Raw genomic sequence first — 56,342 nt, 5'->3', positions numbered from 1 at the left:
CGCTGTCGATGCGTGCCGTGACCGGCAAGCCGATCAAGCTGATCGGCGTGGGCGAAAAGATGTCGGAGCTCGACGAGTTCCATCCGCGCCGGGTCGCCGACCGCATCCTCGGCATGGGCGACATCGTCAGCCTCGTCGAGAAGGCGGCCGAAAACATCGATGCCGAGAAGGCGGCGGCCATGGCCGCCAAGATGAAGTCGGGCAAGTTCGATCTCAACGATCTCGCCGACCAGCTGTCCCAGATGCAGAAGATGGGCGGCATGGGCGGCATCATGGGCATGATGCCCGGCATGTCCGGCATGAAGGACAAGATGGCGGCGGCGGGTCTCGACGACCGCATGTTCAAGCGACAGATGGCCATCATCTCGTCCATGACCAAGGCTGAGCGCGCCAACCCGGATCTCCTCAAGCATTCCCGCAAGAAGCGTATCGCGGCCGGTTCCGGCACCGATGCGTCCGACATCAACAAGCTGCTGAAGATGCACCGCCAGATGGCCGACATGATGAAGGCGATGGGCGGCAAGAAGGGTGGCGGCATGATGAAGCAGATGATGGGCGGCCTTGCTGGAAAGATGGGGCTTGGCGGAATGGGCGGCATGCCCGACCTCTCGAGTCTCGATCCGAAGCAGCTCGAAGCCCTTCAGAAGCAGGCGGAGGCGTCCGGCCTTGGCAAGGGCATGCCCGGCGGCATGGGCGGGCTTCCGGGTCTCGGCGGCGGCAAGCTGCCCGGTCTTGGTGGCGGCTTCCCGGGCCTTCCGGGCCTGCCGAAGAAGAAGTGAGGCTGCTGTGAGCATCGACCCTTCCATTCGCGAGGAACTGGCCGGCTATCGCCGGTCGATCGACAATATCGACGCAGCGCTGGTGCATATGCTTGCCGAGCGCTTCCGCTGCACGAAGGCCGTGGGCGTCCTGAAGGCCCATCACGATTTGCCGCCGGCCGACCCGGCGCGCGAGGAATACCAGATCGAACGCCTGCGCCGCCTGGCCAAGGACGCCCATCTGGATCCGGATTTCGCCGAGAAGTTCCTGAACTTCATCATCAAGGAAGTCATCCGGCATCACGAAGACATCGCCGCCGATCTCAAGGATTGACGGTTATCGCATTCCCCCATCAGGCCGCATCCGCGGCACGCCAACATTCAAGGAGTTATTGACATGGCACTGAAAATTCGTCTCGCCCGCGGCGGTTCCAAGAAGCGTCCGTTCTACCAGGTCGTCATTGCCGACGCCCGTTCGCCCCGCGACGGCCGCTTCCTCGAAAAGGTCGGTTCCTGGAACCCGATGCTTGCCAAGGACGATGCCAAGCGCGTCGAACTGAACAACGAGCGCATCCAGCATTGGCTTGATCACGGCGCCCTGCCGACGGACCGCGTCCTGCGCTTCCTCAGCGAAGCCGGTATCGTGACGCGCGAAGCCCGCAACAACCCGACCAAGGGCAAGCCCGGCAAGAAGGCGACCGAACGCGCCGCCGAAGCCAAGCAGAAGGCGGAAGACGCCGCTGCCGCTGCCGCCGAGTAATCGGACCTATCGCATCTTCGGAACCGGGCGGCATTTTCATGCCGCCCGTTTTCGTTTATGGGGTCGCGCGATCGACAGACATCCCGAACGCACTCACTGGAACGGTTCATCGATGAGCAAGCTGAAAAACCCCGTCCTGATGGGCGTAATCGGTGGCGCGCAAGGGTTGCGCGGCGAAGTCCGCGTCAAGAGCTTTGCCGAAGAGCCAACAGCCCTTGGCGACTACGGTCATCTGCACAGCGAGGACGGGCGGGTCTTCGAGGTGCTGGAGGTGCGCGAGAGCAAGAATGTCGTCGTCGTCCGTTTTCGCGGCATCAACGACCGGACGGCAGCCGAGGCTCTGAACGGCCTGGAGCTGTTCATCGAACGGGAAAACCTGCCGGACGACGATCTCGACGAAGACGAGTTCTTCTACGCGGATCTCGAGGGCCTCGAGGCGAAGGATGCCGAAGGCAAGAGCTACGGCGTGGTGACCGGCGTGTTCGATTTCGGTGCTGGCGATCTCCTCGAGCTGAAGGGTCTCGGACGCCGCCCGGTGCTCATCCCCTTTTCCGAATTCTCGGTGCTCGAGATCGACCTTGAAGGCGGCACGATGCTCGTGGATCCCGTTGCCGCCGGACTTGTCGACGACAAGGATGATCCGACCGGACCGTTCGACCCGAACGCGTCCGGCGAATGAGCGCCGCCATGGCGTTCCGGGCTACCGTCCTGACGCTCTACCCGGAGATGTTTCCCGGACATCTCGGTCATTCCCTGGCCGGGCGTGCGCTGGAACGCGGGCAATGGTCGCTCGAGCCGGTGCAGATCCGGGATTTTGCCGAAGACCGCCACCGCACGGTGGACGATACGCCGGCCGGGGGTGGCGCGGGTATGGTTCTTCGCGCGGATATTCTCAGTCGCGCCATCGACCAGATCTCGAACAATGATGATCCCGCGATTGTCCGTCCGCGTCTCCTGATGAGCCCGCGTGGCCGCCCGCTGACCCAGGCGCGGGTCCGCGAGATCGCCGGGGGCCCGGGCGCCGTCATCGTCTGCGGGCGGTTCGAGGGCGTCGACCAGCGTGTCATCGACGCGCGTGCGCTTGAGGAGGTTTCGATCGGCGATTACATCCTTTCCGGTGGAGAGCCGGCGGCCCTGACCTTGCTGGACGCCGTGGTGCGGATCCTGCCGGGCGTCATGGGCAATGCGCTTTCCGGCGTGCATGAAAGTTTCGAGGGCGGGCTGCTGGAGCATCCCCACTACACGCGGCCACAGGTTTTCGAGGGCCAGGAAATTCCTGCCGTCCTCACCTCCGGCAATCACGGGGCCATCGCGCGCTGGCGGCGGGCTGAGGCGGAGCGGTTGACGCGGCAGCGCCGTCCCGATCTTCTCTCGGACGCTACTTCGTCTCAACCCGTGACGAAGTAGTAGAACGCCAGCAGCAGGCCGACGGCGACGACGAAAGCGCGGATGATCGCCTGCGGGATGCGGCGGGCAAGCCAGACGCCGCTATAGCCGCCCAGCGCTCCGCCCGGGATCATCACGGCCGCCTCCAGCCAGGAAACGACCCCGCCGAAGGTGAAGACCACGACGGCGATGGCGGCGATGACGACGGCAAGCAGGTTCTTCAGGGCATTGATCCGATGATAGCCGCCGCCGGCCGTCAGAGCCAGAACGGCCAGCATCATGATGCCCATGCCGGCCCCGAAGAAGCCGCCATAAACCGAGGTCGCGAACTGTCCGAGAAGGCCGAGCACGCCGAGCGGCGCGCCCGCCTCGCGCGACTTCGGGCGGAGCAGGGGGCCGGCCGCGAAGATCGCCGTCGCTCCCAGCAGCAGCCATGGCACCAGCGCCCGAAACGAGGGATTGGAAAGGGCCAGCAGAATGCCGGCGCCGATGAGGCCGCCGACGGCTGACAGCAGCCCGAGCATGACCGCCATGCGCGTGTCGGCCAGGAGCTCGCGGCGATAGGCAAGCGCCGAGGTGATGTAGCCGGGGAACTGGACGATAGAGGAGGTCGCATTGGCGACGATGGGCGGCAGGCCTGCCAGCGTCATTGCGCCGAAGGTCAGGAACGTGCCGCCGCCAGCCACTGCATTGACGGCGCTGGACAGGAAGCCGGCGAGAAAGAGGAGGATGGCGGTGGTGACAGGCATCTGCGACTCATCGAAGAAAGGCGAGGTTTTCGTGGTATAGGGCGTACGTCGAAACGCAAGGACAGATGTCGTCCGGAGATCCCGAGACATGCCGCGACAAGACGATCTCTGGCGTATACGGCCGGCGGGGACACGAGACAGACAGCTCTTGCGGACGCTGCTCGATGATCATTTGCGTGACCTGTCCGCCTTCGGTCCCGTCGATGCCGCCTACCACTATTTCGACCTCTACTTCGAGGACGCGGACCGCTCAGCCTATGTGATCGACGTTCTGAGTACGGGAGCGTGGACAGCTGCGGGCTTCGCGCTCGTCAACCGGCACGCCTGTTCAGGCTTGCCGGTGGATCATGCAATGGCGGAATTCTTCATTCTTCCGGACATCCGCCGAAAGGGCGTTGGCGCCCGCGCCGCAAGCCTGCTTTTCACGCTGCATCCGGGCGTCTGGGAGGTCGGCGTGATCAGCCGGAACGTCGCGGCCTGGGCGTTCTGGTGCCACGTCACCGCGCCGTTTCGCGAGGTGGAGACGATCGCGAAGGGCGACATGCGCATCCTGCGTTTCAAAAGCCCCGAGGTGCTGCGCAGAAAGGCGCGCGGAGAGGGGTGACAAATCGGCGCTCCCGGTGTATAGGCCGCACCGGCTCGGGTTCCTGCCCGTGACCATCAACAAAGAATGGTGTACCCGCCGTCGCTCTTCATTGGAAGAGCCCTGCCCGGAGGCTTTGCCGAAGGACACCCTGGCGCTCTGACTGTTTGAGAAGAAAGCAAGGTTAACCGATGAACATCATCCAGCAGCTGGAAGCCGAACAGGCCGCCAAGATCGAAGCCAAGCGTACCCTTCCGGAATTCTCCGCAGGCGACACGCTCCGCGTCAACGTTCGCGTGACAGAAGGTGCGCGTACCCGCGTGCAGGCCTATGAAGGCGTCTGCATCGCCCGTTCGGGTGGTGGCATCAACGAAAGCTTCACCGTTCGCAAGATCTCCTACGGCGAAGGCGTCGAGCGCGTGTTCCCGGTCTACTCGCCGATGGTCGAAAGCGTCGAAATCGTTCGTCGCGGTAAGGTCCGTCGCGCCAAGCTCTATTACCTGCGCGATCGTCGCGGCAAGTCGGCTCGTATCGTCGAGAACACCGGCACGCGCGCCCGCAAGCTGAACGACACGGCGCGCCAGTCGGCGGCCGACGAGAAGGCGCGTCTGGAAGCTGAAAAGGTTGCAGCCGCTCAGGCGCTCGCCGCCGAAAAGGCAGCTGCAGATGCCGCCGCCGCGGAAGCCGCTGCTGCAAAGGCTGCCGAAGACGCGAAGTCTGCAGAATAAGATCTCCGAATCCTCTTTTTCGAGAAAGCCGCTGGAGCAATCCGGCGGCTTTTTTCGTGCCCGATGTGGCCTGCGTGGCTCGAGGTCTGGCCCCCTGGCGGATCCCGACGCTCGTCCTTCCCTCATCTCGTGCACGCCGAACAGCGAGGGCAGGGACGGGGCCTTCAAACCGCGTACCAGCTTTGATTTGCGAGCGTTCCTTTCAAGAGATTTGGTGAAACGCTCGGCACAGCGGGCCGACAGGGAAAAAGGCAGGCCGTCCGGCTTGGGCGCGGAAGGCGGAGCCATGGCGCGTCCCTGCGGAATTCACATGCGGGACCGGTCCGTCGGCTCTTGCCCTGCCGGGAAGTTTCGTGACAGTCTCGCGCGTCACATGCCAGGAGCCAGTCTCATGTTTTTTCGCCGCCACGTTCTCGCCGGTCTGACCCTTCTCGCCCTTTCGCCCCTGAGCGCCGGTGCGGCCGATCTTCCGGATCTCGGCGGGCGCGAGATCGTCGTGGTCACGGAGAACGCCTATCCGCCGTTGCAGTTCATCGACCCGAAGACGGGCGTCGCTGCCGGTTGGGAATATGATGCGGTGGGCGAGATCGCCAAGCGGCTGAACGCCAAGGTGACCTACCGCAACACGAGCTGGGACGCGATGATTCAGTCCGTTTCCGATGGCCAGTTCGACATGGGCATGACGGGGATCACCATCAAGGAAGACCGCAAGGAGAAGGTGGACTTTTCCGATCCCTATATGCGCTCCGAGCAGTTCATGCTCGTGCGCGGGGACGAAAACCGGTTTACGGACGGCAAGTCCTTCGCGGCCTTCTCCAAGGGCCTGATCGGTGCGCAACCGGGAACGACGCCGTTCTACACGGCGATCTACGAGGTGCTCGATGGCAACGAGCAGAACCCGCGCGTCAAGTTGTTCGAGACCTTCGGCGCCACCGTACAGGCCCTGAAGGCCGGTGACGTCGATGTGGTGCTGACCGACGGTACGGCGGGCAAGGGCTATGTCGATACGTCGGATGGAGGTCTGAAACTGATCGGCGGACCGCTCGGCTCCGAGGATTTCGGCTTCATCTTTCCCAAAGGCTCAAAACTCGTCGCACCCGTCAACGCCGCCATCGCCGCGCTGAAGGCCGACGGGACGCTGGACAGGCTGAACCGCAAATGGTTCGTCGACTTCAAGATGGGCGAATAGAGCGACGGCTGACAGGATACGCAGCCCATCATGCAGCCTCCTCCGCCGTATCCGCCACCACGCCTGCCGGAAAGCGCGATCTCCCCCCCGCCCGACCGCTCCGGTGGCGATCCGCCGGAGCGTCGCGGCGTGGTCTCACGCGAGTTGCCCTGGTGGCTGATCGCGCTGGTCGCGATTGCCGTCGGCCTTGCCGTGCTGATCGCCATCAACGATCTCTATGCGCGGGTCTTCGCAGTGGTGGCTGCCGGCATTGGCGTCACCATCTTCGTCACGATCGTCGGTTTTGCGCTTGCCACCCTCGTCGGGCTGGGCGTGGCCCTGATGGCGCTGTCGCGCCGGCAGGTGCTGCGGCAGGTCGCCCGGTTCTACACCGAGGTGATCCGCGGCATCCCCGTGCTCGTTCTGCTCTTCTACATCGCCTTCGTCGGAACGCCGGCACTGGTCTGGCTGATCAATCTCGTCCTGACGCCGCTGATCTCTGCCGGCGTGACGGAGCCCTTGCTCGTGCGCGACCTCTCCTTGATGTGGCGGGCGATCATTGCCCTGACCATCGGCTATTCCGCCTTCATCGCCGAGGTTTTTCGCGCGGGGATCCAATCCGTGGACCGGGGCCAGGTCGAAGCGGCGGAGGCGCTGGGGCTCAATCGATTCCAGCGTTTCCGGCTTGTCGTTTTCCCGCAGGCGATCCGCACCATCCTGCCACCTCTCGGCAATGACTTCATCGCGATGATCAAGGACAGCTCGCTCGTCTCGGTGCTCGGCGTGCAGGACATCACCCAGATGGGCAAGGTCTACGCCTCCGGCTCATTCCGGTTCTTCGAGACCTATTCCATCGTTGCCTATATCTATCTCCTTCTCACCATCGGCCTGTCTCTGTCGCTACGGGCACTGGAACAGCGACTGCGGCGCGGTCATCGCGGGTAGATATCCCGACCGTCAGATCGGTCAGTCGCGCGCGAGGATGATGAGCTTGTCTCCGGCTGCGTACTGCACCGCTTCCCCCTTCACGGGGTTGACCACGACACGACCCAGCTGTCTCTCGTCCTTTGCCGTTGTGCCCGCCTTGCTGTAACCAAGGGCCACTTCTCCGCGCGTCAGCGCGGCCAGCGTGATCGTGTAGAAATTCACGGGATGGTCGATTGAGATGTAGTCGGTGACGGCACGCATGTAGATTTCGGAGCCGTCCTCGTCGAGAAGTTCATCGAAGATGTCGGCCATCAGCTCGTTTTCCGAAGCCTGCGCCAGCATCAGGCTGACGAGCTTGTTGCTGACGACGAAATCGTCCGCGCGCGTGACGGCTGCGAGATCCCGGTTGCGCACGTCGATCATCTCGCTGACGATGCTGATATGCGTGTTGGCGGCTTCCGCGATCTTGCGCAGCTGCAGAAGCGTCACGAGGGTCGCCGTATCGGCGGGCTGTGGAGCCAGGTGGTCGCTGTAGCCGAGAACCAGTACATGATCATATTCCGGGATCATCAGCGCATCGAGCGCCGCACGGCTGCTGGTGTCGATAACGCGACATTCCACGGACAGGTTTTCTCTCAGATACGGCATGGCCGCGACGTCGGCGAGCAGCTCCGGTGTATCGGCCGCGATCATCAGACGGGAACCGGGCGAAACATAGCGTGAAAGTTCCTGCGTGATGATCGGGCCGCGGCGGTTCCAGCCGAGCAGAAGCGTCGTCTCCGCCCGGCGCTCGGCCGGTGGACGCGGGCGAATGACCTCGCGGTCGACCGTGACGTCGCCTGCGCGCAGGCGGATCGTGTCGTCGTCTTCGGCGATGAGAATGGCGCGTTCGCCGGCCTCCATGACGCGGCTCGTCGGCGGGTTCAAAAGAACCTTGCCATCGGCGGTTCCCACGCCGATCAGGACGGATGTGTCATAGGCCATGACCGCCGCACCGAAGGACTTGCCGACAAGGCCGGGCTGTTCGACCGCGTAGATTTCAGAACCGTCGAAATCGAGCAGCTCGGTGTAGACGCCGCTCAGGCCGGATTGACGGCTGGAGCTGACGACGATGCGGGAGATGAGTTCGTCGGCAAGGACCAGCTGCAACTCGCCGCCACCGACGATGCGCGCGACCTCGGCATGGGCTGCGTCGCGAATCTCCGCTGCGATCCGGTATCGCTCCGGACGACGTCCAGGATCGTTCACGAGGGCGAGGATGGTCTTGATGACCTGCGAATCGGCATAGTCGCCTTCCGGCGACAGAACAACGATTGCACGGGACGCCTGGGGATTGACGATGTTGATGTCATGGAGGTCGGTCGGATCGCCGCTGCGGCAGACGATGCGGGTGTTGCCGAGGTCTGCGATCTTGTCGGCGATCTCGTCTTCCATCTCCACTTTGTCCTTTGCCGCCATGATGACAATGCGCGGGCGTCGGCGGCTGCGATTGGCGATGACGAGTTCGGAGATCACGTCGAAGATCGAAGGCGACCAGTTGAAGATGATCGTGTGGTCCTTTTCCAGGACGTGCGACCGACCTTTGCGAAGTTCGTCGAGCTTTTCGTCAAGGCCAGAGGAGAGGACGCCGATCAGTGCGGAGAACACGAAGATGCCGGCAACGGTGACGGCGAGCGAGATGCCCCGGAAACTCCAGCCGGCATCCCCGCCCATGGCGCCCGCATCCATGGTGCGCATCAGGGATTCCCATGCGCCCTCGACGAAGGACACGGGTTCGCCTCCCTCCTGGGCTATGCCGGTCACCGCAAGAAGCAGCCCGGCAAGCACGATGACGATCAGCGAAATGACCGCGAGCCAACCGATCAGCGCGATCGGGCCGGCCGCCATGCTCTTGTCGAATTGATAGCGCGCGCGGTCCCGCCACGTGATCGGTCGTGTCATGATGCTTCCCCCCAGATCCACCCTCCAGGCGGACCTATCCGGCGTCTCAAACTTTCGGTCCGTTGGCAAGCAGGTCAGGAGAGAAACCTTCGCTTCCCTCACGATAGCGTCGCCGTAAGGCTGGCGGCGAGGGGCGGGAAACTTGCAGTCGCGCTTGGAAACTGCTATTTCGGCGGTCATGGAATCCAAGTTCGGATGTCGTGCGCAGAATGTCGTCGTGCTGCAGGATCACAAGCGCCTGCCGGCACGTTTTTATGCGCGCGTCTCCGGGGCGCTGAACAGCCGACTTCGATAGATCCTTCAGGAGCGATGCTCCGGCTTTTGAAGCCTGATCCGACCGGCCATGGAGCCGGACTTTCCAATTTTTTCTTTCCAATGGATGACACGCCATGAGCGCACCACGGACTCTCTACGACAAGATCTGGGACGACCACGTCGTCGATCAGCAGGACGACGGCACCTGTCTTCTCTATATCGATCGCCATCTCGTTCACGAAGTGACGAGCCCGCAGGCGTTCGAAGGCCTGCGCATGACCAACCGTCAGGTGCGTGCACCGCAGAAGACCCTCGCTGTCGTCGATCATAACGTCCCGACCTCGCCGGATCGCCATCTCGGCATCAAGAACGAGGAAAGCCGCATCCAGGTGGAAGCGCTGGCCCAGAACGCAGCCGACTTCGGCGTCGAATACTATTCGGCGTCCGACAAGCGTCAGGGCATCGTGCACATCGTCGGGCCGGAACAGGGTTTTACCCTGCCGGGCATGACGATCGTCTGTGGGGATAGCCACACCTCGACGCACGGCGCCTTCGGGGCACTGGCGCACGGCATCGGCACATCCGAGGTCGAGCATGTGCTCGCCACGCAGACACTGATCCAGAAGAAGGCCAAGAACATGCTGGTGCGTGTCGATGGCCAGTTGCCCGAGGGTGTGACGGCGAAGGACATCATCCTCGCGATCATCGGCGAGATCGGTACGGCCGGCGGCACGGGGCATGTCATCGAATTTGCGGGCGAAGCCATCCGTGCGCTTTCCATGGAAGGCCGGATGACCATCTGCAACATGACGATCGAAGGCGGCGCCCGCGCCGGCCTCATCGCGCCGGACGAAAAGACGTTCGAATACATCAAGGGCAAGCCGCGCGCGCCGCAGGGCGAAGCGCTTGAACAGGCGATCGCCTACTGGAAGACGCTGAACACGGACGAAGGCGCACATTTCGATCGCGTCGTCGTGCTCAACGCCGCGGAGTTGCCGCCGATCGTGTCCTGGGGCTCGTCCCCGGAAGACGTCATTTCGGTGCAGGGCGTCGTTCCCAATCCGGATGATATCCAGGACGAAAACAAGCGCGCCTCCAAGTGGCGGGCGCTCGACTACATGGGTCTGAAGCCGGGTACGAAAATCACCGACATCGCGGTCGACCGTGTGTTCATCGGCTCCTGCACCAACGGCCGGATCGAAGACCTGCGCGAAGTTGCCAAGGTCGTCGAGGGCAAGACGGTTGCACCGACCGTATCCGCGATGATCGTGCCCGGTTCGGGCCTCGTCAAGGAACAGGCGGAAGCCGAAGGCCTCGACGTTATCTTCAAGGCTGCGGGCTTCGATTGGCGTGAGCCGGGCTGCTCGATGTGCCTTGCCATGAACGACGATCGGCTGAAGCCGGGCGAGCGCTGCGCCTCGACCTCCAACCGCAACTTCGAGGGACGTCAGGGGTTCAAGGGCCGGACACATCTGGTATCGCCCGCAATGGCGGCGGCCGCTGCCGTGGAAGGACACTTCGTCGACATCCGCAGCTGGCAGTAATCTGGTTCCACGAACCTGAAAACCTATAAAAAGGCGCCGCTTTCGGGACCGGAAGCGGCGCTTTTTTTGCTCCTACGAGGCTTCAGCGGCAGACCGTCACGGCATGGCGGTCAGGGTGAAGCCATCCTTGCGCAAGAGTTCGACCAGACCTTCCGGGCCCGGCAGATGCAAAGCGCCGACGGCCATGAAGACATTGCCTGCATCAAGGCTCGGACGGGCGCGCGTGGCCATGACATGGTTGCGGTCGGTGATGATGCGTTGTTCGATAGCGACCGATTCCTGCTCGGAGTCAGCGGTCTCGATGCTTTCCGAAGCGGCCTTCAGCATGGGCATGATGGCGGAAATCCGGCCTTCCAGATAAAGCGCGGTCGTTGTTTCCATGGCGTCTTCGACGATGTTGCCCAGTTTCAGCGTGTCCACCAGCGCCGAGACGTGAAACTTCATCGGAAGATCGTTCAATGCGTGGATCTGCTCGACCATCGTTTCCAGTCCCTTGAGCGTCTTGCCGTGCGACACCGCATCCTGTGCCAGCCTCTGATCGAGGAAGACGGCGCCACCGGCCTTCCGGCTCAGTTCGCAAGGCGGCAGGGACACGAGGCTTGCAATCATCCAGGGCTTCATGCGCGCAACGGTCGCGAGCGGAAGGCCGCGAGATTTCAGTCCTTCGCTGAGGATGACCTTCTGATCGGCATCGAGATAGCTCTCGATCGTGCTGCCGTCGGTGAACATGGTGAGGCTCGGATCTGAAAAGAGCGCGACCTGCGCCTTTTTCTCGTCCAGGATCTCGTCCGACTCCACGATCACGGTGGCGGCGCCAGCGAAGCCCTCGGGCGCTCCTTTCGGCATGGCGAGCACACGCGGATCGGTGACGTGCATGGTGCCGAGAAGATAGGAGGTGGGAACGTCCGGTTTCTCGATCTTCCAGAACGTGCCTCTGCCGTTGACGACGAGACCTGCGTCTCGCTCGACCTGCCGTGCCCGATCCGGATCCGTCTTTTCCCACGTTTCCAGAAGGTTCGTGCCGTGGCAGGCAATGTCGTCGGCATGAGCGCGTCCGATGGAAAGGAACGCGACGACGAGGAGCGCAAGCAGCAGGGTGGGCAGGAGAGCCGCAAGCGAGACGAGCATGTCGAGACGGGAGCGCCCCGGAAGCGAGGGGAGAGGGGGGATGGTCGGCGCGGGCACGGATCGTCCTTTCTTGGCGGTCGCGCGCCACCCTAGCGGCGCAATCTCACGCGCCGCTTAACATGCGTGGTTAACGCGACCCCGCATTCCGGCGCTTTTAAAGCATGTCGCCCGAAAGTGTGCCGCGGGTTCGGGAAACGACATGCATCAAAACAAGACCTTAAAGCGTGTCGCGTGAATCCTTTTTCACGCAACACGCTTTAGCTCAGGCGCGGGGATGGGCGCGGTCGTAGATGTCGAGCAGGCGCGCGGAATCGACGCCTGTATAGATCTGCGTCGTGGAAAGGCTTGCATGGCCGAGCAACTCCTGGATGGTGCGCAGATCGCCACCGCCAGCAAGCAGATGCGTTGCAAAGGAGTGGCGCAGGGCATGCGGCGTTGCGGTATCCGGAAGCCCGAGCGCGCCGCGCAGGCGCTGCATCTCGCGCTGGATGATCGCCGGCTGGAGAACGCCACCCTTTGCGCCGCGGAAGATCAGGTCGTGTCCCTCGGCTGCATAGGGGCAGAGCGCGAGATAGCGGTTCACGGCATCGAGCGCCGGTGCGATCAGCGGCACGATGCGGGTCTTGCCGCCCTTGCCGGTGACGCGAAGCGCGCGGGGAGTGCCTGCAACATCATCGACCGTAATGCCGAGCGCTTCGGAGATGCGCAGGCCACATCCATAGAGCAGTGTCAGAACCGCTTCGTTGCGGGCCGCGATCCAGGGCTCTTCGCTCAGCTGCGCGTCGCTGGCGACAACGGCCAGCGCGTCGGTATCGGTCAGCGGCTTCGGAAGGGATTTCGGCTGTTTCGGCGAACGAACCGCGCCTGCGCCAGCGGCATTGACCAGACCTTTGCGTTCCAGATGGCGCAGGAAGGAGCGCAGGCCGGCAAGGCCGCGACCAAGCGTACGCGCACCCGCACCGTCCCGGCGCCGCGTGGCGAGGAAACCGCGCAGGTCGCCCGGCCTTAGTGCCTTGATGTCCGACAGTTTCGGGGGGCCGGCAAGATGTCCTGTGAGAAACTTGAGAAATTGTCGCGTGTCGCGCTCATAGGCCTCGACCGTATTGTCCGACAGCCGGCGCTCGTTGGCCAGAGACTTCAGCCAGGCTTCCCGCTCGGCCATCAGCACGGCATCGCCGATTACCAGAAACTCGTTCATGTGAAACCTGTCGCCTGCTTTGTCAGTGTAAAGTCTGGGCGCAGAGACCTTGCCGAATTGCTAACATCCCCTTGGAATCCGTCATCGCTCAATCATATTCTTTTGCGATAGCTATGCGGGATGCGGCGGCGGGACGATCATGACAAGACGAGGCTCTGCAGGAGGGTTATCCGGATTCGCCGAAGCGGTGTCGCTCGTCTCGCACGGCCAGCCCGGCCATATCGTCGACACGCTGATTGCGGAGCGCGGGCAGCGGATCGTGCATCATCCGCTCTGGCCGGTCATGCGTCCGGCGCTCTACACGCTCCTCAATTACCGCAAGGCGCTCGAATTTGCGAATGGCGTTGCCAACCTGCCCGGGTTCCAGGCATTCCAGTATCTGAGCGATACGCTGTCGCTCGACATTCGCGTGACGCATGAGGAGCGGATTCCGCGATCCGGCGGCTTTCTCCTCGTGAGCAACCACCCGACCGGCATTGCAGACGGCGTGGCGGTGTTCGACCTGCTGAAAGCGCGACGACCCGACATGATGTTCTTTGCCAATCGGGATGCGATCCGGGTCAATCCCCGCTTCGTCGAGATGGTCATTCCCGTGGAATGGCGCGAGGAGCACAAGAGCAAGCTCAAGGCCCGCGAAACGCTCCAGGTGACCAACCGGGCGATTGCAGAAGGGAAGGTCACCGTGCTGTTTCCTTCCGGGCGTATCGCGTACTGGGCGGACGGGCGGCTGAACGAGCGGCCCTGGAAGACCTCTGTCGTCGGCTTTGCCCGCAAGCACAACCTCGCCATCCTTCCTGTACATATGCACGCCCGCAATTCGGGCCTGTTCTACTGGCTGGCGAAATGGTCGACCGAATTGCGCGACATGACCGTGTTCCACGAGCTCCTCAACAAGAAGGGCAATGTCTTCGACATGACCATCGGTCATCTCATCCCGCCGCACGCGCTGGATGGCGATGCAGCCGAGGTCACGCAAGCGCTGGAGCGGCATACCGTGACGGATCTCGCGCGGAACGGCGATGCGACCTTCAAGGCGGTACAGCCAGGAGCAGCTGCGGGCGAAGCTACTTTCGCCGAGCACCGGCTCCCGGCGCAGACACAGCTTTGACGAGACCGGCAGACGGCGGCCTCTTTTCTTTCCGAGTCGATAAGAGCAATGTCCGCCGCGATGACGGGCGATTCGATTGATCTGTTCGGGGACGAGGCTCGCCCGCACATGCCGGGCAGGGTCGTGCCGGTTCTGGTGCCCATGCCCGCCGACAAGGCCTACTCCTATCTGGTGCCCGACGGCATGGCGGTTCAGCCGGGCTCGATCGTGCAGGTGCCGCTCGGACCGCGGCAGGTCGCGGGCGTTGTCTGGGACGCGATCGACGAGCCGGCCGTCGATCCGAAGAAGCTGAAATCCATCACGCAGGTCTTCGACTGTCCGCCGCTTTCCAAGGACATGCGCGCCTTTCTCGACTGGGTTGCCGCCTACACGCTGTCGCCGCCCGGGCTTGTCGCACGCATGGCGCTGCGCGTCCCCGCCGCCTTCGATCCCGAACCGATGGTCGAGGGGCTGCGGCTGACCGACCGGCGCCCGGACCGGATGACGCCGGCGCGCACCCGTGTCGTTGACACAGCGGCTGACGGTCTGTTCTGGACGCGCTCGGGCCTTGCCCATGCTGCAGGTGTCTCGACCAGCGTCGTGGAGGGGCTGCGATCCCAAGGCGTGTTCGAGACCGCGTTCATGCCCCCGCCGCCGGTGGTGGCCGCGCCCGATGCGGATTACGCCGTGACCGACCTCGAAGACATCCAGCGCGAGGCCGCGGAGACACTGATCGCCTCGGCCGCGCAGAAGATGTTCTCCGTCTCGCTCGTCGATGGGGTGACCGGATCCGGCAAGACGGAGGTCTATTTCGAGGCGATTGCCGAAACCCTCCGGCAGGGACGGCAGGTGCTGATCCTCTTGCCGGAAATTGCTTTGACGGCCGCATTCCTCGATCGTTTCGAGAGGCGGTTCGGGGCGAAGCCAGCCGAATGGCATTCGGACCTCGCTCCACGCACCCGCGAAAAGGTGTGGCGGCAGGTGTGCGAAGGCAGCGTCCGCGTCGTGGCCGGTGCCCGCTCCGCGCTGTTCCTGCCGTTCGAGGATCTCGGGCTGATCGTCGTCGACGAAGAGCACGACCCGGCCTACAAGCAGGAAGACCGGGTGTTCTACAATGCACGCGACATGGCCGTCGTGCGGGCCAGGCTCGGCAACTTCCCGGTCGTGCTCGTTTCGGCGACGCCATCCGTCGAGAGCCGCGTCAATGGCGAGGTCGGGCGCTATCGGCCGATCCATCTGCCGACGCGCTTCGGGGCCGCAGCCATGCCGGATCTCGGCCTTATCGACATGCGCCGGCATCCCCCGGAGCGCGGCGGCTTCTTGTCGCCGGTCCTTCTTTCGGCCATCGGCAAGGCGGTGGAAAAGGGTGAGCAGGCGCTGCTCTTCCTCAATCGGCGGGGCTACGCTCCGCTGACGCTCTGCCGGGTCTGCGGTCACCGCTTTCAGTGCCCCAACTGTTCGAGCTGGCTTGTGGAGCATCGCTTCCGCAGCCAGATCCAGTGCCATCATTGCGGCTATGCCGAGCGGACGCCCGAAGCCTGCCCGGATTGCGGCACGCTCGATCACCTTGTCGCCTGCGGGCCGGGCGTGGAGCGGATCGCCGAGGAGGTGGACCGGCATTTTCCCGACGCGCGCACCATTGTGCTCTCTTCCGACCTGATGGGCGTGAAGCGCCTGCGGCTCGAACTCGACGCTATCGCTAAGGGCGAGGCGGATATCGTGGTGGGCACGCAACTTGTCGCCAAGGGCCACAATTTCCCGATGATGTCCTGTGTCGGGATCGTCGATGCCGATATCGGGCTGGCCAATGGCGATCCCCGTGCGGCCGAACGAACCTTCCAGCTCCTGAGCCAGGTTACCGGCCGGGCTGGGCGGACCGGCCTGAAAAGCCGCGGCCTGCTGCAGACCTACCAGCCGCAGCATCCCGTGATGCAGGCGATCGTTTCGGGTGATGCCGAAGCCTTCTACGAGCGCGAGATCGGCGAACGCGAACGGGCCGTGTTGCCGCCGTTCGGACGGCTCGCCTCCGTCATCGTGTCTGCCGATACGCGGGCCGATGCCGAGACGCATGCGCGCGGCTTGCGTCAGGCGGCACCCCAGGTTTCCGGTATCACCGTGCTCGGGCCCGCTGAAGCGGCTCTGGCGCTCGTCCGCGGCCGGCATCGCTTCCGTCTTCTCGTGCATGGTCGGCGCAACAGCGACATGCAGGCCTTCATGCGGGCGATGATCGCGGCCGGACCCAAGGTTCGGGGTTCCGTGGCTGTCCAGCTCGACATCGATCCGCAAAGTTTCCTCTGAGGTCCGGCTTGCGCGATTCCCTTTCGCGCGCACATGTTCTAGACCTTCGACACCCCGGTATCGGCCGGCAACGACGTGGGACGGGATTGCGGCGATGGATCTGTACATACCGACGGAGACCGGCGAACTCCTCGCCTTCCTCAGCGCCGTGGCCACCTGTGTCATGGGCCTCTTCTTCCTGTTCGCGCCGGGCCTCTCGTTCCGGGCGATGGGCCTTTCTCTCCGGGACGGCCGGCGCGGCGGCTATGCAGAGGCACGGTCGACCCTCGGCGGCTTCCCGCTCGGTCTCGGCCTTGCCGCCATCGTGCTCGCCCAGCCCATGGTTTACCTGGCGCTCGGTTCTGCCTTCGCCTTGGCAGCCTTCGGGCGCATCCTGTCCATGCTGTCGGACCAAGGTAACACGGTCGTGAACTGGCTTCTCGTTCTCGTGCAGGCCGTGCTGGCCATCCTGCCGCTCGCCTATGTTTTCGGCTTCTTCTAGAGCGCCGCCCGAAAATTACACCTCGCCGAGGGCATCACACTCCTGATTTTGGGCAGAATTTGGCCCGAGGATCGCGCAATCGCTCTCCTCGCGTGTTGCGAGTCCACTTTTCCTATGCTAGACGAACCCCGACTTCGTGGGGGAGCCGGGCCTTTCAGGCCAGGATGTCCTTGAGGATATAGCAACAAATTCAAAGTGTTCGGTTTTCGGTTCCTCCGAAGATCGCTCTTGGATCGCAAGCAAGAGAAGCGCGCCCGTGGCAAATACGTCCGACCTGATTTCCGGTGTTGCAGAAAGATACGCGTCGTCGCTTTTCGATCTCGCGCAGGAAGCCGGCTCGGTGGATGGCGTGCAGAGCGATCTCGATCGTTTCCAGTCCATGATCGATGACAGCGCCGATCTCAAGCGTCTCATTCTAAGCCCCGTCTTCTCGGCCGACGACCAGTTCAAGGCAATTTCCGCCATCGTGGAAAAAGCCGGATTGACCGGCCTTGTCGGCAACTTTCTCAAGGTTGTCGCGCGCAACCGCCGCCTCTTCGCCGTCCCGGGCATCGTCCGGTCGTATCGCGAGACGGCAGCCCGCCATCGCGGCGAAGTTTCTGCCGAGGTCACCTCGGCCCATGCGCTGAGTGACCAGCAGCAGTCTGAATTGAAGGCGGCGCTCAAGGGCGTCACCGGCAAAGAGGTGGCGATCAACGTCACCGTCGATCCGTCTATTCTCGGTGGTTTGATCGTCAAGGTCGGGTCCCGCCAAATTGACACTTCCCTTCGCACAAAGCTCTCGAGCCTTAAGCTTGCACTGAAAGAGGTCGGCTGATGGATATCCGCGCCGCGGAAATTTCCGCAATTCTCAAAGATCAGATCAAAAACTTCGGCCAGGAGGCTGAGGTCTCCGAAGTCGGCCAGGTTCTGTCCGTCGGTGACGGCATTGCCCGCGTCTACGGTCTCGACAACGTCCAGGCGGGCGAAATGGTCGAGTTTCCGGGCGGCGTGCGCGGCATGGCGCTCAACCTCGAGGCCGACAATGTCGGCGTCGTCATCTTCGGCTCGGACCGGGCCATCAAGGAAGGCGACACCGTCAAGCGTACAGGCGCGATCGTGGACGTTCCGGTCGGTCCGGAGCTCCTCGGCCGCGTGGTCGATGCGCTCGGCAACCCGATCGATGGCAAGGGCCCGATCAATGCGTCGCGCCGTTCGCGCGTCGACGTGAAGGCTCCCGGCATCATTCCGCGCAAGTCGGTGCATGAGCCGATGTCGACCGGCCTCAAGGCCATCGACGCGCTGATCCCGGTCGGCCGCGGCCAGCGTGAGCTCGTCATCGGCGACCGCCAGACCGGCAAGACCGCGATCATTCTCGATGCGATCCTGAACCAGAAGGCAATCCACGACAACGGCCCGGAAAGCGAAAAGCTTTACTGTGTTTACGTCGCTATCGGCCAGAAGCGTTCGACGGTCGCCCAGTTCGTCAAGGTTCTCGAAGAGCGTGGCGCCCTGCAGTACTCGATCATCGTTGCCGCAACGGCATCTGATCCGGCTCCGATGCAGTATCTCGCGCCGTTTGCCGGTTGCGCGATGGGTGAGTATTTCCGTGACAATGGCCAGCACGCGCTGATCGGCTATGACGACCTGTCCAAGCAGGCCGTATCCTACCGCCAGATGTCGCTGCTCCTGCGCCGTCCGCCGGGCCGCGAAGCCTATCCGGGCGACGTCTTCTACCTGCATTCGCGCCTTCTCGAGCGCGCTGCCAAGCTCTCCGACGAAAAGGGCGCCGGTTCGCTGACCGCTCTGCCGGTCATCGAGACGCAGGGCAACGACGTTTCCGCATTCATTCCGACCAACGTGATCTCGATCACCGACGGCCAGATCTTCCTTGAAACCGATCTGTTCTACCAGGGCATCCGTCCCGCCGTGAACGTCGGCCTCTCGGTCTCGCGCGTCGGTTCGGCTGCGCAGGTCAAGGCGATGAAGCAGGTTGCCGGCTCGATCAAGGGCGAGCTCGCGCAGTATCGCGAAATGGCTGCCTTCGCGCAGTTCGGCTCGGACCTGGACGCCTCTACCCAGCGCCTTCTCAACCGCGGCGCACGCCTGACCGAACTCCTGAAGCAGCCGCAGTTCTCGCCGCTGAAGACGGAAGAACAGGTTGCGGTGATCTTTGCCGGCGTCAACGGCTACCTCGACAAGATCCCCGTCAACAAGGTCGGTCCGTTCGAACAGGGTCTCCTGTCCTACATGCGCTCCGAAGGGAAGGGCGTGCTCGACACGATCCGCACCGAAAAGGCCATTTCGGACGACACCAAGGGCAAGCTCAAGGCGTCCATCGACGCTTTCGCAAAGACCTTCTCCTGATCGCCTGCTCACGGCAAGACCGCAGACGCTACCTAGGACGGATACTGGATGCCTTCTCTTAAGGATCTGAAGAACCGGATCGCCTCCGTCAAGGCGACGCAGAAGATCACCAAGGCGATGAAAATGGTCGCCGCGGCGAAGCTTCGGCGTGCGCAGGAGGCGGCCGAGGCCGCCCGCCCGTACTCGCAGCGCATGAGCATCGTTCTGTCGAACATCGCGCAAGCGGTCGGTACGGATGACACTGCACCGTTGCTGATGACGGGCACAGGGCGGGACAAGACGCATCTTCTCGTCGTCTGCACGGCGGAACGCGGTCTTTGCGGCGGCTTCAACAGCCAGATCGCGCGTTTTGCGCGCGATCATATCCGCAAGCTCCTGGCCGAAGGCAAGACGGTCAAGATCATCTGTGTCGGCAAGAAGGGCTATGATATCCTTCGCCGTGAATTTGCTTCGCTGATCATCGACCGGGTGGATCTGCGCGAGGTCAAGAAGATCGGCTTCGAGAACGCGGATCAGATCGGCAAGAAGATCATCGGCCTGTTCGACAAGGGCGAGTTTGACGTCTGCACGCTGTTCTACTCCGAATTCAAGTCGGTGATCAGCCAGGTGCCGACGGCGCTGCAGCTCATCCCGGCCGCCGTTCCCGCAGCAACATCGACATCGGCCGACGCCGGTTCGGCTGCCATCTACGAATACGAGCCGGACGCAGGCGAGATCCTGAGCGACCTCATTCCGCGCAATATTTCGGTCCAGGTGTTCCGGGCACTGCTCGAGAATGTGGCGGGCGAAATGGGTGCGAAGATGAGCGCGATGGACAATGCCACGCGCAATGCCGGCGAGATGATCAACAAGCTGACGTTGAGCTATAACCGCCAGCGTCAGGCTCAGATCACCAAGGAACTCATCGAGATCATTTCGGGCGCGGAAGCGCTCTAAGGTTAGGACAAGAGGGTAAGAACATGGCTGATACAGCGACCCCGAACTACACCGCAGCGACGGCCGCCGCCGTTGGCCGCGTCACGCAGGTTATCGGCGCTGTCGTCGACGTGGCTTTCGAAGAAGGTCAGCTGCCGCAGATCCTGAACGCGCTCGAAACCGACAACAACGGTTCGCGCCTGGTTCTCGAAGTGGCGCAGCACCTCGGTGAGAACGCTGTTCGCACCATCGCCATGGACTCGACCGAAGGTCTGGTTCGCGGCCAGAAGGTCACGGACACCGGTGCGCCGATCACCGTTCCCGTCGGCCTGGAAACCCTCGGCCGCATCATGAACGTCATCGGCGAGCCGGTGGACGAAGCCGGACCGCTCATCACCTCGGGCAAGCGCGCCATCCACCAGGAAGCGCCGTCCTACGTCGAACAGTCGACCGAAGCCCAGATCCTGGTCACCGGCATCAAGGTCGTCGACCTGCTTGCGCCGTATGCACGTGGCGGCAAGATCGGCCTGTTCGGCGGCGCCGGCGTCGGCAAGACCGTTCTGATCATGGAACTGATCAACAACGTCGCCAAGGCACACGGCGGCTACTCGGTGTTTGCCGGCGTGGGTGAGCGTACGCGCGAAGGCAACGACCTTTACCACGAAATGATCGAATCCGGCGTGAACAAGCATGGCGGCGGCGAAGGCTCCAAGGCAGCTCTCGTCTACGGTCAGATGAACGAGCCGCCGGGCGCGCGCGCGCGCGTTGCGCTCACCGGTCTGACGATCGCCGAGCAGTTCCGTGACGAGGGTCAGGACGTCCTGTTCTTCGTCGATAACATCTTCCGCTTCACGCAGGCCGGCTCCGAAGTGTCGGCTCTGCTCGGCCGCATTCCCTCGGCCGTCGGCTATCAGCCGACGCTCGCCACGGACATGGGCCAGATGCAGGAACGCATCACGACCACGACGAAGGGTTCGATTACCTCGGTCCAGGCAATCTACGTTCCTGCCGACGACTTGACCGACCCGGCTCCCGCCACCTCGTTCGCCCACCTCGATGCGACGACCGTTCTGTCGCGTTCGATCGCCGAAAAGGGCATCTATCCGGCTGTGGATCCGCTGGACTCGACCTCGCGCATGCTCGACCCGATGGTTGTCGGCGAAGAACACTACGAGGTTGCCCGTAAAGTCCAGACGACACTGCAGCGCTACAAGTCGCTTCAGGACATCATCGCGATCCTGGGCATGGACGAACTGTCGGAAGACGACAAGCTTTCGGTCGCACGCGCCCGCAAGATCGAGCGCTTCCTGTCGCAGCCCTTCTTCGTAGCCGAAGTGTTCACCGGTTCGCCGGGCAAGCTGGTCGCCCTCGAAGACACGATCAAGGGCTTCAAGGGTCTCGTCAACGGCGAGTACGACCACCTCCCGGAAGCTGCCTTCTACATGGTCGGCTCGATGGAAGAAGCGGTCGAAAAGGCCAAGCGTCTGGCTGCTGAAGCCGCTTAATCGTACGGACGGCGCGTCAAGGGCGCGCCGTCGCTCCTTCCGGTTGGAAGGGGCGAGAGGTCAGGGACCCGCAGAGCCGCTTGCCGGCGTCCGCGCCACAAGAAGTGAAGATCATGGCTGATTTCAAACTCGAGCTCGTTTCCCCAGAGCGTCTTCTGCTGTCCGAGCAGGTCAGCGAAGTCGTCATTCCGGCGACGGATGGCGAAATGACCGTCATGGCCAACCACGCACCGACCATGACGACGATCAAGCCGGGCGTGATCACCGTCAAGACCGCTGGTGGCCAGACGAACCGTTACGTCGTGTTCGGTGGCTTCGCCGATATCCTTCCGACGGGCTGCACGGTGCTTGCAGAGTCTGCCATGCCGGTCAGCGAGTTCGATGCCACGCTGGTCGAGCGACGGATCGAGGCGGCTCGCGCGGAACTTGATCAGCCGCATCACGGCGACGAACATCGCACCAAGATCGAGAATTTCCTCTCGGAGCTGACGCAGCTCAACGAGAATGTCTCGGGCTGATCGAGCGCGATAAGAACCGGCCTAGGCCGGTTTTTTTATGTCTGTCCCGAACTGGCATTTCCGCCGCGGCCAGCGACTTGTCGGTTCGCAGAGCGACGTCGATACAACGGTTAACCGCATCTTACCGAGCCTGTGATAGCTCGTGCATCGTCGCTGTCGGGGCGCGGCAGGGCACGTTCAGCACCTACGCCAGCCCCGTGCAGTCCGAAGGCTGGTGAGCCCAAACAGCAGAAAGGGAGTGGCATGTCGGTAAAGATCGTCCCGATCATCATGGCAGGGGGCAAGGGAACCCGGCTGTGGCCTCTTTCTCGTTCGACGGCGCCGAAACAATTCCTCCAGTTCCTCAGCGATCACTCGCTGTTTCAAAAGACGCTCCTGCGCATTTCAGACCCGGCGCTCTACGCGCCGCCCATCATCGTGACGAATGCGGAATTCCGCTTTATCGTTGCCGAGCAGGCACAGGCCGTGGGCGTGCCCCTGGCGTCTATTCTCCTGGAACCCGTTGCGCGCAACACGGCGCCTGCCTTGGCGGCGGCGGCGTTCGTTGTTGTCCGGGATCATGGCGAGGATGCCATCGTTCAGGTTCTCGCATCCGATCATGAGATCGAGGCCGACGAGGTCTATCGGGACTGCATTCGCCTTGCTCGCGACACGGCCGCAGCCGGCTGGCTGGTCACTTTCGGCATCACGCCGACCGAACCGGCAACCGGTTATGGCTATATCGAGACAGGAAAGGCGCTTCCGGGTGGTGCCCGGACGGTTGCGCGTTTCGTCGAAAAGCCGAACCGGGAAACCGCCGAGACGCTTCTGGAAACGGGAAACTACCTCTGGAACTCCGGCATGTTCATGCTGCCGGCCCGCCCGTTTCTCGCCGATCTTGCCCGGTTCGAGCCGGACGTGCATGCCTCTGCGCTGGCGGCCGTCGAGATGGCGCGACGCGACCTCGATTTCGAGCGCCTGGACGAGGCTGCCTTCTCGAAGGCGCCCGACATTTCGGTGGACTATGCGGTCTTCGAGCGCACGGCGCTTGCGGCGGTCGTCCCGTCGTCCTTTCCCTGGTCGGACCTGGGGAGCTGGGATTCTGTCTGGGCCGTCGGGCGGAAGGATGAGGCGGGAAACGTCGTCGGCCAGAAGGTCAGCGTTTCGGACACGCGAAACTCGCTCGTTCTGTCGCGTGACATCCATCTGGCGGTGCACGGTCTGGATGATATCGCCGTCATCGCCAGTGAGGATGCGGTCTATGTCGGTCGCCTCGCCGACAGCCAGAATGTCGGACAGATCGTCAAAGCACTGGCGCGCTCCGAGACGACCCGGAAGCTGACGGAGGTTCATCCTACATCCTACAAACCGTGGGGCTCCGTCGCCTCGGTGCTGAGCGGCGACCGCTTCGAGGTCAAGCGCCTTTCCATTGCGCCCGGCCGAAAGATTTCGTTGCAGAAGCACTTCCATCGCGCGGAGCATTGGGTGGTCGTGAAGGGGACGGCCGAGGTGACCCTGGGTGATGAAACGCGTCTTCTGAACGAGAACGAGTCCATCTATGTCCCACAAGGCGTCACCCACCGCCTTACCAATCCAGGCAAGATCCCGCTGGAGTTGATCGAGGTCCAGACGGGATCCTATCTGTCGGATGACGATACGGTGCGTCTGGACGACGAGTTTGGCCGGCTCTGAGGCCGGCCCGGTCGTTCAGCTCGCAAGCTTTTCGGTAACGCGGCTGTCGGCATAGTGGCGGCCGAAGCGGTTGGCAAGGAACGCATCAAGGGCGATGTCTTCCTGGCGAACGAAGCCTCGAGCGGGAAGATCGCCGGCTGCGAGCATGTCCAAGACGGCACAGATGCTGGCAGCCGTGGTGATCTGGATGGCACTCATCATCCGGCCGGATACCACGCCACTATAGATCTTGTTGGCATAGGTTTCCTGGACCAGCCGCCCGTCTCGATGACCGGAGACGGTGACGAAAACGATGACCACGTCTTGCGTCGTGGCGGGCAGCGCATTTTCGAGGATATCCTTCAACACGTCGCGGCGATGACGCAGGCCGAGGTCGTTCAGCAGCGCCTTCATGATGGCGGCGTGTCCGGGATAGCGGATCGTGCGGTAGTTCAGGGTCCGCACGCGGCCAGCCAGGCTCTCGCACAGCGTGCCGAGGCCGCCAGAGGTATTGAACGCTTCATAGGTCACGCCGTCGAGCGAGAACTCTTCGCGCTCCTCAAGGGCCGGAACGGCGGTCAAGCGCCCTTCAACGATGGCTTCGCAGGGTTCGATATATTCGTTGATGACCCCATCCGTGCTCCAGGTGAGGTTGTAGTTGAGCGCGTTCGAGGGATATTGCGGCAGGGCCCCGACACGCATGCGGACGCTGTCCAGGCTGTCGAAGCGGGCTGCAAGATTCTGTGCGACAATGGAAATGAAGCCGGGTGCAAGTCCACATTGCGGGATGAAGGTACTGCTGGCGTTTTCTGCGAGCTTCTTCACCTGACGTGTAGACTCCACATCCTCGGTGAGATCGAGGTAATGCACGCCGCTGCGGGCGGCAGAGGCAGCGATCTCGACCGTGAGATGGAAAGGTGCGGCACTGAGCACGGCAAAGGCACCGGCCAGCAATGCATCCATTGCCGCAGGGTCCGCGATATCGACGGTCTTTGTGGAGATGGCGGCGTGGGTGCCCAGACGTGACAGCTGCTCCGCACTCCGGTCCGCAACGATGACCGCATAGTCACCCGAGGTTGCAAGCAAGTGTGCAATCGTTGCGCCGATCTTCCCGGCGCCGATAACGACGATGTTTTTCATGATGTTCCCCTTCCGATTTGCGGGTAAGCATGCATCGGGACGGTGTTGCCCAGAAGCGCCGATTTGTGCAAAAGGAAGGTCCACATTCGGCATTTCGCCGACAGGACTGATCGCTATGACGATATCCGACAGTGATCGTGCGCTCTTGGCATTGCTCGGTGAAAACGCGCGCATGCCAACGGCGATGCTTGCGCGCAAGCTCGGCCTGTCGCGTACCACCGTTCAGGCACGGCTCGAACGGCTCGAGCGCGAAGGCGTGATCACCGGCTATGGCGTTCGTCTCTCCAGCGACTACGAGCGCGGCCTCGTGCGGGCCCATATCCTCATCACGCTCGCGGCCAGAGCACTGCCGCGGGTGACACGCGATCTCGACGCGATGCAGGCCGTTCGTATCGTGCATTCCGTCAGCGGCAGCTTCGACCTGATCGCCATTGTCGAAGCCGCCTCGATCAGTGCGCTCGATCTGGTCATCGACCAGATCGGGACGATCGAAGGCGTCGAAAAGACATTGTCATCGATCGTGCTCTCGACGCGGATCAGCCGCTGATCGGGAGGGTGTGTGCCGTGATCCTCAGTATCGCCCCGTCAAGCTGTGCCCGAAATCCCTTTCGGCGACACGCAAAAAGACCGCGCCTCTTGCGGGACGCGGTCTTGGTCGTGACGATCGAATGGACTTACTTGGCGGTCTTTGCGCGTTCGATCGATTCGATGATCAGCTGACGCGCAACGGCTGCGTCCTTCCAGCCGAAGATCTTGACCCATTTGCCGGGTTCGAGATCCTTGTAGTGCTCGAAGAAATGCTCGATTTGCTGAAGCGTGATTTCCGGCAGGTCCGTGTATTCCTTGACCTTGTCGTATCGCTTGGTGAGGTGCGCGCTCGGCACCGCGATGATCTTCTCATCCTTGCCGGAATTGTCTTCCATCATCATCACGCCGATCGGGCGGACGTTGATGACGCAGCCGGGCACGAGCGGCCGCGTGCTGGCAATCAGGACATCGATCGGATCTCCGTCATCCGACAGCGTATGCGGCACGAAGCCGTAATTGCCCGGATAGGTCATGGGTGTGTAAAGAAAACGATCGACAACGAGCGTGCCGGCTTCCTTGTCCATCTCGTACTTGATCGGATGGCCACCAACGGGAACCTCCACGATGACGTTGATGTCTTCCGGCGGGTTCTTTCCGATCGAGATTGCGTCAATACGCATGAAGCCTCCATGCTCCTGAGGTGGGACTGACGTCCGATAAAGCCAAACCTGCCGTTGTGCAATATCAGCGGTGGCTGGAAGCGGTCATTTGTCAGCAAAGAGTTAAGGAGCGTCCGTTTCCGTCGTCCGCCGGCCGCTGCAAAAAGGCGCTTCAGTTCCAGACATGGCCGATCTTCTTCAGGCTCTTGCCGCCGAAGTCCTCCATCCCTTCGCAGATATCGCGGCCTCCGGCGTTGCGGAAGAAGCGGTCGGCTTGGGTGCAGTCTTCCAGACACCAGACGACGAGGCCGCGGCAGCCGAGCGACTTCAGCAGGCTGCTGGCCTCCCCGAAGAGGATGCGCCCCAGGCCGATGCCCTGATACTCCGGCCGGAAATAGATTTCATAGATTTCGCCTTCCTGCGGCAGCGCGCGGGCGCGGGACAGGCCGAGTGTTGCATAGCCTGCGATCACGCCGGCGACATCGATGACGAGAAGCGTGGAGGGGCCGCCGGTCGCCTTGCGCCACCAGCTCGCATTGCGCCGATCGATCATCTTGTTCAGGGGAAGATGCGGAATGAGGCCGGAATAGGTGTGAAGCCAGGAAACACGATGGACCTGCGAGATCTCGGCGGCGTCTCTTGCCATGCCGGGACGGACTTCGATGGACAGTGTCTTCATGGTGCGCGCGCTGATCCTGGCCGGCTCGTCTTCGTCTTGCCGCGGCATCATGCCGAGGTTCGCTAAAATTAACGGCATTTTAACGAACGCGGCAAGCGCGAATTTTCATCGCACGCAGAACCTCACGTGCTCTCTCCGTTCGCGATGTCCTTTCCAGTGGCCGACGAGCGCTTCGAGAGCGTGCTGGATGTGGGAGTGATCAAAAGAGATCGCGAGGCGCCACATCGTGGTGCTCCTGCGGAACTTTTCGAAAAGACAGGCGTTATGAAACGTCCGATCGAATGGCCATGCGCCGGATCGGACCCAGATCACACCGGTGTCCATCTACGTGGCGTCGTCTCATACAACGGATTTAGGGCGTCTCGATTGCAGGTCAAGTGTTCACCTCTGCAATGCCGTCACCCGAACCAGCCCGGAGGCACGGTCACGTGCCCGTCATGGAGTAGCCTATGAAAAATCTCTCTGCAGACAGGCGCATGATCAAGATTGCCATGGCGGCCCCATACCTGGAGCGCGGCGAGGAACAACTGTTGGCACAGGCTTGGAAGGATAACCAGGATCAGGACGCGCGCAACAAGATCGCCATGGCGCATATGCGCCTCGTGATCTCGATGGCCGCCAAGTTCCGCCATTTCGGCTTGCCGATGGGGGATCTCGTTCAGGAGGGTCACATCGGTCTTCTGGAAGCAGCGGCCCGTTTCGAGCCGAGCCGGGACGTTCGTTTCTCCACCTACGCAACCTGGTGGATCCGCGCTTCAATGCAGGATTACGTGTTGCGCAACTGGTCGATCGTTCGCGGCGGTACGTCTTCTGCGCAGAAGGCTCTCTTCTTCAATCTGCGGCGGCTGCGGGCAAAGCTTGCCCAAGGCAACAGCCAGTTGACGGCCCGGGCCGTCCATGAAGAAATCGCCTCTGCTCTCGGCGTCAGCCTTGCCGATGTCCAGACGATGGATGCGCGCCTTTCCGGCAGCGACTCGTCTCTCCAGGCCCCGATTTCGTCGGGTGACTCCGATAGCGGCGAGCGCCTTGATCTCCTCGCCTGTGCGGCGCCTCTGCCGGACGAGCAGGTCACCGACATGATCGACCAGGAACGCCGGAAGAACTGGCTCGGACATGCGCTGGAACAGTTGAACGATCGCGAGATGAAGATCATCCGCGCCCGCCGGCTGTCGGAAGACAGTGCAACCCTTGAAGAGCTAGGCGCGGATCTCGGCATTTCCAAGGAACGCGTTCGCCAGATCGAGACGCGTGCGCTCGAAAAGCTCAAGGTCGCCCTCGTTGCGCAGGCACCGGAGCTCGCGCTGACGGCGCACTGACCGCTCTATTTTCCTCACACGAAAAGGCCCGCCAACATGGCGGGCCTTTTCGTGTGTCTCGGATGGCTTGGCTGCGCGTGATTATTCCGAAATGATCTTCATGCGGTCGCCCGGCTTGATCGTCGAGGTGATCTGCAGGGCATTGATCAGCCGGAAGAGATCGAGCTTGCGGTCGGTGCCCATCATTCGGGCTGAAAGGGTCGCAAGCGTATCGCCCGGCGCGACGGTGATGACGCGGATGCGCAGCGGCTTCAGCGCGGCGGCCTCCTGCGGGTTCATGCGGCGGAAGGACGTGCGCAGCACATCCGCCGTCGGCTCCAGCGATGGCGTCCCCTTTGGCACCGCGGTCAGGAAACGATAGATCTGGGTGTCGATGCGCAGCACCGTCACGTCGAAATCCCAGCGATCGGCCGAAGCCCGCGCCGTCGCGGCTTCCAGCCCGTTGATCGTGATGGCGTGGATCGTGTCGGGCTGCAGACCGGTCACCCAGCCGCTTGCGATATAATCCGTCAGACTGCGATGCTGGGTATCGGCCACGCCGTCGAAGCGGATGGCCGTTTCGCCGGGACCTGTCGCGAGGACGGCCTCGGCCTTGTTGTCGATCTGGAACCCTGCGGGAACATCGAAGCGGATGCCGAGCTTGCCGTGCAGGAACGTTTGGCCGCGGACGTAGCCCTCCTGTGGGCTATCGCCATAGAGCAAGCCATCGATGCCATCGAGGAAATAGTCGCGACCGCGGTCGCCTGTCGTTCCCTCAGGGCCGAAGGCGCGGGCGTGGCGTCGGGCAAGCTCCACGCGCTGCGGCGCGTTCGGATGGCTCGAGAGAAAGTCCATGCTCTGGTCATTTTCCGGATCGACGGAGGAGAACCGGCTATAGGCGGCCATCGCATCGAGAAAGCGGGCTGCCGCATAGGGATCGTAGCCGGCTTCTCCCAGCATGCGCACTCCGATGACATCGGCCTGCAGTTCCTGGTTCCGCGAGAATGCAGCGAGCCGAAGCTTGCCGCGAGCAAGCGCCTGCTTGCCGGCGAGATCACTCGAGAGAACCTCCGAAACCACACGGCTGGCGATAACTTCGGCTTCCTCGCGCTGCTGCCGCTGGATGCCGTGATTGGCGGTGACGTGCGCCATCTCGTGCGACAGAACGGCGGCGACCTCCGAGGCATCGTCGGCGAGCGCAAGAAGGCCACGGGTGACGTAGAGATAGCCGCCTGGCAAGGCAAACGCATTGATGGCAGGGGAGTTGAGGAGCGTGATGCGATAGGACTGGTTCGGGTTCTCCGAAACGGCCGTCAGTGCGCCGGTGATCCGGGCAACCAGGCGCTCGGTCTTCTCGTCCTTGTATTCGCCGCCGTAGCTTGCAACGATACGGGGATGCTCACGGGCGCCCATTGCGGCACGGGGGTCGTTCTTCTGGACTTCATCGACAATCTGGGGCGTGGCGGACGGGGAGACGCTCGGCTCATAGCTCTGTTCGATCGCACTCTGGCAACCGGCAAGCGACAGCAAAGCGAGACCGGCGACGGACGCGCGCAGGGTGCCTGCAATGCCGCGGGTCGACAGGGATCCGCCGTTCCGCTTGTTCCGCTCTTTCACCGTCATGCCTCAGCCCATGTTCGCGTCCGGCAGCGTGCCGACCACACTTGCGGCAGTTCGGCAGAGCCGCCCTACATCCTGAGATACGCGCAATCGCTCCGTTTCCCAGAGCCCGATCTAGCCTATTCATGCGCCATATGCCTACTGCATAATTCCGCGGCCCTATCGGTTTTGCGGAAAAAGACGCAGACGGCCGTCCTGTTCGTCTCCGATGCGGGCCTGATGATATCGTCTCTTCCGGTGCCATAGGGCCGCGGTCAAATTGTGGCATGTGTCGCCCACGCGGCTCAGGACGCAGGTGGACGCGCTCCGAGAAAGCGTGCGACGACGTCGGGTTCCGTGCGCTGGAGGAACGTGCCGGCTTCCTCGTGCAGAGCAACCTTGCCGTCATCGAGAAACAAGACGCGATCGGCAAGGCGGCGGACGTCGTCCGCGTGGTGGGTAACGAGAAGGATGGTGCTCGCATGCTTCTCCTGCAGTGCTGCCAGCAGTTCGCCCATGTCCTGCCGCAGCGCCGGGTCGAGAGCTGCAAAAGGCTCATCCAGCAGAAGAAGCGGGCGGTTGCGCACCAGCGCCCGGGCGAAAGCTGCGCGCTGGCGCTCTCCTCCCGACAACGTCGGCGGAAGGCGCCCGGCAAATCCGGCAAGGCCGACGTCGTCGAGCGCGCTTTCGATCCGAGCGCGATCGGCGCTCGTCAGCTTCAGCGCCGGACTGATGCCGAGGCCGACATTCGTCGCGATATCCAGATGCGCAAAAAGATTGTGCTCCTGAAAGATGACCGAGACCGGACGCAGAGCGGGCGGACTGTCGGTCGCATCCTCTCCGAAAATGCGCAGACGACCGGAATCCGGCGTCTCGAAACCGGCGATGAGATTGAGCAGGGTCGATTTTCCGGAACCGGAGGCGCCCGTAATTGCCGTGATCTTTCCGCTTTCGATAGCGGCATCGAAGACCAGCGTCTGCGGGACAGGATGGCCCGGGAAGCGGACCATCACCTGTTCCAGGCGGACGGCGATCGGGGTTGGCGCGCTTGCTGGCCTATCCGGCTTCATGATGTCCCCTCCCGATTCTCCCGCGCGGTTCCAAGGCCCGCGGTGTTCCAAGGAATGTCAGGACGACGCAGACGAGACCGAGGAGAAGCGCAAGGCCGGCCGCATCCGTCGTGCGGTAGCTTCCCATGCGGCTGAAGAGCAGGAACGGCAGCGTGATCATGTCCTGCGACCCGAACAAGGCAACTGCCCCGAGATCTCCGAGCGAGAGCGCGGCTGCAAACGACAGTGCCATCAACAGCGGGCGCCTCAGACCCGGTCCGTCGACCAGCCGAAGACGCGACCAGCCGCGGATGCCGAGGCTTGTGGTAAGGCGGTCGGTGCGGGCGGCGTGCGTTGCGATGGCCGGAGCCAGCACGCGAACGACGAAGGGCAGCGCCATCAGCGTGTTCACGGCCGTGATGACGGCGGGCGCAAAGCGTGCGACATCGCCGAGCGGGCGCAGCACCAGGAACCATCCCGCCCCGATGACGACCGGCGGCACCAGAAGGATGAGCGACGTGCCGGCAGCAACGCCTCCGGAGAAGACCTGTGCGAATCCACCCGGCCGACGTGGCGATAGCAGGATCTGGCGGGTGGTCAGCATGGCGGTTGCAAGTGTGACGGACAGGACCGCGGAGACCGCGGCAATCGCGAGACTCGTCGCCGTAGCCCGGTGGACCTGCGGATCTGTGGCAAGCTTGAAAAGATCGGAGACGAGACCGGAAACAAGCACGGAGGCAAGCGGCGCCGCAACGAACAGGGCCGCCAAAGCCACGACGAAGGCGTCGAAGAGGATAAAGATGGACGATCCGCTGTCGAAGCGACGCACCGGCCGGCCAGTCGTCGGTGCCTCGGTGGCCGGGGGGGTCAACCAGCGGAGAAGGATGAGGAGGAGGGCGGTGACGGCGATCTGCAGAGCCGACAGGGCGATCGCCCGAGACGGATCGAAGTCGAAGCGCAATGCCTGATAGATCGCCACCTCCAGCGTGCTCGCCGCAGGGCCGCCGCCGAGCGTCAGCACCAGCGTGAAGCTGGTGGCGCAGAGCATGAAGACCAGGCCGGCGACGCCGGAAAGAAGGCCTCGAATGACAGGCCACTCGATGAACCGGAAGAGCTGGACGGGCGACAATCCGAGATTGGCGGAAACCAGCCAGTACTCGCCGGGAATGCGCTCCAGTCCCGACAGGAGAAGCCTGACGGCGAGCGGCATGTTGAAGAAGACGTGCGCGACGAGGATGCCCGTCAGACCATAGATCGCGATGGGTCGGCCGAGATCGAGCAAAGCCAGGAGGTCGTTCGCAATGCCTTGCCGCCCCCAGATGCCGACGATGCCGAGGGCTGCCACCAGCGCCGGCAGGCCGAGCGGCAGCGCCATCAGCCTTACGATCCATATCCGGCCCGGAAAATGGCGTCGACGGGCCAGCGCCAGAGCAACGGGAATGGCGAAGGCGATGGACAGGAGCGTGGAAAGGCCCGCCTGGGCCAGCGTGAAGCGCGCAACCCGCCAGAGATAGGCATCGAACATGTCGCTCGTTGCGCCGGCTCCGGCGGAGATGCCTTCGCGAGACGCGGCGAGCGACAGAGCGACGATGGCGGTGCCGACGAACAGCACGATGCCGGCGAGGCCCGCAACGCCCAGTCCGGATGTCAGGCGGCGCGTGTGACCGCCGCCTTGGAGGACGAGGCGCGGAGGATCGGCGCGCATGGCCCGAGCGCGCTTTGTATTGGCGCGCATCGGCAGCTCAGTTCCGGCTCATGGCGGACAGCCATTCGTCGATCCAGGCCTTGCGGTTTGCAGCGACCTCGTCCGAACGCATGAGGAAGGTCGTCTTCGGCTGCACGAGTTTGCCGAAGGCGTCCGGCAACGGCTCCCCGGGCTTGCCCACCGGCATCATCCAGTTCGTGGTCGGCAGGATCGCCTGTGCCTGCGGGCCGGTCAGGAAGGCGAGAAAGGCCTTGGCGAGTTCAGGATCGCGCGCGGCCTTCGTCATGCCGGCCACCTCGATCTGGATGTAGTGACCTTCGGCAAAATCCGCCGCCTGGTAGCGGTCGCTGTTTTCGGACACCATGTGATAGGCCGGCGAAGTCGTGTAGGAGAGCACCATCGGCGCTTCGCCCTTGGTGAACAGGCCATAGGCCTCCGACCAGCCGGGCGTGACGGTCAGGATGCGATCCTTGAGCTTCTTCCAGGCGTCCGCGGACTGGTCGCCATAGACGGATTTCACCCAGAGGAGCAGGCCGAGACCCGGCGTGGATGTTCGCGGGTCTTCGATGATGATCTTGTCCTGCCCGCCGCCTTCGACGAGCTCCTTCAGGCTCTTCGGCGGGCTCTTCAGCATCTGGGTGTCGTAGACGAAGGCAAAGTGGCCGTAATCATAGGGCACGAAACTATCATCCGAAAAGCCGCCGGGGACAGTCAACGCCGATGTGTCGAGACCATGCGGAGCGAAGAAGCCCGTGGCCTTGCCTTCGGCAACGAGATTGGTGTCCAGACCGACGACGACGTCCGCCTTGGCGGCAGGGCCTTCCAGCTTCAGCCGCGTCAGGAGTTCCACGCCGTCGGCGACGCTGACATAGGTGATCTTGCAATCGCAGGTCTTCTCGAACGCTTCCGCGATCTTCGCGCCAGGTCCCCATTCGCTCGTGAAGCTTTCATAGGTGTAGACCGTCAGCGTCTTTGGCTCGGCGGCTTCGGCATCGACGATGCCGAGCAGGGTGCCGCCAGCGAGAAGCAGGGTTGTCGTGGTCATCGAAAGCCATGTAAAGCGCATGCGCGTCTCCTTCAAAAAACGTGTTCAAGGGGGATAGCGCTTGCGAGCCGTCTAATCCCTCCGCCGGTGCAAACCGGATCAGGTTCCGCGGGTTGGCGTGTCGCCTCTCAGCCGGTCTTTCGAAACGACGGGTCGTCGCAGAAAGAAAGGCACCCCGTTAGAGCATGGAAAGATCTAGCCCTGGTCCCGCAGATTGGCAAGATGACGCAAGCGCGACAGACAAGCAGATGAGCGCGCGTCCCATATCTTTCGGGCTTTCACAGCCTTTCACCTTTGCCTCTGCGGCAGCTTCGCGCTATGGCAGCGCGATGACCGCAACTGCATTCACCATCCTGCTCGGCGGGCCCTTGACGATGACCGACCGGCTCGCCGCGCAGCTTGCCGGAACCCGCGTGATCGCCGCCGATGGCGGCATGCGACACGCGGCGGCCATCGGCCTCGCGCCAGAGCTCTGGGTCGGTGATTTCGACTCGACGCCGCAGGCTTTGATGGCCGCCTGGCCCGACGTGCGGCGCGAGCCCTATCCGCCCGCCAAAAACGAGACCGACGGCGAAATCGCCGTGGCGGCGGCACTGGAACGTGGCGCGCGGAAGCTGGTTCTCGCCGGCGCGCTCGGGGGCGAGCGCAGCGATCACGCCTTCCAGCACCTTCTCTACAGCCTGCATCTTGCCGAAACCGGGCTCGACGTCCTCCTGACCTCGGGCGAGGAGGAGGCGGTGCCGCTGCTGCCCGGCATCACGGAGGTCGCCTTGCCAAGGGGCTGCCTGTTCTCCATCTTGGGTCTTGATACCCTAACCGACCTCTCCATTGCCGGCGCGCGCTATCCTTTGAGCCGTTTCGCGATGCCCTTCGGCTCATCGCGCACCATTTCCAACGTGGCGGAAGGACCCGTACAGCTGACGCTTGGCGCGGGCCGCGCGATGCTTGTCGCCCGCCCTCTCGACATGACAGGAGCCTGACCATGGCGCCGCCCATTCTCAAACTCGACGATATCGTCCTGACCTTCGGCGGTACGCCACTGCTCAACGGTGCAGCGCTGCAGGTCGAGCCAGGCGATCGCATCTGCCTTGTCGGCCGCAACGGCTCGGGCAAGTCGACGTTGCTCAAGATCGCCGCAGGCCTGATCGAGCCACAGTCGGGCGAGGTGTTTCGCCATCCGTCGTCCACGGTGCGCTATCTGGAACAGGCGCCGGACTTCGGCGCCTATACCACGGTCCAGGCCTATGCCGAGGCAGGGCTAGGGCCGGGCGACGATCCCTATCGTGTGACCTATCTGCTCTCGCATCTGGGGTTGAGCGGCCAGGAGAATCCGAACGATCTCTCCGGGGGCGAGGCGCGACGTGCGGCGCTGGCCCGGGTGCTTGCGCCCGAACCCGATATCCTGATGCTCGACGAGCCGACCAACCATCTCGACCTGCCGACTATCGAATGGCTGGAAGGCGAGCTGCAGAAGACCCGGAGTGCCCTCATCCTCATCTCCCACGACCGTCGCTTCCTGGAGAAGGTTTCGACCGCCACCGTCTGGCTCGATCGCGGCACGTCGCGCCGGCTTGACCGGGGGTTTGGTCAGTTCGAGGCCTGGCGGGACCAGGTACTGGAACAGGAGGAACTGGAGCAGCACAAGCTCGGCAAGCAGATCGAACGGGAAGAGCACTGGCTGCGCTATGGCGTGACCGCCCGGCGCAAGCGCAACATGCGCCGCCTCGGCGCTCTGCAGGATCTGCGCTCCAACTATCGCGGCCACAAGGGACCTCAGGGCTCGGTACAGGCGAGCGTTTCCGACGCGCAGGAATCCGGCAAGCTGGTGATCGAGGCCGAGAAGATCGCCAAGGCTTATGGCGCGCGCACCATTGTTGCGCCGTTCTCTATCCGGGTGCATCGCGGCGACTGCATCGGTCTCGTCGGTCCGAACGGTGCCGGCAAGACCACGCTTCTGAAAATGCTCACCGGCCAGTTGAAGCCGGACGAGGGCAAGGTGAAGCTTGGGACCAACCTCGAGATCGCGACGCTTGACCAGAAACGCGAAGACCTCAATCTCGAGGATACGCTGGCGAATTACCTGACCGACGGGCGCGGCGAAACACTGCTGGTCAACGGCGAGCAACGGCATGTGACCGGCTACATGAAGGAGTTCCTGTTTCAGCCCGAGCAGGCGCGCACGCCGATCAAGAATCTGTCCGGCGGCGAGCGGGCGCGGTTGATGCTGGCGCGTATTCTCTCGCGCCCGACGAATCTTCTGATTCTCGACGAGCCGACGAATGATCTCGACATCGAGACGCTGGACCTCCTGCAGGAGATCGTCGCGGGCTTCGCCGGCACGGTGATCCTCGTCAGCCATGATCGCGACTTTCTTGACCGCACGGTCACCTCGACCATTGCGCCGGCCGCCCCGGAAGCACCGGACGGGCGATGGATCGAATATGCGGGCGGCTATTCGGATATGATGGCGCAGCGCAAGGGCCTGGCCGACGAGCGCAAACGCGCGGAAAAGGCCGAAAAGGCCCGCAAGGCGGGTAACACGCAGACGGGTGGCCCGCAGACGGCGGGGCAGGGTTCGGCGGCCGCTAAGCCGGCCAAGGGAAAATTGTCCTTCAAGCAGAAGTTTGCCCTCGAGAACCTGCCGAAGGAGATGGAAAAGGCGCAAGGCGAGATCGCGAAGCGCGAGGCGGAAATGGCCGATCCGAAACTCTTTGCAAAGAACCCCGCGCGCTTTGCCGCCCTGGCTGCAGAACTCGAAAAGCTGCGGGCGTCGATCGAGACGATGGAAAGCGCGTGGCTGGAGCTGGAAATGCTGCGCGAGGCGTTAGAGGGGTAGGTAGACGACAAGCGGGGGCGGTCGTTCGCCGTGACGTCCGTCCCGTGCTGTCGCTTGACGGCGGCGTTGGCTGTCCTTGATTCGCACCCGTATCGGGTCTATGACTTGCGCCGTGGTGATTTGGCCGGCCGGCTTGCAGCCACGTTAAACAAGTCGCTAAAGGGCCGTGGGACGATGTTTCGCCCGCTACCCTCCATTTCGGCCGGTGTCGTTATTCCGAGTGAAGCCGATGCCCATCAAGATACCCGATACGCTGCCCGCTTTCGAAACCCTCGTCTCCGAGGGCGTGCGGGTCATGACCGAAACGGCCGCCATCCGTCAGGATATCCGGCCGCTGCAGATCGGGCTTCTCAACCTCATGCCGAACAAGATCAAGACCGAGGTACAGATGGCGCGTCTTGTCGGTGCGTCGCCGTTGCAGGTCGAGTTCACGCTGATCCGACTTGGCAGCCATAAGGCAAAGAACACCTCCGAAGATCATCTGCTCGCCTTCTACGAGACGTTCGAAGACGTTCGTGAACGGCATTTCGACGGTCTCATCATCACCGGCGCACCGGTCGAGCTTCTGCCGTTCGAAGAGGTCACCTATTGGGAGGAGATGCGCGAGGTCTTTGCCTGGACGCATACGCACGTTCATTCCACGCTCAACATCTGCTGGGGCGCGATGGCGGCGATCTATCATTTCCACGGGGTGCCCAAGCATCCGCTGCGGGAAAAGGCCTTCGGGGTCTATCGCCACCATATTCTTGATCCGTCTTCCGTCTATCTCAACGGCTTCTCCGACGATTTCCAGATCCCGGTATCGCGATGGACCGAAGTTCGGCGGGAAGATATCGAGAAGGTGCCAGGGCTAGAGATTCTCATGGAGTCCGACGAGATGGGCGTCTGCTTCGTGCACGAGAAGGCCGGCAATCGTCTCTACGTCTTCAACCACGTGGAATATGATTCGACCTCCCTGTCGGACGAGTATTTCCGCGATGTTCACGCCGGCGTGCCCATCAAGATGCCGTACAACTATTTTCCGCACAACGACCCGGAGCTTCCGCCGCAGAACCGGTGGCGCAGTCATGCGCATCTGCTTTTCGGAAACTGGATCAACGATATCTATCAGACGACGCCCTACGAACTGAGCGAGATCGGCAAGGGTCGCTGATGCGGTCATGCGTGCCGCGCCAACGCGGCGCGACGAGGTAGATCCGCGGAAGCGCGGGGAGAGAACGAGGTTGGCGGTGCCCATGGCGCTGCGAACGAACACATGCGAGGAGCGCAATTTGACCAGCACTGCAATGGAGATTTTCGGCCATCTGACAACAGGCGAGCCCGTACATCGCGTGACGATCCGTGGTGGCGGGCTGACGGCCCACGTCATCACCTGGGGCGCCGTGATCCAGGATCTGCGGCTTGACGGCCACGCGCCGCCGCTGGTGCTGGGTTTCGAGTCATTCGCAGATTATCCGGCCCATTCGTCCTACTTTGGCGCGACACCGGGTCGTTCGGCAAACCGCATCGGTGACGGCCGCTTCTCGATCGACGGCGAGGCATTTCAGCTCGAGCTGAACGAGAAAGGCGTGACCCATCTTCACGGCGGCAGCGACGGCATCGCCAAGCGCCTCTGGACCATTTTCGACGTCACCGAGGATTCTGTTTCCCTGAAGATCACCGATCCCGCGGGCCGCGCCGGCTATCCGGGAAACTGCGAGATCGCGGCGACCTATCGGCTTTCCGGTCATGGGTGCCTGACCGTCTCCTATACGGCGACGACGGATGCGCCCACGATCGCCAATCTCTGCCAGCACACCTACTTCAACCTCGATGGTCGCCCGGACACGCTCGGCCACGACATCATGATCGCGGCCGATCACTATCTGCCGACCGACGAGCGGCAGATCCCGACCGGTGAGATCGCAACCGTCGAAGGCACTGCGTTCGATCTGCGGGAAATGACATCCATGCGCCGGCAAACGGAAGGCGCGAAGGTGCTCTACGACCATAACTTCTGCCTGTCGGGCGACCGCGGTCCAAAGCGGTCCGCTGTCCTTGCGCGAAGCATCGATTCAGGTGTTTCGCTGGAAGTGCGCACGACGGAGCCCGGCGTCCAGTTCTATTCCGGCTTTAAGCTGCACACGCCGGTTCCCGGTCTTGAAGGCCGGACCTATGGTCCGTTTGCAGGCTTCTGCCTGGAAACCCAGATCTGGCCCGACGCGGTCAATCACGAAGGATTCCCGAACGCGATCCTGCGTCCCGGCGAGACGCTGCGGCAGGAAACGGATTACATCTTCACCAAGAGCTGACCATCAGCGGGCGGGCGTCCGTTGTGGATGCCCGCCTGTCGAACACGTGGACGATCATCTCCTGGGCCTGCCGGCCCGGGCAATCCCATCGTGTGGGGACATCGCCTCCGTCAAGTCAAGCGTATCGCGCACAAACGCAGGCGGCTTCCCCTTGCGGGCAGACCTGCTGATTATCTTCGATGTCTTCGTCGTGAGAAAGAATGGAGCGGGTGAAGCGATTCGAACGCTCGACCCCAACCTTGGCAAGGTTGTGCTCTACCCCTGAGCTACACCCGCTCATCAACCAAGGTCCGGGGGTAGTCGGTGGACCGTGGCGTCGCCGTTTTCGTTGGCGACGGGCGCTATATCGCTCAGCCGATTTGGAAATGCAACAGGGAAATGACGGCGACGGCGGAAAATTCCCGAAATTTCTTCTAAACCATTGTTACGATGGGGGTTTTGAAATGATCCCGGTGCACGGAAGCTATGCCGTGAAACGGTATTCTCCCCAAGATCCCGATGTAGAGGGCGCGGCGCAGGCCGGATCCTCAGGATTGCGCTCGAGAGATGGTCGCTGTCGTCTCTGCGATTGCGCTGCGGTCTGTCGCTTCGTAAGCATGTGAGGCGCAGGCATAGGAGCAGGACATGACGGATATGCAGCCGAAAACGGCAGACGATCTTTTCCGCTTCCTCGATGATCTCGGGATTGCTCACCGCACGAAGCAGCATGCTCCGGTGTTCACGGTCGCTGAATCGGTAGCGCTGCGCGACGAGATTCCCGGTGGACATACGAAGAACCTGTTCGTGAAGGACAAGAAGGACAATTACTTCCTTCTGACCGTCGAGGAGCATGCGACCGTCGATCTGAAGACGGTGCACACGCTGATCGGGGCGGCCAGCAAGGTTTCTTTCGGCAAGCCGGAAAAGCTGATGGAATATCTGGGCGTCATTCCCGGTGCCGTCACCGCGCTTGGCGTGATCAACGATCATGGCAAGGCCGTGACCCTGGTTCTGGATGCGGACCTGATGGCCGAGGAGATCGTCAACTGTCATCCCCTGACGAACGACGCAACCACGTCCCTTTCGTCGAAAGATCTGATCCGCTTTGCGGAGGCGACAGGGCACGTGCCGCTTGTCTTGAAAGTCACGGCCTGACATACGATCTTGAGGGCGATTGCCGGATGACATTCGGCGTTGGCAGGATCGGGGCTGCGCATGGTCCCGCAAGGAGCATTCGATGAGCGGCAACAATCCCTATTCTGGTTCCTACGGCAGTCAGATGAGCGCAACGGCCACCTATGGCGGCGCGCCGACCGGCGCTTCTGCGTCGCCGGTGCCGTCGTCGCCCGCCGCGCCTGCTGCGGGTCACGCGCTGATCTCCGACACGACGACGGCCACTTTCGCCCGCGACGTTCTGGAGGCCTCACGGGATCTCCCGGTCCTCGTGGATTTCTGGGCCCCCTGGTGTGGTCCGTGCAAGCAGCTGACGCCGATCATCGAGAAGGTGGTGACCGAAGCCGGCGGACGGGTGAAGCTCGTCAAGATGAACATCGACGATCACCCCTCGATCGCGGGGCAGCTTGGCATTCAATCCATTCCCGCCGTCGTTGCCTTCATAGGTGGTCGTCCGGCCGACGGCTTTATGGGGGCGGTTCCCGAAAGCCAGATCCGGGCGTTTATCGAGAAGATCGCCGGTCCGATGGTCGACGATCAGGCGGCGGAGATCGAGGCCGCGCTGGCCGAAGCCCGGCAGCTGCTCGAGGCAGGCGACCTCCAGAACGCCGGCGGCATCTTTGCGTCGGTGCTTCAGGTCGATCCGGAACATCTCCCGGCTCGAGCCGGACTTGCCGAGGTGATGATGGCCTCGGACGCCATCGATCAGGCGCGAGAGATCCTGTCCGAGCTTTCGGACGAACAGAAGGCGGATTCCTCGGTTTCCCCCCTGCTGAAGCGGCTCGACCAGATCGACGAAGCCCGTAAGCTCGGCGATCCCAAGGCACTGGAAGCCGCCCTCGTCGCCGATCCCGACGATCATGCCGCTCGTTTGAACCTTGCCAAGATCCGCAACGTCGAGGGCGACCGCCAGGCGGCTGCCGATCACCTGCTGGCGATCATGCGGCGGGATCGCACCTTCGACGATGACGGTGCCCGACGCGCGCTGGTTGCCTTCTTCGAGGTCTGGGGACCTGCGGACCCGGCGACGCTGTCGGCACGCCGCAAGATGTCGGCCATCCTGTTCTCGTGAACTTTTCGGGGCCGGAGCCGTTTCCTCCGGTTCGACATACGGCATTTGAGCAAGCGCGTTTCCCGCTTGAGATTTCCGGCAAGCGCACCATGTGATCCCTTAATGCGAGGCGGACGGGTCGATGATCGACCCGTTGCCCCAGATATGGCGGAGTTTGCCTGAGATGCAGGTCGGAAATGCACGATATCTGAAGCCGAGGGATATTCCGGACGTCATTCCGGTGTTTCCACTGACCGGTGTTCTGTTGCTGCCAGGCTCGCAGTTGCCGCTCAATATCTTCGAGCCGCGCTATCTCGCAATGTTCGATGATGCGCTCTGCGGGAATCGCCTGATCGGCATGGTACAGCCCTCGCTGACGGACCACAGCGAAGACAGCCAGGCACTGTGCCAAGTCGGCTGCGTCGGCCGGATCACGTCCTTTGCCGAAATGGAAGACGGACGCTACATCACCTCGCTGACTGGCATCTGCCGCTTTCGCCTGTTCGACGAGGTGCATCCGGTCAAGGGGTATCGCAATTTCAAGATAGCGCCCTTCGCGGGCGATCTCACGGAGTCCGAAGACGAGGCGCAGGTGGATCGCGAGGCGCTTCTGGCTGCCTTCAAGGCCTATCTCGACACCAACAAGCTGGAAGCCGATTGGGAGAGCGTGGAGCGCGCCGGCAATACCACTTTGGTCAACTCCATGGCGATGATGCTGCCCTACGGGCCGGCTGAAAAGCAGGCGCTTCTCGAAGCGCCGGACCTGAAGACCCGCGCCGATACGCTGATCGCAATCACAGAGATCGTTCTCGCCAAGACATTCGGCGACATTGAAACCATACTGCAATAGGCATCGCGATGGACGAAAAAACCCGTCGGGTCGATCCGAAACTGCTCGAGCTTCTCGTCTGCCCCTTGACGAAGGGTCGGCTCAGCTACAGCGCGGCGGAAAACGAGCTTGTTTCGGAGAAGGCGAAACTCGCCTATCCGATCCGCGACGGTATCCCGATCATGCTTATGTCCGAGGCGCGCAAGATCGAGGACTGATGGCCCCGCTTGGTCGCCGTGTCCCGCAGCGAAAGCGCGGACGGTGTTGCTTCAGCGCCTAGATCGGCTTGCCGGACAGGAGTTTCGGATCGCCGCCAGCGGCGGCCCCGGCCTGGCGGATGAAAAAGGATTTGAGCGGGGTCAGTCGATCCACCAAGCCCAGACCAACATCGCGCAGCATCCGCACCGGCATGATGTCGTTGGAGAAAAGTCGGTTCAGCACATCCGTCGTTACGCCCATGCGAACGGTATCGAAGCGCCGCCACGTCTGGTAGCGCTCGAGAACGCCCAGAGACCCGATGTCGAGACCGAGGCGATCGGCATCGACGATGGTTTCCGCTAGCGCTGCCACATCCTTGAAGCCGAGATTGAGGCCCTGCCCTGAGATGGGGTGAATGCCGTGTGCCGAATCGCCGGCCAGGGCGAAGCGGTTGGCCACGAAGGCGCGGGCCAGTGTGAGGCCGAGAGGAAAGGCGCGGCGACCGCCGACAACCTTCAGGGCGCCGAGCTTGTACCCGAACCGGCGTTCGAGTTCCGCCTCGAACACGAGGTCGTCACTCTCGATCAGGCGGTTGGCGTCTTCCGTCCTTTCGGTCCAGACGAGCGACGAACGGTTGCCGCGCAGCGGCAACGTGGCGAAGGGGCCTGCCGGCAAGAAGTGCTCTTCCGCCGTTCCATCGTGGGGGCGCTCGTGCTCGACCGTGGTGACAATGCCGGATTGGCCATAGTCGAAGTTCACCGTCTTGATGCCCGCTGCATCGCGAAGCCTGGAGCGCACACCATCGCAGGCAACAAGCAGGCGCGCCTCGATCTCGCCGCCGTCGATCAGGTTGAGCCGGACGGCGTGATCGTCTGCGGTAAAGCCGCTGGCGGTCGTCGATGGCCTGATCTCGATGCCGAGGCTTGCCGCCCTGTCCCGCAGAGCGCCGACCAGTGCAACGTTCGGAACCATGTGCGCGAACGGACGGTCCGCCTCCGCGTCGCCCTCGAACGTGAGGAAGACGGGACGGACAGGGTCCGACGTCTTGGAGTCCGTGATGGCCATGCGGCGGATCGGCTCGGCGTTCGGCGCGATCGTCTGCCAGACCCCGATGACGTCGAGCATGGACGATGCAGCGGCAGCGATGGCGGAAGCACGCTCGTCTCCGCGCCAGGCTCCGTCCGGCGCGCCGTCGATCAGGGTCACCGAGAGATGCGGCGCCGCCGTCTTGACCGCGACCGCCAGCGAGAGTCCGACATATCCGCCGCCTGCCACCAATAGATCGATCATCCGTCCCGTCCTTCGTTCTTGTCCTTTTGCGCTATATAGAACATCGACGTCATGCTTCCTACCGCCGGAGACCGCGCAATGTCCAATGATCCCCTCCACGACGCCGCCGGGGCCGGAACTGCCACCGCCATGGACGGTCTCCTGCAGACGCTGGACCTGGAAACGCTGGAAGAAAACCTGTTCCGCGGCGTGTCGCCGCAGGTCGGCTGGCAGCGCGTGTTTGGCGGGCAGGTGATCGGGCAGGCGCTGGTCGCGGCCCAGCGGACGGTCATGGCGGATCGCTTCGTGCATTCGCTCCATGCCTATTTCATGCGACCGGGCGATCCGGCCGTGCCCATCATCTACGAGGTTGATCGTATTCGTGACGGAAGCAGCTTCACGACGCGCCGCGTGGTGGCAATCCAGCATGGAGCGGCCATCTTCTCCCTCTCGGCCTCGTTTCAGGTCGAGGAAGAAGGACTGGAGCACCACATTGCCCCGCCTCTGGTGCCCCAGCCCGAAGAGCTGATGGGTGAAGCCGAGATGAAGGCGATGTTTCTCGCCAATGCGCCTGGGGCGATCCGCCGCTACTGGGAGCAGCCGCGCCCGATCGAAATCCGGCCCGTGTCGTTGAAGCACTATGTTTCGCGCGAGCCGCAGGAGCCGGTGCAGCATGTCTGGGTCAAGGCGACGGGCGCAGTGCCTGATGAACGTCCGTTGCAGGCGGCGGTCCTTGCCTACATCTCCGACATGACGCTGCTCGACACGTCGCTGCGTGCCCATGGAACGTCGATCTTCGATCGTCACTTGCAGGTGGCGAGCCTCGACCACGCCATGTGGTTTCACCGTCCCAGCAAGCTCGATGACTGGCTGCTCTACACGCAGGACAGCCCCAGCACGGGAGGTGCCCGCGGCATGAACCGGGGCAGCCTGTTTGACCGTTCGGGAAACCTGATCGCATCCGTCGCCCAAGAGGGTCTGATTCGGAAAAAGGCAGATGCGTAATCTCTGAGCAAATTTTTCCAAATGCATATTTTATAGCCAAAAATTCTGGCCAATATTTAGCGTTTCTCTCCGCCACCTCTCGGTGAATGCGGCGATTCCCTGTCGTTTCCTTTATTTTTGGATGTCGTGCCGAACTGGCACGCGCCTTGAATAGCACGTCGTGGTCGTTGGGGAACAAAGGCTCATCGGCATGCACAGACGGCATGTGAGCCGCAGATGAACAAGGATGGGAAACCAGATGAAAATTGTGATGGCCATAATCAAGCCGTTCAAGCTCGATGAGGTTCGTGAAGCGCTCACCACCGTCGGAATCCAGGGCCTGACCGTAACCGAAGTCAAAGGTTACGGGCGCCAGAAGGGGCATACCGAAATCTACCGCGGTACCGAATATGCCGTCAGCTTCCTGCCGAAACTGAAGATCGAGATCGCGGTCGCGTCCGAGATCGTCGACAAGGCGGTCGAGGCGATCGCATCCTCCGCCAAGACCGGCCAGATCGGCGACGGCAAGATCTTCGTCTACTCCATTGACCATGCGGTGCGCATTCGTACCGGCGAAACCGATTCAGAAGCGCTGTAAGCAACGGCTGTTAGAGGGAGCTTTCTTCACATGACATCTCACACATTCTCGACAACCCTCGGCCGCTTCGGCGCCGCAACGGTCGCCTTCCTGGCGCCGGTTGTCGCCTTCGCCCAGGACACTGCTGCCCCGGCCGTTGCCGAAGCAGCCGCCGCGGCTGCACCGGCCATGACGGTCGACAAGGGCGACACGACCTGGATGCTACTGTCCACCATTCTCGTGCTTCTGATGACGGTGCCCGGCCTCGCGCTGTTTTACGGCGGCCTGATGCGCACCAAGAACATGCTGTCGGTCCTGATGCAGGTGCTGATGGTGGCTGCCGTTGCCATGATCATCTGGGTAACCTACGGCTACTCGCTCGCCTTTACCGATGGCGGTTCGATGAACAGCTTCGTCGGCGGCTTCTCCAAGATGTTCCTCTCGGGCGTTGACGTCACCACCTTGTCGGAAAGCTTCTCCAAGGGCGTGGCTATTCCGGAACTGGTGTTCGTCTGCTTCCAGATGACGTTTGCGGCCATCACGCCCGCGCTGATCGTCGGAGCCTTCGCAGAGCGCATCAAGTTCTCCGCTGTCATTCTCTTCACCATCCTGTGGCTCACCTTCGTCTACTTCCCGATGGCGCACATGGTTTGGTTCTGGGGCGGCCCGAGCGCCTATGACGGCCCGACCGGCCTCATCTTCGGCTTCGGCGCGATCGATTTCGCCGGCGGCACCGTGGTTCACATCAATGCCGGCATCGCCGGTCTCGTCGGCGCGCTCATGGTCGGCAAGCGCACCGGCTTCGGCAAGGACATGATGGCACCGCACTCCATGACCATGACCATGATCGGCGCCTCGCTGCTCTGGGTCGGCTGGTTCGGCTTCAATGCGGGCTCCAACCTCGAAGCCAATGCCTATGCCGTTCTCGCCATGATCAACACCTTCGTCGCAACCGCCGCCGCCATCATCTCCTGGTCGATCGTGGAAACCTTCACGCGCGGCAAGGCCTCCATGCTGGGCGCCGCCTCGGGTGCCGTTGCCGGCCTCGTGGTCATCACGCCGGCTGCCGGCTTCGTCGGCCCCATGGGCGCGATCGTCATGGGTCTCATCGTCTCGCCGCTCTGCTACTTCTTCGTTTCCACGGTGAAGAACAAGTTTGGCTATGACGACACGGCAGACGTGTTCGGCGTCCATTGCATCGGCGGCATCGTCGGGGCACTTCTGACAGGCGTGTTTGTCAACCCGGCCCTTGGCGGCGCCGGCATCGTCGATTACTCGACGGCCGATTTCGCAGCCTCCTACGCCGGCACGGCAACGCAGGTCATGGCCCAGCTGAAGGGTGTCCTCGTGACGATCCTGTGGTCGGGTATCGGCTCGGCGATCCTCTACAAGATCGTCGATGTCGTCGTCGGCCTGCGTGTCCCGGTCGAAGCCGAACGCGAAGGTCTCGACCTTGCGAGCCACGGCGAAGCGGCCTACCACTCGTAGGCATCGTTCGGGCGATCGGCTTCGGTGCGGTCGCCGGACATCTCACAGGCTTCTCTTCGAACCCGGCAGTTATCTGCCGGGTTTTTCGTTTGCCGGCAGCCTCTGGCCGCCTTACCGTTTCAGCCGTGCACCCCTGCCAGCTTGCTCATTCCCACGGGGAACGTCGACTTGCCGGTTGACTTCGTGCTGAAATCTTTTCAATCGTCCGTTCTTCTAGAAGAGGACATTATGGCCACTGCGATCCGCCTGCAAAACCCCGCGACCGGCATTACGAAGATCGGCTATTACGGTTTCAGCTGGACCAGCCTGTTCTTCGGCGGCATTCCGGCTCTGCTGCGGGGTGATGTCGGCATCGGTCTCGGGATGATCGCCGTCGGCATGATCGCCGCCTTTGTCGGCGTCGGCCTCGGCTGGTTCATCGTCGGCATCATCTGGGCGTTCATCTACAACAAGATCCATACGACGCGGCTCGTGGAGGCCGGTTACAAGCTGGCGGACACGCCCGAGCGGATGCGCGAAGCGCAGGCGGCGCTCGGCATCGGCGATCAGGCCGTTCTGTAGCGCGAGGCCACGGGATCCATATCGATTTCTCTCGGTTTATGCCCTCTGAACGGGCATGGTTAATGGAGCTTTAACCTCCTCTGCCTACCCTGCGGCTGGGGCGCATTGCGCCTTGGACGATCAGGGCGCTCCGCGAGCAAGACAGGCAGATTTCCATGGCTAGAAGCAATCAGGCGGTATTCGACACCCGGTCCGACAGGTTCGTGCTGTCGGCTTTCGTGTGGCGCCAATCGGTCGCGCTCGCCGGTTACGTGCTTTTCGCGTTGTTGATGGCGGCGGTCGCGGCGCTTTCGACCTGGAACGTGGCCGATCCCAGCTTTTCCTACGCCACATCAAATCCGCCGACGAACATTCTCGGCACGGGCGGCGCGGCGTTTGCCGACGCGATGATGCAGTTTTTCGGAATCGGCAGTGTCGTGGCCCTACTGCCGATTCTGGCCTGGGCGCTGGTTCTCATCGGAAACAAGCCTTTCGACAAGATCGTCAAGCGTGCCGCCTCTTGGTTTGTCGGCTCGGTCCTGGCTGCGGCGGCGCTCTCCTGCGTCCCGGCGCCGGTCACCTGGCCGTTGCCGAACGGTCTTGGCGGTGTCTTCGGCGACATGATCCTGCGTCTGCCCGCCCTCATCACGGGAGAGTACCCGACCGGCACCCTCGCCACCATTCTCGGCTCGATCATCGCCGTCCCTGCAACTGTCTTTCTTGTTTACGCCGCCGGCCTCTTCGGTGTGGCCGATCCGGACGAGGAAGAGGTTCCCGTGGCGACGCCGAGCAAGGCGAAGACTGTTCGCGAGGAGATCGAGGACGACGAGACGGAAGGCGGGTTCGTGCTGTTCCTTGCCGGGGCCTTCACACATATGCGCTATACGACGCAGGCCCGCTTCCGTCGCCTCTTCGGTCTTGCGCGCCGCCGACCTGCCGCGGAGCAGGATTTCGACGAGCCGTATGATTTCAACGATGACGAATTCGGGACGCTGAACGAGCCGGTCCGCCGCAAGTCCACCGTCCGGGTCGAGCCTTCGCTCGATGGTCCGGCGACCCCGCGCCGCAGCGCGTCGGCGATCGATCCTGGCTTCGATGCAGATTTCACCGACGAGGACGATGCAGACGATGTCGGCGATGTGTTGCCGTCCGGGCTTCTGTCCGGCGATGACGACATGGCCTTTGCACCAGCCTCGCGTCGCGCACCGGTCCCGGGACGTGTGGTGGCGGCACAGCCGCGGCCGCGTGCGCCCGAGCCTGCCTATGAGCGGCACGGCCATGGCAACGGAACCTTCACGCTGCCGCCGCTCGAATTCCTGGCCGAGCCGAAGAACGTGGTACGCGACGCAACGCTTTCGGCCGACGCGCTGGAACAGAATGCGCGCATGCTCGAAGGCGTGCTTGAGGATTTCGGCGTCAAGGGCGAGATCATTCACGTCCGCCCCGGTCCCGTCGTCACGCTTTATGAGCTCGAACCGGCACCGGGCATCAAGTCGTCCCGCGTCATCGGGCTTGCCGACGATATCGCGCGTTCGATGAGCGCGATCGCCGCGCGTGTTGCCGTCGTGCCCGGCCGCAATGCCATCGGTATCGAACTGCCCAACCAGCGCCGCGAGACCGTCTATCTGCGGGAGCTGATCGGCAGCCGCGACTTCGAGGGAAGCAAGGCGAAGCTCGCCATGGCGCTCGGCAAGACGATCGGTGGCGAACCCGTCATCACCGATATCGCCAAGATGCCGCATCTGCTCGTGGCCGGCACCACCGGTTCCGGAAAGTCGGTCGCAATCAACACGATGATCCTGTCGATCCTCTATCGCATGACGCCGGAGCAGTGCCGGCTGATCATGATCGACCCGAAGATGCTCGAGCTCTCCGTCTATGACGGCATCCCGCATCTGCTTTCGCCCGTCGTCACCGATCCCAAGAAGGCCGTCGTGGCACTGAAATGGACCGTGCGCGAGATGGAAGAGCGCTACAAGAAGATGTCGAAGATCGGCGTGCGCAACATCGACGGCTTCAATTCCCGCGTCGAGCAAGCGTTGGAAAAGGGCGAGGCGATCAGCCGCACGGTGCAGACGGGCTTTGACCGCCAGACCGGCGAGGCGACCTACGAGACGGAAGAGTTCGACCTGCAGCCGATGCCCTATATCGTCGTGATCATCGACGAGATGGCCGATCTCATGATGGTGGCCGGGAAGGACATTGAAGGGGCCGTGCAGCGGCTTGCCCAGATGGCCCGCGCCGCCGGCATCCATGTCATCATGGCGACGCAACGTCCTTCGGTCGATGTCATCACCGGAACGATCAAGGCCAACTTCCCGACGCGGATCTCCTTCCAGGTCACGTCGAAGATCGACAGCCGGACCATTCTCGGCGAGCAGGGTGCCGAACAGCTTCTCGGCCAGGGCGACATGCTCTACATGGCGGGCGGCGGGCGTATCCAGCGCGTCCATGGCCCGTTCGTCTCGGACAACGAGGTCGAGCAGATCGTGTCGTATCTGAAGACGCAGGGCGCACCGGATTATCTGGACGCGATCACCGAGGATGACGGCGAAGAGGACGAGGGTGGCAATGGCGGCGGTCCGGCCGGCACGGGCAATCTCGCGGACTCCGACGACCCCTACGATCAGGCCGTCGCGATCGTTCTGCGGGACGGCAAGGCCTCGACCTCCTATGTCCAGCGACGCCTCGGGATCGGCTACAACCGGGCCGCCTCCTTGATCGAGCGGATGGAGAAGGAAGGGATCATCGGTGCCGCCAATCATGCCGGAAAGCGCGATATCCTCGTGCCGACGGAAGACGAGATCACGGGACGGTAATAAAGCTGGGCTTTGGCATCCGGCCCTGCTTGCCCGCTCGGCGAGAGCGGCTTGGCCGGGCTGGAGCTCGCGCCAGCGCGGGTAAAAGCACCACGTCTTGTCAAAGGCCTTGCCGGCCGGTCTTGAAGGTGCCGCAGTTGCGCGCCACATCTCGCACAGATTGAACAGGAGTTTCCCATGACAGAGACACGGACGACCGACATTTTTGGACAGGCGGATCGGTCGCTCCTGTCGCGGCGCAGCTTCGTGGCAGGCGTGGCGGTCTTTGGCGTGATGGCGACCCTCGGCCTTCCGGTCGAGCCTGCCGCTGCGCAGTCCACAGGCGTCGCGCAGAAGATCGCGGACCACTTCGCATCGGTGAAGACGATGACCGGCGAGTTTGTCCAGTTCGGTCCGCGGGGCGAGCAGACGGGGGGAAAGTTCTTCATCAGCCGTCCGGGCCGCATCCGCTTCAACTATGAGGCGCCGTCTCCGATGCGCGTCATCGCCGATGGCAAATCGGTCGTGATCGGCAACCAGAAGCTCAAGACCTGGGATCTCTATCCTCTGTCGAAGACGCCGCTCAACCTCCTCCTCTCCAACTCCATCGATCTCTCCGGCAAGACCGTGCGCGACGTGAAGGAGGAGACGGACCTGATCACCATCGTGCTCGGCGACCGCTCGATCTTCGGCGACAGCACGATTACGATGATGTTCGATCCGAAAACCTATGACCTTCGCCAGTGGACGATCACCGATCCGCAGAAGAAGGACACATCCGTGATGATCTTCAACGTGAAGACCGGCATGCCGATGGACGATGCCGTTTTCCGGATCCCCTATGACGAGATCCGCAAGTAGGCTCTCCCGTGCTTGTCCCGCGTCCGTAACTTGCTTAAAGGTCCCCCGGCGGGACCTTTTTGCATTCCGGAAGGCACATCATGACATTGTCGATCGCAACCTGGAACATCAATTCCGTTCGCCTGCGCCTGCCGCTCGTGTCGGATTTCCTCGTGCGGTTTCAGCCGGACATCCTGTGTCTGCAGGAAACGAAATGCCCGAACGAACTTTTCCCGGTGAAGGCCTTCGAAGCGCTTGGCTATGGGCACATGGCGATGCACGGGCAGAAAGGCTATCACGGCGTTGCCACGCTTTCGCGCTTGCCTCTGACCGAACTCGTGGACCGCCGCGACTATTGCGGCGTGGGCGATGCACGGCATCTTTCCGTGGTTTTCGCGCATGGATCCAAGCGCATCCGCCTTCACAATTTCTATGTGCCGGCCGGGGGTGACGAGCCGGACCGGACCATCAACAAGAAGTTCGGCCACAAGCTCGATTTCCTAGAAGAAATGAAGCTCCTGCATGCAGAGGCCGAAGCCGGCATATCCTCCATTCTCGTCGGCGACCTCAACGTGGCGCCGCTCGAACACGACGTCTGGTCGCACAAGCAGCTGTTGAAGATTGTCAGTCATACGCCGGTAGAAACCGAAGGTCTGAACACGGTGATGACCGGCGGAGCCTGGGTCGACCTGATGCGTCAGCACATGCCTTCGCCGGAAAAGTTGTATACGTGGTGGAGCTACCGGGCCAAGGACTGGGAGGCGGCCGACCGAGGACGGCGCCTTGATCATATCTGGTCATCCGCCGATCTTGCCGCCGGCCTCCGGCAGGTGGAAATCTTCAAGGAAGCCCGCGGATGGGAGCGCCCCTCCGACCATGTGCCGGTGATTGCCACCTTCGACCTCTGACAATCAGAGAAAACGCGGGGCGAGCTTGCCGACGCGATGGATCATCGCATTGAGATTGTCGCGAATGCGCTTGTCCACCAGGGCGGCGACATCCGGGTATTCTTCCAGCATCCGATGAAACAGCGGCCGGGTGATGCGGATAACCTCGGTTTCGACCTCTGCCGTTGCCGTGAATTTCCGTTCCACCAGTGAAATCATTGCGAGCTCGGACAGGAGCGTACCGCGGCCGACCGTGGCGATCGTTTCGGAGCCGCCGCTCGCCGTGGTGCGCGTCAACGCCAGTCGGCCGGCAGCCACCGCAAAGGCGCAGTCGGCCGGCGCCCCTTCGCGGAACAGCTGCTGGCCTCGCACCAGTCTGCGACGTTCGGCCCCGAAAGCGATGAGGCGGAGCTTGTCGTCATCGATTTCCGCAAAGAGCGGGACGATCGAGAGAAGGGCTATATCGTCGTTCAGCGCCAAGGAGCTCTCCGATCCAATGCCGTCCAGGATCGGACGGCCGATCGTCAGCCTCTGTTACGGGACGATCTTGTAGCCGCCATTTTCTGTCACCAAAATCTCGGCATTGGAAGGGTCGCGCTCGATTTTCTGGCGCAGACGATAAACGTGCGTTTCCAGCGTGTGGGTAGTGACACCGGAGTTGTAGCCCCAGACTTCCTCAAGGAGCACGTCGCGTGTCACAACCTTCTGGTCGGCGCGATAGAGATAACGGATAATGGCCGCTTCCTTCTCCGTCAGCCGGATTTTCTGCCCGTTTTCGAGCGTCAGCAGCTTCTGGCTGGGCTTGAAGGTATAGGGGCCGACAGTAAAGGTGGCATCCTCACTCTGCTCGTGCTGGCGCAACTGCGCCCGGATACGGGCCAAAAGCACGGCGAAGCGGAATGGCTTCGTAACGTAGTCGTTGGCGCCGGCTTCCAGTCCAAGGATCGTGTCGGAATCCGTGTCGTGTCCGGTGAGCATGATAATCGGCGCCTTGAAGCCGCCCTTGCGCAGGAGCTTGACCGCCTCACGACCATCCATATCCGGCAGGCCGACATCCATGATCAGCAGCGACACCGTGCTGGTGCGTGCCGTTTGCACGCCCTTGCTGGCCGTCGCCTCTTGGAGGATCACAAATTCCTCGTAGAGCGAGAGTTGCTCGACCAGTGTCTGGCGCAAGACGTCATCGTCGTCGACAAGCAAAATGGTACGGGATGACATGGTCGGTTCTCTCCTGGGCGTCTCACGTAAATTAGCTCTCGCGGCGGACTTGGCAAGCACCGGGTCCCTTGGAGACGTGTCTCACGATACCTCGTCCATCCGGGATGGCCACCGTGCCGGCGAGGGGCGATCTCGGCACGTGCCTGCCGCCTTCGCTGTCACCTCAAGGCGCGAATTCCACCGCGAAGATGACACGCTTCCGCTGACGGACCCTAGCTAACATGTCATGATAGGCCCGCACCATCACGACCCATGCACATTCCTGTGAGCCTCATGCGTAAGATCCCGGCAAAGCCCTTCTCTTCTTCCGGCACGATCGCGGTCCGCCGCGCTCCGGGGAGCCGCACCCGCGCACTGGTTTCTTTCGCGGGGCGAACCGAGCAGGCGGCGATCGGTCGCGGTGGCATGACCACGCGCAAGCGCGAGGGGGACGGCGCCACGCCGATCGCTGCCATGCCTCTGCTCGGTGGCTATGTCAGGGCTGACAGGATGGTCCCGCCTGCGACCCGTCTTTCTCTGACGCACATGCGGCGCGATATGCTCTGGTGCGATGCGCCCGATCATGCTTCCTACAACCGGCCCGTCACAGCGCCTTTCGCGGGGCGGCACGAAACCCTGATGCGCGCAGACGGCCTTTATGACGTCTGCCTCGTGATGGACTGGAACATCCGCGTCCGCCGTCGCAACGGAGGTTCGGCCATCTTCTTCCATCTCGTTCGGCCGGGCTACCAACCGACAGAGGGCTGCATCGCCGTCACCCTACCGGCCATGCGACGGATCCTTGCGTTCGCGCGCAAGGGCACGCGCGTGAAGGTGCTCGGATAGCGGCGACCGTTAAGGACAGTATCTTCAGAATGTCGCTGGCGTGTTGATCCAGATCAGCACGGTCTCGGCCTCGGAGAGGTTGCGCCAGGCGTGGAAGCGGGTGCTTTCGAAGTAGAAACTGTCACCGGCCGAAAGGTCGAAGAACTGGTCGCCATCGAGCACGATCTGCATCCTTCCCTGCAGGACATGCAGGAATTCCTCGCCGTCATGCCGATAGGCGCCTTCACTGGAGGCGCCGGGTGCAAGAACGAACCGATGGCATTCCATCTGGTGGCGCCCTTCCGCCAGGGGCTGGATGGTAACGCCGGAGGCGGTCGCGGGCCAGGCGTTCCATTGGCCGGCACGCACGAGCGACTGCCGATGTTCGCCGCCTTCCTGACCCGACAGGGCGGACAGGGTCGTGCCGAAGCAGGCGGCAAGCGCGTGCAGCGCCGGCAGGGACAATCCCTGGGAAATCCGTTCGAAAGACGAGAGCAGGGACAGCGCGATGCCGGTCTCGTCCGCCACGCTCTGCAGCGTTCGACCCGCCTCTCGGCGCAGATGGCGGATCTTCGGGCCGATGGAAGATACGGTTATCGCGTCGATCTGCGGCGCAGCGGTCGCTTCCCCCGCAATCGACGTTTCTGCCTCGTCCTTGAGAACCTCGCGGATGGCAGCGGGATTGAGACCTTTTTCCGTGCGCAGCCAGCCGATTGTTTTCAGCCGATCCATCAGCGCCTGATCGAAGAGCCGCTGACCCGTCGCCGATCGCAGGGGCTCGATCAGCCCCTGGCTTTCCCACAGACGCAGCGTCGATGCGGACACACCGATCATGCGCGCGGCTTCCGTGATCTTGAAGCGAATGTCGTCCATGTCGAGCGGCCTGCGTCTGCAAAAGATCTCTCATAGCCGGACGGACCGGGATTGCAAACTCTACAGAAAAAATATAGGTAATTTAAAGAATGAACCGTTGGGGTGCGAGGGCGCCTCGTGCCAGAGGGGATGATGCCATGTTGAACGTCGAAGTTGCCGACCGTCGTAGCGCTGCCATATCGCGCGGCGTCGGCGTGACCACGCAGGTTTACGCCGAGCGCGCCGAGAATGCCGAGATCTGGGACATCGAGGGAAAGCGCTTCATTGACTTTGCCGCCGGTATCGCCGTCGTCAACACGGGGCACCGGCACCCGCGCGTGATCGCCGCTGTGAAGGATCAGCTCGATCGCTTTACGCATACCTGCCATCAGGTCGTCCCTTACGAAAACTATGTGCGCCTTGCCGAGCGGCTGAACGCGCTGGTTCCCGGCGATTTCGAGAAGAAGACGGTGTTCGTCACCACAGGCGCCGAAGCGGTGGAGAACGCCGTGAAGATCGCCCGGGCTGCGACCAAGCGGTCCGCCGTGATCGCGTTTTCGGGCGGCTTCCATGGACGGACGTTCATGGGCATGGCCCTGACCGGCAAGGTGGCGCCCTATAAAGCCGGATTCGGCGCCATGATGCCGGATGTGTTTCATGTCCCCTTTCCCGCCGAACTGCACGGCATGACAGTCGAGGCGTCGCTGGCCGTGCTCGACCGGTTGTTCAAGGCGGATGTCGACCCGGCGCGGGTCGCAGCTTTCATCGTCGAGCCGGTGCAGGGGGAAGGCGGCTTCTACGAAGTGCCCAAGGCGCTGATGATCGCTCTGCGCGAGCTCGCCGACCGGCATGGCATTCTTCTCATTGCCGATGAGGTGCAGACCGGCTTTGCCCGTACGGGCCGGATGTTTGCCATGGAGCATTATCCCGTCGTTGCCGATCTCACGACGATGGCGAAAGGGCTGGGCGGCGGGTTTCCGATCGCGGCCGTCACCGGGCGTGCCGATATCATGGATGCGCCTGGCCCCGGCGGCCTCGGCGGCACCTATGGCGGCAGCCCAATCGGCATCGCGGCCGGTCTCGCCGTGCTTGATGTCATCGACGACGAGGCACTTTGCGAACGTGCCGAGCAGCTGGGCGCGCGGTTGAAACAGCGCCTGCAGTCGTTCAAGGACTTCGTGCCCCAGATTGTCGATATCCGGGGCCCTGGCTTCATGAATGCGGTGGAGTTTAATGTGCCGGGGACCCATACGCCGGATGCCGACTTTACGAACAGGGTCCGTGCACGGGCTCTGGAGAAGGGGTTGATCCTGCTGACGTGCGGCGTCTACGGAAATGTCATCCGCTTCCTCTCGCCGATCACAATCCAGGATCATATCTTCACGGAAGCGCTGGATATCCTCGAGGACACGCTGCGCGACTGCGTCAAGGGAGCCTGAACATGAGCCTTTCACCCGATCTTCTCGCCAAGCTGAAAGATCCGAGTCTTGCAACCGACAAGGCGCTGATCGGCGCCGACTGGGTCGCTGCCTCCGCCGACGGCAAGACATTCGATGTGCTCGATCCGGCAACCGGTGCCCATGTCGCCACGCTTCCGAATATGGGGCGCACCGAAACGGCGCACGCGATCGACGTCGCCCACAAGGCGCAGAAGGCCTGGGCGCGCAAGACGGCCAAGGAGCGGGCTCAGATCCTTCGCCGGCTATACGATCTCCTCGTCGCCAATGCAGACGACCTTGCCGTCATTCTGACGACCGAGATGGGCAAGCCGCTGGCCGAGGCGAAGGGCGAGGTGCTTTACGGCGCCTCCTATGTCGAGTGGTTCGGGGAGGAGGCCAAGCGCGTCTATGGCGACACGATCCCCGGGCACCAGCCCGACAAGCGGATCATCGTCGTCAAGCAGCCGATCGGTGTGGTCGCCGCCATCACACCCTGGAATTTTCCGAACGCGATGCTCGCCCGCAAGGTTGCACCGGCGCTGGCCGCCGGTTGCGCGATCGTGTCGAAGCCGGCCGCCGAGACGCCGCTCTCGGCTCTGGCGCTGGCAATCCTTGCCGAGCGGGCGGGCCTTCCGGCTGGGCTCTTCAGCGTCGTCCTCTCGACC

54 protein-coding genes, 1 tRNA gene and 2 riboswitches (2 of these 57 only partly in view) are annotated in these 56,342 nt (G+C 62.8%); of the genes, 39 read left to right on the top strand and 16 right to left on the bottom strand.

Annotation, left to right across the window (positions count from 1 at the left end):
• From ffh to trmD, 5 genes are all read left to right on the top strand, one after another.
• Positions 1-779: the 3' portion of a signal recognition particle protein gene (ffh, locus tag ASG03_RS00585; protein WP_062691751.1), read on the top strand. 775 nt of this gene lie to the left of the window's left edge; 779 of the gene's 1,554 nt are visible here — the last part of the coding sequence; its start codon lies beyond the left edge, outside the window; its stop codon occupies positions 777-779.
• Positions 780-786: 7 nt separating this feature from the next.
• Positions 787-1,092, top strand: a complete 306-nt coding sequence (locus tag ASG03_RS00580) for a chorismate mutase (RefSeq protein ID WP_443216570.1) — start codon at positions 787-789, stop codon at positions 1,090-1,092.
• A gap of 63 nt (positions 1,093-1,155) precedes the next feature.
• Positions 1,156-1,518, top strand: a complete 363-nt coding sequence (gene rpsP, locus ASG03_RS00575; RefSeq protein ID WP_062477733.1) for a 30S ribosomal protein S16 — start codon at positions 1,156-1,158, stop codon at positions 1,516-1,518.
• A gap of 112 nt (positions 1,519-1,630) precedes the next feature.
• A complete protein-coding gene (rimM, locus tag ASG03_RS00570) occupies positions 1,631-2,197 on the top strand; it encodes a ribosome maturation factor RimM (RefSeq protein WP_062477736.1) in 567 nt (188 codons plus the stop codon).
• A gap of 8 nt (positions 2,198-2,205) precedes the next feature.
• The gene (trmD, locus tag ASG03_RS00565) at positions 2,206-2,925 is read left to right on the top strand and encodes a tRNA (guanosine(37)-N1)-methyltransferase TrmD (RefSeq protein WP_062691749.1); all 720 of its coding nucleotides are present in this window, start codon (positions 2,206-2,208) and stop codon (positions 2,923-2,925) included.
• On the opposite strand, the gene ASG03_RS00560 is transcribed toward trmD, so the two are convergent.
• A complete protein-coding gene (locus ASG03_RS00560) occupies positions 2,907-3,653 on the bottom strand; it encodes a sulfite exporter TauE/SafE family protein (RefSeq protein ID WP_062691466.1) in 747 nt (248 codons plus the stop codon). The two genes, trmD and ASG03_RS00560, sit on opposite strands and share 19 nt — an antisense overlap.
• Positions 3,654-3,825: 172 nt before the next feature.
• On the opposite strand from ASG03_RS00560, the gene ASG03_RS00555 reads away from it, so the two are divergent.
• From ASG03_RS00555 to ASG03_RS00540, 4 genes are all read left to right on the top strand, one after another.
• Positions 3,826-4,257, top strand: coding sequence for an acetyltransferase (locus tag ASG03_RS00555; protein WP_156381675.1), 432 nt, complete (start codon positions 3,826-3,828; stop codon positions 4,255-4,257).
• Positions 4,258-4,427: 170 nt separating this feature from the next.
• On the top strand, positions 4,428-4,964 hold the full coding sequence (rplS, locus tag ASG03_RS00550; RefSeq protein ID WP_062477747.1) for a 50S ribosomal protein L19: 537 nt from the start codon (positions 4,428-4,430) through the stop codon (positions 4,962-4,964).
• A gap of 391 nt (positions 4,965-5,355) precedes the next feature.
• A complete protein-coding gene (locus ASG03_RS00545) occupies positions 5,356-6,153 on the top strand; it encodes a transporter substrate-binding domain-containing protein (protein ID WP_062477751.1) in 798 nt (265 codons plus the stop codon).
• A 30-nt stretch (positions 6,154-6,183) separates the two neighbouring features.
• A complete protein-coding gene (locus tag ASG03_RS00540) occupies positions 6,184-7,077 on the top strand; it encodes an amino acid ABC transporter permease (protein WP_082475467.1) in 894 nt (297 codons plus the stop codon).
• Between the two features lie 21 nt (positions 7,078-7,098).
• Here ASG03_RS00540 and ASG03_RS00535 read toward each other — a convergent pair whose 3' ends face one another.
• Positions 7,099-9,000, bottom strand: coding sequence for a CASTOR/POLLUX-related putative ion channel (locus ASG03_RS00535; RefSeq protein WP_062691462.1), 1,902 nt, complete (start codon positions 8,998-9,000; stop codon positions 7,099-7,101).
• Positions 9,001-9,389: 389 nt separating this feature from the next.
• Between ASG03_RS00535 and leuC the strand changes: the two genes are divergently transcribed.
• A complete protein-coding gene (gene leuC / locus ASG03_RS00530) occupies positions 9,390-10,799 on the top strand; it encodes a 3-isopropylmalate dehydratase large subunit (RefSeq protein ID WP_062477754.1) in 1,410 nt (469 codons plus the stop codon).
• 96 nt (positions 10,800-10,895) lie between these two features.
• Here the strand turns inward: leuC and ASG03_RS00525 are convergent, their stop codons facing one another.
• A complete protein-coding gene (locus tag ASG03_RS00525) occupies positions 10,896-11,984 on the bottom strand; it encodes a TraB/GumN family protein (protein WP_062477757.1) in 1,089 nt (362 codons plus the stop codon).
• A gap of 205 nt (positions 11,985-12,189) precedes the next feature.
• Positions 12,190-13,125 carry a tyrosine recombinase XerC gene (locus ASG03_RS00520; RefSeq protein WP_062477760.1) on the bottom strand — a complete coding sequence of 312 codons (936 nt, stop codon included), beginning with the start codon at positions 13,123-13,125 and terminating at the stop codon, positions 12,190-12,192.
• Positions 13,126-13,264: 139 nt separating this feature from the next.
• On the opposite strand from ASG03_RS00520, the gene ASG03_RS00515 reads away from it, so the two are divergent.
• From ASG03_RS00515 to ASG03_RS00475, 9 genes are all read left to right on the top strand, one after another.
• A complete protein-coding gene (locus ASG03_RS00515) occupies positions 13,265-14,233 on the top strand; it encodes a GNAT family N-acetyltransferase (RefSeq protein ID WP_062477763.1) in 969 nt (322 codons plus the stop codon).
• A gap of 60 nt (positions 14,234-14,293) precedes the next feature.
• Entirely contained in the window at positions 14,294-16,510 is a 2,217-nt protein-coding gene (locus ASG03_RS00510; protein ID WP_062691745.1) for a primosomal protein N', read from the top strand.
• Between the two features lie 94 nt (positions 16,511-16,604).
• Positions 16,605-16,991 carry an AGROH133_08824 family phage infection protein gene (locus ASG03_RS00505; protein ID WP_062477766.1) on the top strand — a complete coding sequence of 129 codons (387 nt, stop codon included), beginning with the start codon at positions 16,605-16,607 and terminating at the stop codon, positions 16,989-16,991.
• 256 nt (positions 16,992-17,247) lie between these two features.
• Positions 17,248-17,808 (top strand): F0F1 ATP synthase subunit delta, encoded by a 561-nt coding sequence (locus tag ASG03_RS00500; RefSeq protein ID WP_062477769.1) that lies wholly within the window; start codon positions 17,248-17,250, stop codon positions 17,806-17,808.
• The gene (gene atpA / locus ASG03_RS00495) at positions 17,808-19,337 is read left to right on the top strand and encodes a F0F1 ATP synthase subunit alpha (protein ID WP_062477774.1); all 1,530 of its coding nucleotides are present in this window, start codon (positions 17,808-17,810) and stop codon (positions 19,335-19,337) included. Before ASG03_RS00500 ends, atpA begins: the two co-directional genes overlap by 1 nt.
• Before the next feature lie 48 nt (positions 19,338-19,385).
• Positions 19,386-20,273: a F0F1 ATP synthase subunit gamma gene (locus ASG03_RS00490; RefSeq protein ID WP_062691460.1), complete on the top strand. Its 888-nt coding sequence runs from the start codon at positions 19,386-19,388 to the stop codon at positions 20,271-20,273.
• Between the two features lie 23 nt (positions 20,274-20,296).
• A complete protein-coding gene (atpD, locus tag ASG03_RS00485) occupies positions 20,297-21,757 on the top strand; it encodes a F0F1 ATP synthase subunit beta (RefSeq protein ID WP_062477778.1) in 1,461 nt (486 codons plus the stop codon).
• Between the two features lie 113 nt (positions 21,758-21,870).
• A complete protein-coding gene (locus ASG03_RS00480) occupies positions 21,871-22,275 on the top strand; it encodes a F0F1 ATP synthase subunit epsilon (RefSeq protein WP_062478131.1) in 405 nt (134 codons plus the stop codon).
• Between the two features lie 243 nt (positions 22,276-22,518).
• A complete protein-coding gene (locus ASG03_RS00475; RefSeq protein ID WP_062691458.1) occupies positions 22,519-23,946 on the top strand; it encodes a mannose-1-phosphate guanylyltransferase/mannose-6-phosphate isomerase in 1,428 nt (475 codons plus the stop codon).
• 15 nt (positions 23,947-23,961) lie between these two features.
• On the opposite strand, the gene ASG03_RS00470 is transcribed toward ASG03_RS00475, so the two are convergent.
• Entirely contained in the window at positions 23,962-25,065 is a 1,104-nt protein-coding gene (locus ASG03_RS00470) for a saccharopine dehydrogenase family protein (RefSeq protein ID WP_062691456.1), read from the bottom strand.
• Between the two features lie 115 nt (positions 25,066-25,180).
• On the opposite strand from ASG03_RS00470, the gene ASG03_RS00465 reads away from it, so the two are divergent.
• On the top strand, positions 25,181-25,612 hold the full coding sequence (locus tag ASG03_RS00465) for an Lrp/AsnC family transcriptional regulator (RefSeq protein ID WP_062691454.1): 432 nt from the start codon (positions 25,181-25,183) through the stop codon (positions 25,610-25,612).
• Between the two features lie 127 nt (positions 25,613-25,739).
• Here the strand turns inward: ASG03_RS00465 and ppa are convergent, their stop codons facing one another.
• Entirely contained in the window at positions 25,740-26,273 is a 534-nt protein-coding gene (gene ppa / locus ASG03_RS00460; protein WP_062477787.1) for an inorganic diphosphatase, read from the bottom strand.
• Between the two features lie 151 nt (positions 26,274-26,424).
• Positions 26,425-26,931 (bottom strand): GNAT family N-acetyltransferase, encoded by a 507-nt coding sequence (locus ASG03_RS00455; protein WP_062478137.1) that lies wholly within the window; start codon positions 26,929-26,931, stop codon positions 26,425-26,427.
• Positions 26,932-27,380: 449 nt separating this feature from the next.
• Here ASG03_RS00455 and ASG03_RS00445 point away from each other — a divergent pair, with 449 nt between their 5' ends.
• Positions 27,381-28,247 (top strand): RNA polymerase factor sigma-32, encoded by an 867-nt coding sequence (locus ASG03_RS00445; RefSeq protein ID WP_062477793.1) that lies wholly within the window; start codon positions 27,381-27,383, stop codon positions 28,245-28,247.
• Positions 28,248-28,328: 81 nt separating this feature from the next.
• Here the strand turns inward: ASG03_RS00445 and ASG03_RS00440 are convergent, their stop codons facing one another.
• From ASG03_RS00440 to thiB, 4 genes are all read right to left on the bottom strand, one after another.
• Positions 28,329-29,849 (bottom strand): M48 family metalloprotease, encoded by a 1,521-nt coding sequence (locus ASG03_RS00440; RefSeq protein WP_082475466.1) that lies wholly within the window; start codon positions 29,847-29,849, stop codon positions 28,329-28,331.
• A 281-nt stretch (positions 29,850-30,130) separates the two neighbouring features.
• Positions 30,131-30,835, bottom strand: coding sequence for a thiamine ABC transporter ATP-binding protein (locus ASG03_RS00435; RefSeq protein ID WP_062691450.1), 705 nt, complete (start codon positions 30,833-30,835; stop codon positions 30,131-30,133).
• Positions 30,836-30,881: 46 nt separating this feature from the next.
• A complete protein-coding gene (thiP, locus tag ASG03_RS00430; RefSeq protein WP_082475482.1) occupies positions 30,882-32,579 on the bottom strand; it encodes a thiamine/thiamine pyrophosphate ABC transporter permease ThiP in 1,698 nt (565 codons plus the stop codon).
• 37 nt (positions 32,580-32,616) lie between these two features.
• Complete coding sequence (gene thiB / locus ASG03_RS00425) at positions 32,617-33,624, bottom strand: thiamine ABC transporter substrate binding subunit (RefSeq protein ID WP_062691737.1); 1,008 nt, start codon at positions 33,622-33,624, stop codon at positions 32,617-32,619.
• A gap of 59 nt (positions 33,625-33,683) precedes the next feature.
• A riboswitch (TPP riboswitch) is annotated at positions 33,684-33,812 on the bottom strand.
• A gap of 141 nt (positions 33,813-33,953) precedes the next feature.
• Here thiB and ASG03_RS00420 point away from each other — a divergent pair.
• The 4 genes from ASG03_RS00420 to ASG03_RS00405 all read left to right on the top strand — a co-directional run bounded on the left by ASG03_RS00420 (position 33,954) and on the right by ASG03_RS00405 (position 38,751).
• On the top strand, positions 33,954-34,604 hold the full coding sequence (locus ASG03_RS00420; protein WP_062691735.1) for a thiamine diphosphokinase: 651 nt from the start codon (positions 33,954-33,956) through the stop codon (positions 34,602-34,604).
• Between the two features lie 2 nt (positions 34,605-34,606).
• Positions 34,607-36,460, top strand: a complete 1,854-nt coding sequence (locus ASG03_RS00415; RefSeq protein WP_062691448.1) for an ABC-F family ATP-binding cassette domain-containing protein — start codon at positions 34,607-34,609, stop codon at positions 36,458-36,460.
• A 102-nt stretch (positions 36,461-36,562) separates the two neighbouring features.
• Positions 36,563-36,640: riboswitch (SAM riboswitch) on the top strand.
• 49 nt (positions 36,641-36,689) lie between these two features.
• The gene (gene metA / locus ASG03_RS00410; RefSeq protein ID WP_062691445.1) at positions 36,690-37,613 is read left to right on the top strand and encodes a homoserine O-acetyltransferase MetA; all 924 of its coding nucleotides are present in this window, start codon (positions 36,690-36,692) and stop codon (positions 37,611-37,613) included.
• 133 nt (positions 37,614-37,746) lie between these two features.
• Entirely contained in the window at positions 37,747-38,751 is a 1,005-nt protein-coding gene (locus ASG03_RS00405) for an aldose epimerase family protein (protein ID WP_156381688.1), read from the top strand.
• Positions 38,752-38,952: 201 nt separating this feature from the next.
• Here the strand turns inward: ASG03_RS00405 and ASG03_RS00400 are convergent.
• Positions 38,953-39,027, bottom strand: a tRNA-Gly gene (locus ASG03_RS00400).
• 348 nt (positions 39,028-39,375) lie between these two features.
• Between ASG03_RS00400 and ASG03_RS00395 the strand changes: the two genes are divergently transcribed.
• From ASG03_RS00395 to ASG03_RS00380, 4 genes are all read left to right on the top strand, one after another.
• A complete protein-coding gene (locus ASG03_RS00395; protein ID WP_082475463.1) occupies positions 39,376-39,885 on the top strand; it encodes a prolyl-tRNA synthetase associated domain-containing protein in 510 nt (169 codons plus the stop codon).
• A gap of 82 nt (positions 39,886-39,967) precedes the next feature.
• Positions 39,968-40,975: a thioredoxin gene (gene trxA / locus ASG03_RS00390; protein WP_062691443.1), complete on the top strand. Its 1,008-nt coding sequence runs from the start codon at positions 39,968-39,970 to the stop codon at positions 40,973-40,975.
• A gap of 163 nt (positions 40,976-41,138) precedes the next feature.
• A complete protein-coding gene (locus ASG03_RS00385) occupies positions 41,139-41,804 on the top strand; it encodes an LON peptidase substrate-binding domain-containing protein (RefSeq protein ID WP_062691441.1) in 666 nt (221 codons plus the stop codon).
• An 8-nt stretch (positions 41,805-41,812) separates the two neighbouring features.
• Positions 41,813-42,001, top strand: a complete 189-nt coding sequence (locus tag ASG03_RS00380; RefSeq protein WP_062477811.1) for a Trm112 family protein — start codon at positions 41,813-41,815, stop codon at positions 41,999-42,001.
• Positions 42,002-42,059: 58 nt separating this feature from the next.
• Here ASG03_RS00380 and ASG03_RS00375 read toward each other — a convergent pair whose 3' ends face one another.
• Positions 42,060-43,271 carry a ubiquinone biosynthesis hydroxylase gene (locus ASG03_RS00375; protein ID WP_062691431.1) on the bottom strand — a complete coding sequence of 404 codons (1,212 nt, stop codon included), beginning with the start codon at positions 43,269-43,271 and terminating at the stop codon, positions 42,060-42,062.
• Positions 43,272-43,349: 78 nt separating this feature from the next.
• Here ASG03_RS00375 and tesB point away from each other — a divergent pair, with 78 nt between their 5' ends.
• The 7 genes from tesB to ASG03_RS00340 all read left to right on the top strand — a co-directional run bounded on the left by tesB (position 43,350) and on the right by ASG03_RS00340 (position 51,385).
• The gene (tesB, locus tag ASG03_RS00370) at positions 43,350-44,255 is read left to right on the top strand and encodes an acyl-CoA thioesterase II (protein WP_062477818.1); all 906 of its coding nucleotides are present in this window, start codon (positions 43,350-43,352) and stop codon (positions 44,253-44,255) included.
• 226 nt (positions 44,256-44,481) lie between these two features.
• On the top strand, positions 44,482-44,832 hold the full coding sequence (locus ASG03_RS00365; RefSeq protein WP_062477822.1) for a P-II family nitrogen regulator: 351 nt from the start codon (positions 44,482-44,484) through the stop codon (positions 44,830-44,832).
• Positions 44,833-44,862: 30 nt separating this feature from the next.
• Positions 44,863-46,299 carry an ammonium transporter gene (locus ASG03_RS00360; protein WP_062477825.1) on the top strand — a complete coding sequence of 479 codons (1,437 nt, stop codon included), beginning with the start codon at positions 44,863-44,865 and terminating at the stop codon, positions 46,297-46,299.
• A gap of 228 nt (positions 46,300-46,527) precedes the next feature.
• Positions 46,528-46,860 carry a hypothetical protein gene (locus ASG03_RS00355; protein WP_062477829.1) on the top strand — a complete coding sequence of 111 codons (333 nt, stop codon included), beginning with the start codon at positions 46,528-46,530 and terminating at the stop codon, positions 46,858-46,860.
• Between the two features lie 155 nt (positions 46,861-47,015).
• Positions 47,016-49,658 carry an FtsK/SpoIIIE family DNA translocase gene (locus ASG03_RS00350; protein ID WP_062691429.1) on the top strand — a complete coding sequence of 881 codons (2,643 nt, stop codon included), beginning with the start codon at positions 47,016-47,018 and terminating at the stop codon, positions 49,656-49,658.
• Between the two features lie 177 nt (positions 49,659-49,835).
• Complete coding sequence (locus ASG03_RS00345) at positions 49,836-50,498, top strand: outer membrane lipoprotein carrier protein LolA (protein WP_062477836.1); 663 nt, start codon at positions 49,836-49,838, stop codon at positions 50,496-50,498.
• Positions 50,499-50,578: 80 nt separating this feature from the next.
• The gene (locus ASG03_RS00340; RefSeq protein WP_062691427.1) at positions 50,579-51,385 is read left to right on the top strand and encodes an exodeoxyribonuclease III; all 807 of its coding nucleotides are present in this window, start codon (positions 50,579-50,581) and stop codon (positions 51,383-51,385) included.
• A gap of 3 nt (positions 51,386-51,388) precedes the next feature.
• Here ASG03_RS00340 and ASG03_RS00335 read toward each other — a convergent pair whose 3' ends face one another.
• Entirely contained in the window at positions 51,389-51,844 is a 456-nt protein-coding gene (locus ASG03_RS00335; protein WP_062477842.1) for a cyclic nucleotide-binding domain-containing protein, read from the bottom strand.
• Positions 51,845-51,898: 54 nt separating this feature from the next.
• Positions 51,899-52,582, bottom strand: a complete 684-nt coding sequence (locus tag ASG03_RS00330) for a response regulator transcription factor (protein ID WP_062477844.1) — start codon at positions 52,580-52,582, stop codon at positions 51,899-51,901.
• 273 nt (positions 52,583-52,855) lie between these two features.
• Here ASG03_RS00330 and ASG03_RS00325 point away from each other — a divergent pair, with 273 nt between their 5' ends.
• Entirely contained in the window at positions 52,856-53,407 is a 552-nt protein-coding gene (locus ASG03_RS00325; protein ID WP_062691728.1) for a L,D-transpeptidase family protein, read from the top strand.
• A gap of 24 nt (positions 53,408-53,431) precedes the next feature.
• On the opposite strand, the gene ASG03_RS00320 is transcribed toward ASG03_RS00325, so the two are convergent.
• Positions 53,432-54,259 (bottom strand): MerR family transcriptional regulator, encoded by an 828-nt coding sequence (locus ASG03_RS00320; RefSeq protein WP_062691425.1) that lies wholly within the window; start codon positions 54,257-54,259, stop codon positions 53,432-53,434.
• A 137-nt stretch (positions 54,260-54,396) separates the two neighbouring features.
• Here ASG03_RS00320 and ASG03_RS00315 point away from each other — a divergent pair, with 137 nt between their 5' ends.
• Positions 54,397-55,677, top strand: coding sequence for a 4-aminobutyrate--2-oxoglutarate transaminase (locus tag ASG03_RS00315; protein ID WP_062477849.1), 1,281 nt, complete (start codon positions 54,397-54,399; stop codon positions 55,675-55,677).
• A 2-nt stretch (positions 55,678-55,679) separates the two neighbouring features.
• Positions 55,680-56,342, top strand: the 5' portion of a protein-coding gene (locus tag ASG03_RS00310) for an NAD-dependent succinate-semialdehyde dehydrogenase (RefSeq protein WP_062691423.1). It continues 819 nt past the right edge of the window; the window shows 663 of its 1,482 coding nt (coding positions 1-663); it begins with the start codon at positions 55,680-55,682; its stop codon lies beyond the right edge, outside the window.

Origin of the sequence: Rhizobium sp. Leaf341, from assembly GCF_001424325.1 — a bacterium.
GTDB lineage: Bacteria > Pseudomonadota > Alphaproteobacteria > Rhizobiales > Rhizobiaceae > Ferranicluibacter.
The sequence above is the reverse complement of the archived record's forward strand: the minus strand, read 5'-3'. Positions and strand labels throughout refer to the sequence as shown.

Bases quoted from the DNA above. Each gene is read 5' to 3' on its own strand.
- rpsP (WP_062477733.1), top strand. From the start codon at position 1,156: ATGGCACTGAAAATTCGTCTCGCCCGCGGCGGTTCCAAGAAGCGTCCG.
- rimM (WP_062477736.1), top strand. From the start codon at position 1,631: ATGAGCAAGCTGAAAAACCCCGTCCTGATGGGCGTAATCGGTGGCGCG.
- trmD (WP_062691749.1), top strand. From the start codon at position 2,206: ATGGCGTTCCGGGCTACCGTCCTGACGCTCTACCCGGAGATGTTTCCC.
- ASG03_RS00560 (WP_062691466.1), bottom strand. From the start codon at position 3,653: ATGCCTGTCACCACCGCCATCCTCCTCTTTCTCGCCGGCTTCCTGTCC.
- rplS (WP_062477747.1), top strand. From the start codon at position 4,428: ATGAACATCATCCAGCAGCTGGAAGCCGAACAGGCCGCCAAGATCGAA.
- ASG03_RS00545 (WP_062477751.1), top strand. From the start codon at position 5,356: ATGTTTTTTCGCCGCCACGTTCTCGCCGGTCTGACCCTTCTCGCCCTT.
- ASG03_RS00540 (WP_082475467.1), top strand. From the start codon at position 6,184: ATGCAGCCTCCTCCGCCGTATCCGCCACCACGCCTGCCGGAAAGCGCG.
- ASG03_RS00535 (WP_062691462.1), bottom strand. From the start codon at position 9,000: ATGACACGACCGATCACGTGGCGGGACCGCGCGCGCTATCAATTCGAC.
- leuC (WP_062477754.1), top strand. From the start codon at position 9,390: ATGAGCGCACCACGGACTCTCTACGACAAGATCTGGGACGACCACGTC.
- ASG03_RS00520 (WP_062477760.1), bottom strand. From the start codon at position 13,125: ATGAACGAGTTTCTGGTAATCGGCGATGCCGTGCTGATGGCCGAGCGG.
- ASG03_RS00515 (WP_062477763.1), top strand. From the start codon at position 13,265: ATGACAAGACGAGGCTCTGCAGGAGGGTTATCCGGATTCGCCGAAGCG.
- ASG03_RS00510 (WP_062691745.1), top strand. From the start codon at position 14,294: ATGACGGGCGATTCGATTGATCTGTTCGGGGACGAGGCTCGCCCGCAC.
- ASG03_RS00505 (WP_062477766.1), top strand. From the start codon at position 16,605: ATGGATCTGTACATACCGACGGAGACCGGCGAACTCCTCGCCTTCCTC.
- atpA (WP_062477774.1), top strand. From the start codon at position 17,808: ATGGATATCCGCGCCGCGGAAATTTCCGCAATTCTCAAAGATCAGATC.
- ASG03_RS00490 (WP_062691460.1), top strand. From the start codon at position 19,386: ATGCCTTCTCTTAAGGATCTGAAGAACCGGATCGCCTCCGTCAAGGCG.
- atpD (WP_062477778.1), top strand. From the start codon at position 20,297: ATGGCTGATACAGCGACCCCGAACTACACCGCAGCGACGGCCGCCGCC.
- ASG03_RS00480 (WP_062478131.1), top strand. From the start codon at position 21,871: ATGGCTGATTTCAAACTCGAGCTCGTTTCCCCAGAGCGTCTTCTGCTG.
- ASG03_RS00475 (WP_062691458.1), top strand. From the start codon at position 22,519: ATGTCGGTAAAGATCGTCCCGATCATCATGGCAGGGGGCAAGGGAACC.
- ASG03_RS00470 (WP_062691456.1), bottom strand. From the start codon at position 25,065: ATGAAAAACATCGTCGTTATCGGCGCCGGGAAGATCGGCGCAACGATT.
- ASG03_RS00465 (WP_062691454.1), top strand. From the start codon at position 25,181: ATGACGATATCCGACAGTGATCGTGCGCTCTTGGCATTGCTCGGTGAA.
- ppa (WP_062477787.1), bottom strand. From the start codon at position 26,273: ATGCGTATTGACGCAATCTCGATCGGAAAGAACCCGCCGGAAGACATC.
- ASG03_RS00455 (WP_062478137.1), bottom strand. From the start codon at position 26,931: ATGAAGACACTGTCCATCGAAGTCCGTCCCGGCATGGCAAGAGACGCC.
- ASG03_RS00445 (WP_062477793.1), top strand. From the start codon at position 27,381: ATGAAAAATCTCTCTGCAGACAGGCGCATGATCAAGATTGCCATGGCG.
- ASG03_RS00440 (WP_082475466.1), bottom strand. From the start codon at position 29,849: ATGACGGTGAAAGAGCGGAACAAGCGGAACGGCGGATCCCTGTCGACC.
- ASG03_RS00435 (WP_062691450.1), bottom strand. From the start codon at position 30,835: ATGGTCCGCTTCCCGGGCCATCCTGTCCCGCAGACGCTGGTCTTCGAT.
- thiP (WP_082475482.1), bottom strand. From the start codon at position 32,579: ATGCGCGCCGATCCTCCGCGCCTCGTCCTCCAAGGCGGCGGTCACACG.
- thiB (WP_062691737.1), bottom strand. From the start codon at position 33,624: ATGACCACGACAACCCTGCTTCTCGCTGGCGGCACCCTGCTCGGCATC.
- ASG03_RS00420 (WP_062691735.1), top strand. From the start codon at position 33,954: ATGACCGCAACTGCATTCACCATCCTGCTCGGCGGGCCCTTGACGATG.
- ASG03_RS00415 (WP_062691448.1), top strand. From the start codon at position 34,607: ATGGCGCCGCCCATTCTCAAACTCGACGATATCGTCCTGACCTTCGGC.
- metA (WP_062691445.1), top strand. From the start codon at position 36,690: ATGCCCATCAAGATACCCGATACGCTGCCCGCTTTCGAAACCCTCGTC.
- ASG03_RS00405 (WP_156381688.1), top strand. From the start codon at position 37,747: ATGGAGATTTTCGGCCATCTGACAACAGGCGAGCCCGTACATCGCGTG.
- ASG03_RS00395 (WP_082475463.1), top strand. From the start codon at position 39,376: ATGACGGATATGCAGCCGAAAACGGCAGACGATCTTTTCCGCTTCCTC.
- trxA (WP_062691443.1), top strand. From the start codon at position 39,968: ATGAGCGGCAACAATCCCTATTCTGGTTCCTACGGCAGTCAGATGAGC.
- ASG03_RS00385 (WP_062691441.1), top strand. From the start codon at position 41,139: ATGCAGGTCGGAAATGCACGATATCTGAAGCCGAGGGATATTCCGGAC.
- ASG03_RS00380 (WP_062477811.1), top strand. From the start codon at position 41,813: ATGGACGAAAAAACCCGTCGGGTCGATCCGAAACTGCTCGAGCTTCTC.
- ASG03_RS00375 (WP_062691431.1), bottom strand. From the start codon at position 43,271: ATGATCGATCTATTGGTGGCAGGCGGCGGATATGTCGGACTCTCGCTG.
- tesB (WP_062477818.1), top strand. From the start codon at position 43,350: ATGTCCAATGATCCCCTCCACGACGCCGCCGGGGCCGGAACTGCCACC.
- ASG03_RS00365 (WP_062477822.1), top strand. From the start codon at position 44,482: ATGGGAAACCAGATGAAAATTGTGATGGCCATAATCAAGCCGTTCAAG.
- ASG03_RS00360 (WP_062477825.1), top strand. From the start codon at position 44,863: ATGACATCTCACACATTCTCGACAACCCTCGGCCGCTTCGGCGCCGCA.
- ASG03_RS00355 (WP_062477829.1), top strand. From the start codon at position 46,528: ATGGCCACTGCGATCCGCCTGCAAAACCCCGCGACCGGCATTACGAAG.
- ASG03_RS00350 (WP_062691429.1), top strand. From the start codon at position 47,016: ATGGCTAGAAGCAATCAGGCGGTATTCGACACCCGGTCCGACAGGTTC.
- ASG03_RS00345 (WP_062477836.1), top strand. From the start codon at position 49,836: ATGACAGAGACACGGACGACCGACATTTTTGGACAGGCGGATCGGTCG.
- ASG03_RS00340 (WP_062691427.1), top strand. From the start codon at position 50,579: ATGACATTGTCGATCGCAACCTGGAACATCAATTCCGTTCGCCTGCGC.
- ASG03_RS00330 (WP_062477844.1), bottom strand. From the start codon at position 52,582: ATGTCATCCCGTACCATTTTGCTTGTCGACGACGATGACGTCTTGCGC.
- ASG03_RS00325 (WP_062691728.1), top strand. From the start codon at position 52,856: ATGCGTAAGATCCCGGCAAAGCCCTTCTCTTCTTCCGGCACGATCGCG.
- ASG03_RS00320 (WP_062691425.1), bottom strand. From the start codon at position 54,259: ATGGACGACATTCGCTTCAAGATCACGGAAGCCGCGCGCATGATCGGT.
- ASG03_RS00315 (WP_062477849.1), top strand. From the start codon at position 54,397: ATGTTGAACGTCGAAGTTGCCGACCGTCGTAGCGCTGCCATATCGCGC.